Source organism: Pseudomonas sp. Bc-h, assembly GCF_002080045.1.
Lineage (GTDB): Bacteria > Pseudomonadota > Gammaproteobacteria > Pseudomonadales > Pseudomonadaceae > Aquipseudomonas.
The window spans coordinates 1-56,724 of record NZ_MUIN01000010.1 but is presented as its reverse complement, the minus strand read 5'-3'; the positions used below and the strand labels follow the sequence as shown (position 1 = coordinate 56,724).

Genomic DNA, 56,724 nt, shown 5'->3' with positions numbered 1-56,724 from the left:
GGGATGAGCCGGGGTTTCAAATTCCCGGTGGTACGCCTTCGCATCCGAAAGTCGCGCAAATGCTGGCGATCGCGCCCTCGATTCTGCGCAGCAAGACTCAAGGCTGTTACCCGGCACCGGAGAAAATCCTCGCTGCTGCGGTTGAAGGCGCGCAAGTCGATTTTCACACCGCCGAGAAAATCGAAGCGCGGTATTTCACCGAGCTGACCACCGGCCAGATCTCCAAGAATATGATCGGTACCTGGTTTCAGCTCAACGAACTCAATGCCGGCGAGTCGCGGCCCAAGGCGCCACCGGTCTATCACATGCGCAAGGTCGGGGTCCTGGGCGCCGGCATGATGGGGGGCGGCATTGCCTACGTCACGGCGTTGGCCGGAGTCGACGTGGTGCTCAAGGACGTCAATCTGGCCGCCGCGCAGAGGGGCAAGGACTACTCGGTGCGCCTGCTCGACAAACAGGTTGCCAATGGCCGGATGCGTTCCGAACAGCGGGATGTGGTATTGGGCCGCATCAAGACCACCGGCCGCGACAGCGATCTGGAAGGCTGCGATCTGATCATCGAAGCCGTGTTCGAGGATCGCGAACTCAAAGCGCAGGTCAGTGCCGCCGCCGAACAGGTGGTCGTGCCTTATGCGGTGATTGCTTCCAATACGTCGACTCTGCCGATTACCGGGCTGGCGCAAGCCGTCAGCCGCCAGGAGCGTTTTATCGGCATGCATTTCTTCAGCCCGGTGGACAAGATGCGTCTGGTGGAAATCATCAAGGGCGCGCGCACCAACGACATGACCCTGGCTCGCGCGTTCGACTTCGTGCAGCAGATCAACAAGACCCCGATCGTGGTCAACGACGCCCGCGGCTTCTTCACCTCACGGGTGTTCGCTACCTTCACCAACGAAGGCATCGCCATGCTCGGTGAGGGTGTTTCGGCGGTGATGATCGAAACCGAAGCGCGTAAGGCCGGAATGCCGGTCGGGCCTTTGGCGGTGTCGGATGAAGTGTCTTTGAGCCTGATGAGCCACATTCGTCAGCAGGCGCGCAAGGATCTGCAAGCGCAGGGCGAGACCGTTGTCGATCATCCGGCCACGGCGGTGATCGATCTGCTGCTCAACGAATACAAGCGCGCGGGCAAGGCCGCAGGTGGCGGCTTCTACGATTACCCAGAAGGTGCGCCTAAACGTTTGTGGCCTGAACTCAAAAGCCGGTTCGAGAAGCCCGGGGCGCAGATCGCCGGTCAGGAGATTCGGGACCGTTTGCTGTTCATTCAGGCAATCGAAACCGTGCGTTGCGTGGAGGAAGGGGTGTTGCGCTCGACCACCGACGCCAATATTGGCTCGATCTTCGGCATCGGCTTTCCGGCCTGGACCGGCGGCGCGCTGCAGTTCATCAACCAGTACGGGCTCAAGGATTTCATTGCCCGCGCGCAATACCTGGCCGAACACTACGGAGAGCGTTTCGAGCCGCCCGCATTGCTTTTGGAGAAGGCGCTCAACGACAGGCTTTTCTGAGCTCCTCAAGAGTAAATCCCGACCCTGTAGCAGTCCGGCTTGCCGGCGGTGGTGACCTCAATGACCTCCCGCCGGCAAGCCGTACTGCTACAGCGGTGGCGATCTTGTGACCTTACAGCGCCCGTTCAGTTACCCGCGGCATCATGGCTCAAACGGCCCTTGCCTTGCCTGAGGCTTCAAGGCAGGCTTGGGCATACGCATTTTCGCCTTGTCGCTTCAGGTATTTTTATGTCGTTACGCATCTGCATTCTGGAAACCGACGTTCTTCGCCCGGAACTGGTCGATCAATATCAGGGTTACGGGCGCATGTTCCAGAACCTGTTCTCCCGCCAGCCGATCCCTGCCGAATTCGTCGTCTACAACGTCATGCAGGGCGACTACCCACCGGATGACGAGCGCTTCGACGCCTATCTGGTCACCGGTTCCAAAGCTGACTCATTCGGCACCGACCCTTGGATTCAAACCCTCAAGACCTATCTGCTGGAGCGCTACACGCGTGGCGATAAGCTGTTGGGCGTGTGCTTTGGCCACCAACTGCTGGCGCTGTTGCTGGGCGGCAAGACCGAGCGCGCGACGCAAGGTTGGGGTGTCGGCATTCATCACTACACCTTGGCCCCGGCCCAGCCGTGGATGTCGCCTGCCATGGACAAACTGACCCTGCTGATCAGCCATCAGGATCAGGTCACCGCACTGCCGGAAGGCGCGACGGTGATTGCCTCGAGCGACTTCTGCCAGTTCGCCGCCTACCACATCAACGATCAGGTGCTGTGCTTCCAGGGTCATCCGGAATTCATCCACGATTACTCGCGCACCTTGCTGGATATTCGTCAGGAAGCGTTGGGTGAGCAGGTCTACAGCAAGGGCATCGCCAGCCTTGAGCACGATCATCACGGCGCCACGGTGGCGGAGTGGATGATGCGGTTTGTGGCGAACAAGCCTGAAGTGGCGTGAAAACCGAGCCGGGTGCTGCCCTGGTTCGAGAACTCCACGCAAACCCTGTAGCAGTCCGGCCGGACTGCTACAGGCGAGTGGGGTGCTTCACAACCAGCCCGAGCGCTTGAAGCTCGCAAACAGAATCCCGCATCCGCCAACAATCACGCCCAACACGGCAAAGTAGCCGTAATGCCAGCTCAGCTCCGGCATGTTCTGAAAGTTCATCCCGTAAATCCCGGCAATCGCCGTCGGAAACGCCAGAATCGCAGCCCACGCGGCGAATTTGCGTTGGGTCAGGCTTTGCCTCGATGACTCCAGTAGCAGCCCGATTTCAATCGTCTGGCTGGCGATGTCCCGCAGGTTCGCCAAATCTTCCATCTGCCGCTTCACATGGATTTCAACGTCGCGAAAGTAGGGGCGCATGTTCTTGTCGATGAAGGGGAAGCTGAGCTTCTGCAGTTCTTCGCCGATCTCCACCATGGGCGCCACGTAGCGACGCAGGCGCAGCAGGTCGCGGCGCAGGCTGTGAATGCGGTGGATGTCGGATTCGTTGAGTTCGGTGCTCAGTACGCTGTGTTCCAGCTCTTCAAGTTCGCAGTGGATCGCCTCGGTCACCGGCTGATAGTTCTCGGTGACGAAATCCAGCAACGCGTACAGCACGAAGTCTTCGCCGTGCTCCAGCAACAACGGCCGCGCCTCGCAACGTTGGCGCACCAGTCCATAGGACTTCGAGTCGCCATTGCGCGAGGTGATGATGTAACCCTTGCCGGCGAAAATGTGAGTCTCGATGAAGATCAACTTGCCGTTTTCGCGGATAGGCGCATAGGTGACGATGAACAACGCGTCGCCGAAGGTTTCGAGCTTCGGGCGGCTGTGCACTTCCAGGGCATCTTCGATGGCCAGTTCGTGGAGGCAAAACTGCTTTTGCAGTGTGGCCAGCTCCTGAGCGTTGGGCTGCTCAAGGCCGATCCAGACGAAATGCCCGGGCTTTGCGGCCCAGGCGGCCCCTTCGTCGAGGGTGATATCGGTGACTTTCTTCCCGGCGCTGTAAACCGCGGCAGCAACAACTCGGCCCATGTTGATTCGCTTCTTCTTTTAGGAGGGACTAATGCGCAGCTTAGCGCGCTGTCCCATTAAGAGTCGGCGAAATTCAACGAGTTCGAGGGTTTTGTGCAAGCTGTTCAGCGACGGTTTGGGCTGACGCCTTGGGGGCGCGCAACTGGGCGTCCATCTGCTCGATGCTGGCTTGCATCTGGCTGTGGCAGAGTTCGATCAACGTCGGGATGTCGTCGCTGGTCATGCCGGTGGTGGCGATTGCAGGCAGCGAGCGAATCATCACGCGGCCGCTGTTCCAGGCGTTCAGGCGCATGTCGCGCACATAGGTGCTGGCGCAGACCGGCACGATGGGCGCGCCTGCATCGATGGCCATCTGGAACGCGCCGCGCTTGAACGGCAGCAGGCCGTTGCCCAGGTTGCGCGTGCCTTCGGGGAAGACCCAGATCGAGGTGTCCTTGCGTTGCAGGGTTTCGGTGGTCTGTCGGATGGAAAGACGTGCGCGCAGCGGATTGCCGCGGTCGATCAACACATTGCCCGCGAGCCAGAACAACTGACCGAAGAACGGCACCCACTTCAGGCTCTTCTTGCCGATGCAGACGGTGCGCGGCGGCACAATGTTGCCGAGGATGAACAGGTCGTAGTTGGACTGATGGTTGCAGACGATGACGCAAGGGCGGGCTTTGTCGAACTGCACGCCCATCTCGGTCTTCAGGCGCAGACGCAGTATCCACATGGCTGGCAGGGCGTAGAGCCTGGCGCACAAGCGGCTGTTGTCGGGGTTGAACGGGCGGCAGAGACCGAGCAACAGACCCAGAACACCAGCGACGATGAAGTGCAGCCCCATCAGCAACATACGCAGGACAAACAGCATGCAGACCACTCAGTAGACAAAAGGTGGCGCAGTGTACGGATGTGCACTTAATTCGGCAAATACCGGACAGACCGGTGGTGTTGGGCGAAGATAACCGAATGTTTCAAGGAACAGCGATAGCGATGGGCGGGGGCGGGAGGTTTGAAGAGGCTGGTGGCATGAATGCTTGCTGTGGGAGCGAATTCATTCGCGAGAGGCCGCTACAGTCGATGGCAATTTATCGACCGTAAAACCCATCGCGAATGAATTCGCTCCCACGGGGTATTCATGGGCTGCCGGATTTCTGCTTGCCGAGAATGGACGGTGCCCCATCCAGCCGATCAGAACTGATGCTGACGATCCAGCTCGATGGCCTTGTCCAGTGTTTCCAGGAATGCCTTGCGAACTTTGAGCTTGGTCTGCTTGTGGGCCTTCATGTTGATTTTCTTCAGCTGCAGGGCCACGGTGCGGGCGGCGTCGGTCAGTTCTTCCGGTGCGACGACCTTGTCGAGGAAACCGGCTTGCAACGCGCCTTTTGGATCGAACATTTCGCCGTTGATCACCGAGCGTCCGAATGCACTTGTGTTCAGGCGATCACGCGCCAGTTCGATGCCTGCGTTGTGCATGGTCATGCCGATCTGCACTTCGTTCAGGCCGATGCTGAAAGGACCGTCGACGCCAATGCGGTAATCGGCCGACAGCAGCAGGAACGCGCCCTTGGCCACGGCATGGCCGGTGCAGGCAACGACGATAGGGAAGGGGTGCGACAGCATGCGGCGGGCCAGGGTCGAGCCGGCTGCCACCAGATCCATTGCCGCCTCTGGGCTCGACGTCATGATTTTCAGATCGTAACCACCGGAAAGGATCCCCGGCCCACTGGTGATGATCACCACGGCGCGGTCCTTTTCTGCCTGATCGAGCGCCGCGTTGAAGCCGGCGATCACCTCGTTGCTGATGGCGTTGACCTTGCCGTTGCTCAGGGTCAGCGTGGCGACGCCGTCGTCCAGCTGATACGCGACCAAATCACTCATGGGGACGAGTCCTTGTTGTTTTGAAGTGGCGCAGAAGTTACCCACACGAAGGGGCGAGGTAAAGCAGAAAGGGTGACCGACAAGTCAGGATTTCGGGCCGCGCGCAGGGCAGGAAAGGCAGCGGCCCGAAGGAGGGTGAACCGGGTGTTATACCGCGACAGCGTTCAGTGCGCAGTATTCATCCCAGTCCATATCCAGGGCCTCGGCGGCCTCCTTGTGAACAGCCAGCCGGAGCGCCTTCACTTCTTCCTCTGGCTTGTTGCTGAAGCTCAAGGCCAATTCCCAGGTTTCAATGCTCAAAGCCTCTGCTTCGTCCTCAAAAGCCCAGCGGATCTGGTCTTCCTGGTCTTTCTGGCTCAGGCCTGATATCTCTTCCTGCAAAGCCGGGTTGGTCAGGATGTAATTCGGCAGCGCAGCTTCGATCCATTCTTCTTTATTCATGTGAGGTAGATCTCCTGTGGTTCGAGCTGACATTTTCTATTGTAGGGATGCTGACGTGAGGGTCGATTGTGCGACATGTAACTGACTCATGCCAGCCGAGTGTAGTCCGTTGGTCGGTGCCGGAAATGTAAAGGGCCCACCTGCGGGTGAGCCCTTCGTTTTATCGCTGTCGGGAAATCAACCGATGGCCATCGGTTTCTTCACGTTGCGGTGAGCGTTGGCGCCAAGCAGCGGATGCGGGCCATGCTCGCCGTACACCCCGACCGGCTCCGGGAAGGTGCGCAGCAGAGTGATATACAGCAGCGCCGCAAGGCCCAGCGTTATCGGCAGGCTGATGTCGATGCCACCGGCCAGATTGCCCAGCGGGCCGACGAATTGCCCCGGCAGGTTGACGAAGCACAGCCCCACCGCAGCGCTCGGGATCCAGGCGCCCAGACCGCGCCAGTTCCAGCCGTGTTCGAACCAGTAATGACCGCCGCTCTGACCGCGGGTGAACACTTGCAGGTCGGCGGGGTGGTAGAAGCCGCGGCGGATGATCAGGCCCAGCACCATGATCACGATCCATGGCGAGGTGCAGGTGACGATCAGTACCGCGAAGGTCGACACGCTCTGCACCAGGTTGAAGGCGAAACGGCCAATGAAGATGAAGGCAATCGCTGCGATACCGATCAGAATTGTCGCCTGAGCGCGATTGAGCAGGCGCGGGAACATGCTCGACATGTCCAGACCCGTGCCATACAGCGAGGTGGTGCCGGTGGACATGCCACCGATGATCGCGATCAGGCACACCGGCAGGAAGAACCAGCTCGGCGAGACTGCCAGCAGACCGCCGACATAGTTGTTGTCGGTGATGTACTGCGGTGCCTGAGTGGCGACGATGGTCGCGGTGCACAGACCGAACAGGAACGGGATCAGCGTGCAGATCTGCGCCAGAAACACCGAAGCCATGATGCGTTTCTTCGACGTGTTGCGGGGTATGTAGCGAGACCAGTCGCCGAGGAACGCGCCGAACGAAACCGGGTTGCTCATCGCCAGCAGGGCCGCGCCGATGAAGGCCGCCCAGAAGCCTTCGCTGCCTTGATTCACGGTACCTGCGAAGCCTGCATCGAAGCTGCCGCTGAAGGCGAAGATGCCAAGCAAAAACAGCAGGCTGGACGCGAACACGGCGATCTTGTTGACCCACAGCATGAAGCGAAACCCGTAGATGCACACCACCAGCACCAGCACGGCGAACACACCGTAGGCGACGGCAAGGGTCAGGTCGTTTTCCGGCAGGCCAGCCATGCGCTTGGCGCCGCCGATCAACGCGTCACCCGAGCTCCACACCGACAGCGAGAAGAACGCCACTGCGGTCAGCAGCGACAGGAACGAGCCGACGATTCGGCCATGAACCCCGAAATGCGCCCCGGAGGACACCGCGTTGTTGGTGCCGTTGAGGGCGCCGAACAACCCCATCGGCGCCAGAATGATCGAGCCCAGCACAATGCCCAGGATGATCGACCAGACCCCGGCCTGGAACGACAGACCGAACAGCACCGGGAAGCTGCCGAGGACCGCCGTGGCGAAGGTGTTGGCACCGCCGAAGGTCAGACGGAACAGATCGATGGGCGACGCATCGCGTTGATCGTCCGGAATCTGTTCGACACCGAAGGTTTCGATACTGGTAGTGGGATGAGACATGACGTATTCCTGCGCGCTGTCGTGTTGTTATGAGGCCGGCATCGAGTGCTGGCCCGTATTGTCGACCGGAGCGAGTCCGGTCGTGGCATTGGCAGTGGTCACCAGAGCGACCTTAAGTACTGGCTAAAACTGTTGTTGTGTTTGAAACGCTGGGGCGGCGCACTCTAAAGATGCGCTCGCCCGTCGACCTATTCCGGCTGGGTCGACAGATGTTCGTGACAGGCGAGCCAACGGCCGCCGTCATGGCGGAAGACGATGGTTTCCCGCTCGTGGAACTGATTCTCCTCGCTACCGAAACGCACGCGCGTGGCAACGTCGTGCATGAAGATCGCCACATCACCCTGCAGGCTTATATGGGCGTTGCTCGACTGGCAATCGAGCACGGCAAAGCCATCCGCTTGCCAGCCTTTCCAGACTTCCTGGTAGGCGGCACGGGACAGGAGCGGAGCAGGGAGGGTGTAGAACAGGAAAGTGGCGTCCTCGCTGAAGGCCGCGAAGTAGGCTTCGGTGTCATTGCCGGCAAACGCGGCAATCAGTTCGTTGGCCGCTTGCTGTACATGTTCTTTGAGGTGAAGCGTGGAGGTCATGGCCGTCTCGTTGTTGTGATTCTGGCGATGGGGCATGACTGTATGCAGCTCTCGCATCTCGTAACATCGTTGCCGATAAAAACTTAGTTCAGATAATTCGGAAGTGAGCTGGATAGGTCGAGCGAAAGCCGCGATAGCGGTGGGTCAGATGGCTTATTTGCTAACTGATCTACCGCTATCGTCCGAATCGCGGCCCGTACCGTCGTGGCCTCCGGCGTCTCCCACAAGAATCGGGTTTAATTCGCGCCTGAACTGAAGAGCTTGCCTCTCACCGGCTGGCGAACTTTCCCTCCGGATGGATCGAAGCAGGCGCTGTTGTAAACCGGCGCTACGCACACTGAAGGCACGCCGGGGGGAGGCGGGCGGATGGCTTGCATGCGGTCGGAGATTTCTTTTTCGTTGGTGATGATGAGCCTGTTGCGTCGGCTGATCTGCAGGATTTCCACTGCGTTCTTGTTCACCCGATCGGGGTAGTCGGCTTCTTCCCAATCGCTGGAAAGCCGCTGGCCCGGCCGTTGCGGCATGGCCTCACCGACGTAGTCCGGGCACGGCGTTGCGGCAAAGCTGATCTTGCCTTCACGCGTGACGCACTTGAAAACTTCCCCATTGGCAACGCCGCTGCCAAGCAGCGTGATGGCTGCCAGCGCGATAAAACGACCTTTCATTGACGCCCTCCCTGTGTGGCGCAAGGCTACCACTGCAGGAGGGCGATGTCAGCGAAGCCTCAATGGGTTTCGTGATTGGCCTTTTGCACCTTGGCCAGCGCCAGTGCGACGAACATATCGGCGTCGCCCTGCAGCACACGAAGATGATCCTCGACGTGGTCGCCGCTCTGCTCCTGGGCCTTGGAATCGATCAGTCGCGTGACCTCGCACAGCGCGTTGGCCGTGACCCACAGGCTCTGGCGCAGCTGGCCGATGATCCTCACCACGCTCTCGGCGCTGTCGTGCTCATCGTCGTCATATCCGGCCTGCCCTTGGGGCAGCGTGGGCAGCATGGGCACTTCCAGCCTGTTTCTGGAGTCGATACCGGTGACCACACGACTGATGTCGACGCCAGCGGCTGCGATACGGAACAGATAGTCGGCTCGGGGCAGACGTTGTCCGCTTTCATAATGGCCTTGAGCATTCGCTTCCACGCCCCCGATGGCTCCGAGTGCGCTCTGCGTGAGCTTCAAGCGTTTCCTTTCTTGCCTCAAACGTTTGCCAATACCGTTCATCAACCTACTCCTGCGGAATCCGCGCCCCGTTTATCGTTTGAGTGGGACGCGCAATGGGGGCCGGAATACGGGCTGGGGGATCCAGGGTAGAACTAGCCTCGTACTAAGTTGTTACTCCCAAAGTTAGGGGGCGACGGATAGACAGTAGCTGGTCATTCGATTGGGTGAAGAGGTTTCCGATGTTCTGCGTTAAGTAAATGAACGGGAAGTGGAAACGCCGTAGGAAATCTGTCGCGTTGGATGGGTAAGTCATCCGAACGAATGGGATGGGGGGTCGATAGGCATAGATGGATATAAACGAAAAACCCCTGAGTTCTCGAGGAATCTCAGGGGTTTCGTTTACATCGAATTTGGCGGTGAAGGAGAGATTCGAACTCTCGATACAGTTTCCTGTATACACACTTTCCAGGCGTGCTCCTTAAGCCACTCGGACACTTCACCGTATCTCTTCAGACGTTCAGTCTGTCGAGGCGCGCTAATGTAGTCGAAAGTTCTTTCGAAGGCAAAACTTTTTTTCAGAATTTTCATGCGCTTAAGCAAAAAGCAGGAAGCCCCGGCTTCTGGTGGAAGTCCGGGGCCTGGTGTTGCGGGTGCCAGGCTCGGACTCAGGCGCCGAAGCCGCCGTCGATGGTCAGGCTGGCGCCGGTGACGTAACCCGCTTCAGGGCCTGCGAGGTAGGCCACCATGGCGGCGATTTCCTCGGCCTTGCCGTAGCGAGGGACTGCCATCAGACCCATCAGCGATTTGGCGAAGTCACTGTCCGCCGGGTTCATGTCGGTGTCGACCGGGCCGGGCTGCACGTTATTGACGGTGATGCCGCGAGGGCCCAGGTCACGCGCCAGACCTTTGGTCAGGCCTACCAGTGCCGATTTGCTCATGGCGTACACGCCGCCACCGCCGAAGGGCATGCGGTCAGCGTTGGTGCTGCCGATGTTGATGATGCGGCCGCCTTCCTTCATATGACGGGCTGCTTCCTGGCTGGCGATGAACACGCTGCGTACGTTGATGGCCAGGGTCCGGTCGAAATCTTCCAACTTGAACTCTTCCAGGGGCGCAATGGCCAGCACGCCAGCGTTGTTCACCAGGATGTCGACGCCACCGAAGGCTTCGACGGTCTTGGCGACTGCGTCGCGAATCGCTTGCTCACTCGCGCTATCGGCCTTGATGGCCAAGGCTTTGCCGCCAGATGCGGTGATTTCGTCCTGCAGGGCGCGGGCCTTGTCTTCGGAGCTGACGAAGGTGAAGGCAACCGCTGCGCCTTGCTCAGCCAGACGTTTGACGATGGCGGCGCCGATGCCGCGGGAGCCGCCTTGAACCAGTGCCGTTTTGCCGATCAGGTTGGTTGGGTGAGTCATGTCGATCTCCTGTAACCAGTGAGTAAAGAGTGGATGGGCGTCAGTATCTGTTGTGGATTAGGTTCGCGGTAGCCGGTAATCGCTATAGTCTGTGTAAACCAAAAGTTGTGAATGAGTGCATGGAAAACTTCAGCAGCATTGAGTGTTTCGTTCGCAGCGCCGAGGTCGGAAGCTTCGCCGAGGCGGCGCGGCGTCTGAGCCTGACCCCTGCGGCAGTCGGCAAAAGCGTGGCCAAGCTCGAGACGAGGTTGGGCGTGCGGCTGTTCCAGCGTAGTACGCGGCGGCTGACATTGACGGAAGCCGGGCAACGATTTCTCGATGAGGTCCGAGCCAGTTTCAATACCATCCAGAACGCGGTGGCCAACCTTGCCAGCGCCGAGGGCAGTCCCGCAGGCACGTTGAAAGTCAGCGTCGGCACGGTGTTCGGCTGTTTATACGTGGTGCCGCTGCTGGGCGAATTCTTGCGACGCTATCCGGCGATTACCCCGAACTGGCATTTCGATAACCGTCAGGTGGATCTGATCGGGCAGGGCTTCGATGCCGCCATTGGCGGCGGATTCGAGCTGCCCCAGGGTGTCGTTGCGCGCAAACTGGCGCCCGCGCACCGGGTTCTTGTGGCGTCCTGCGCATGGCTCAAGGCGCATCCAGCGGTTCAGCACCCCGATGACCTGAGCGAGTGCGACGGTATTCTGATCCGCTCACCGCAGACCGGGCGCATACGCTCCTGGCCGCTGACCCATCGCAGCCAGGAGCAAACCCCGCTGCGCCTGAACGTGCGCATGACCATGAGCGATTCGGAGGCGGCGTGTCGGGCGGCGGAGCAGGGGTTGGGCGTCGCGTTGGTGAGCATGCCGTTCGCGCTGCCTTATCTACGCAGTGGGGCGTTGCAGCGCGTGTTACCTGACTGGTACGTCGAGGATGGCAATATTTCCATCTATTACAGCGAGCACAAAATGCTGCCCGGGAAGACCCGGGCTTTCGTCGATTTCATCATCGAACAGTTCGCCGAACAGCAGTTGGCGCGGCATTTCAGCGCTATTTGATCAGAGAGAAACCATGGATATTTCCCGCAAAGCCGCGTTGGTCATCATCGACATGCAGCAAGGTATCAACCATCCGAAGCTTGGCCGGCGCAACAACCCGCAGGCAGAGCGGCAAATGCTCGCGCTGCTGGAAGCCTGGCGCCGCACCGAGCGCACGGTGATTCACGTTCGGCATTTTTCCCGAGAACCCGATTCGGTGTTCTGGCCCAAACAATCAGGTGTCGAATTTCAACCCGAGTTCCTGCCATGGGACGGCGAAGGCGAGTTGCACAAGCAGGTGCCGGACGCGTTCTGCCATTCGGCGCTGGAAGGCTGGTTGCGTGCGGACGGGATCAACCAGGTGGTGATTGTCGGTGTGGTGACCAACAATTCGGTGGAATCCACGGCGCGAACGGGCGGCAATCTGGGGTTTGAGGTGATCGTGCCTCATGACGCCTGTTACACCTTCGACGGTGCGGACTTTTTTGGGCACCCGCGCAGTGCCGAGGAGATACACGCAATGTCGCTGGCGAACCTGCACGAGGAGTATGCGCAGGTGGTGGGGACCGAGGAGATTTTGCGCGCTCTGAGGTAGTGAGCCGTTCATGTGGGAGGGAGCTTGCTCGCGAAGGCTTGGGCACATCCGCTGGAGATGCTGCGGATGCATGGCCTCTTCGCGAGCAAGCTCCCTCCCACGGTTGCGCGTTCTGGCAGAAATTGATGATCGTTCCCACGCTCCAGCGTGGGTACCCCTTGCTGGACGCTCTGCGTCCACCGCGACGCGGAGCGTCGAACACTGCGTTACCCCGCGGGGCGTGGGAACGATCATGGTCGGTTACAACCTGAACCGCGCCATTTGCGCCGCGAGGTGTTCGGCCTTTTGCGACAGCTTCTGGCAATCCTCGCGGCAGGCTTTCACATCGGTAGCCGTGGATTGCGCCAGATCGGCGATGCCCTGCACGTTACGGTTGATCTCTTCGGTGACGGTACTCTGTTCTTCGGTTGCCGCAGCCACTTGATGGTTGCGGTCGGTCAGTTCTTCAACGTGGCCGGCAATGGCGTCCAGCGAGTTCCCGGTTCTGCGACTGGCTTCCACGCCGGTTCCGGTCGCGGCCTGCCCGGCGCGCATGGAGGTCACGGCCTGATCGGCGCCGCTTTTCAGCTCACCCATCATCTGCTGGATTTCCGACGTGGCGCTTTGCGTGCGACCGGCGAGGGTGCGAACCTCATCGGCGACCACCGCGAAGCCTCGTCCCATCTCGCCCGCGCGCGCGGCTTCGATGGCGGCGTTCAGCGCCAGCAGGTTGGTTTGCTCGGAGATGCTGCGAATCACGCTGAGCACCTGGTCGATGGTGGAAATCTGCGTGGCGAGGTTTTCTACGGCGCCGGCCGCTGTGCCCACGCCGTCGGACATGCTCTGGATATGACCGATGGATTCGCCGACGACTCTTTTGGCGGACACCGCTTCCTGATGAGTATTACGCGACACATCGGCTGCGGCGCCAGCGTTGCGGGCGATTTCCTGCACGGTCAGGCCCATTTCATGAACGGCCGTGGCGACCATGTCAGTCATCTGCTGTTGCTTGAGCGCACGAGAAGAGGTGCTGTCGACTACACGCGCCACGTCCACCACGCTGTGACGCAGCTGTTCGCTGGTCTGCAAGACGTCGCCGATCAGCAGGCGCAGGCTTTCGATGAAACGGTTGAAACCTCTGGCCAGGTCGCCCAGCTCGTTGGCGCGGCTGTCGTCCAGGCGTCGAGTCAGATCACCCTGACCACCCCCGATGTCCACCAGCGCAGTGGTCACCTGTTGAATGGGTCGCACGATGCCACGGGCGATCCAGGCGACAAACCCCAGGAAGCACAACACCACCGCGAGGCTGATCGCCGAAATGGTGGTCAGCGCATCCTTGGCCGGGCCGTAGACCTCGGCCAGCGGGACTTCACTGACCAGCGTCCAGCCAAGAGAATCGACCGGTTTGGCGACCGCCACAAAAGCCAGACCATTGCGTTCGAACTCCAGTGCCTGACCGTCGCCCTTCTGGCTCAGCAAGCTGCGGGCCGCGCTGTCGCCGACCAGTTGAGTCAGGGATTCGTGATCATTGAAGTCAGCGTTCGGATGGACCTTGATCTTGCCGTCGGGGCTGACCAGATACACCTGGCCCTCCTTGCCGAAGTGGAAGTCGCGGACCATCTGCGACAGCGCACTCATGCTGAAACCCAGCCCGGCCACGCCGACCACGGCGCCGTTGTGTTCAATGCGCTGGTTAATGAACAGCGTCGGCACCTTGGTCGTGGCGTCGATATCGATGTCCAGTGAACGCTGCTTGTTGCTGTCGAGGAAACCGTAGAACCAGTTGTTTTCCGCCGGGCCTCGTTGCAGCGTGCGGTCCGCGCCCTTGCTGGTGATGTAGTGGCCGCTGTCCTTGGCGACGATGAAGGTCGTCAGCGCGTTGTGTTGCTCCTTGATTTTCGCCAGGTAGCGAATAAACGGCGGCTGCTGGGCTGGATCCTCGCCATTGCCCAGCCATTCGGCAACCAAGGTGTTGTCGGCAATGTCGCTGGCCGCTGTCAGAGGGGCGGCGAGCAGGCGTTCAAGGTCATTGCGGATCGCTTCGACGCTGGCGGGCATGGCTTGCTGCAACAGATAACGGTCGGTCAGTTTGTTCAGCGCGAAAGCGTAGATCGCGATCACGATCAGGCTGCTGATGACCAGCGCTGCACCCATGCTCAGGGTCAGTTGCCACTGAATACTTTTTCGCCAGACAGGCATAGAAAACTCCGCAGATACGAGCGCACGACCACGATGGAACAGTGCGGGTAACTCGCCCGGAGCAATAACCGGGCCACTGAGTTGACCAAGTGGTCAGCTAATTGCGCGGCATCCCGATGAAAAGCTCTGCAACAGAGGGCTCTAGACCTTCCGGCGGATTATTTCCAAGACGCTTCAAATTAAAGTTGTGTACAAAAAATGAGTATTTTTGTATCGATTTCAAGTGGCTTGCGCACAAATGTGGCAATCGGCGGGAAACAGCGCCCCGATTTTGTCATTCGGCTGACGCCTGACTCGAACGCGGGCCTGGTCTCACAACTGTCAACAGGCGCCCATAAAACCTTCACTTGCGGTTGATATAAGCCTCTGCAGCGGCCGAAAAGCGTTGGCCATCGAGCAGGCTATCCGGGCAGAGCTTATTTATGGAAGTGAACGTTCTGCCTCACCGCAGAAAGATACTGGTCACCGGTGTCGCGGGGTTCATCGGGTTTCACACGGCCAGGCGCTTGTGCAGAGACGGCCATCAGGTCATCGGCATCGACAACGTCAATGGCTATTACAGCGTCGAGTTGAAACAGGCCCGGCTGTCACAGCTGACGGGCATTCGCAATTTCCAGTTTCAGCGGATGGACCTGGCCGACAAGCCAGCGCTGCTGGAGCTGTTTGCCGAACATCGGTTCGATCAGGTCATCCACCTCGCGGCTCAGGCGGGCGTGCGTTACTCCATCGACAGCCCGGACACTTACGCGCAAAGCAATCTGGTGGGATTCCTCAATGTGCTGGAAGCTTGCCGGGCCCATGTCCCGGCGCATCTGATCTACGCCTCCAGCAGTTCGGTTTACGGGCTGAACGACCAATTGCCGTATGCGACCAGCGACTCGGTTGAGCGGCCCATGTCGTTCTACGCCGCCACCAAGCGCGCAAACGAGTTGATGGCCCACTCCTACTCGCATCTGTACGGCATCCCGACCACCGGCCTGCGCTTTTTCACGGTGTACGGCCCCTGGGGGCGGCCAGACATGGCGCTGTTCAAGTTTACCGAGGCCATTCTCAACCGGCGCAGTATCGACATTTACAACGATGGCGCGATGTCCCGGGATTTCACCTACATCGACGACATCGTCGAAAGCATCGCACGCCTGATTCCGTTACCCCCCGAAGCCCAAACCGGTGCGCGCAACAAGGTCTACAACATCGGTTTCGGTTCGCCCGTGAAGCTGCTGGATTTCGTCGAATGCATCGAGGACACCCTGAACATTCGCGCCATCAAAAACTTCATGCCCATGCAGCCAGGCGACGTCCTCAACACCTGGGCGGACACCCGCGAGCTGGAACAGCGCATCGGCTTTCGTCCGCAGATCACCCTGGCCACTGGCGTGCCGTCGTTCATCGACTGGTACTGCAGTTATTACCGCGTCTAACCCCCTCACTTTCCAGACTTGTGACAGGAACTTCATGTCCGAAAACCCTTATGTGTCGGTGCTCATTCCGGCGAAAAACGAAGCAGGCAACCTCATTCCTCTGTTGGAGGAGGTGCGCCTGGCGCTGGTCAATGAAAGCTTTGAAGTGATCGTTGTCGACGACGGCAGCACCGACGCCACTGCCGCTGAATTGCGTGCATTGAAGGCGAGTGGCTACCGCCAGTTGCGAGTGCTCAGCCATGCGCGTTGCCTGGGGCAGAGCACCTCGATTCACCATGCCGCCGAAGTGGCGCGCGGACATTGGCTGGCGACTCTGGATGGCGACGGTCAGAACGATCCGGCCGACCTGCCGAAAATGCTGGAACGGGTGCGCGGTTCGGAAGGCAAGCCCGAGGGCATCAAGCTGGTGGCCGGGCATCGGGTCAATCGTCAGGACACTGCGAGCAAGCGTTGGGCGTCTCGATTCGCCAACAAACTGCGCGGCAGTCTGCTGCAAGATCAGACCCCTGACACCGGTTGCGGCATCAAATTGATCGAGCGCGAGGCGTTCCTGCGTCTGCCGTATTTCGATCACATGCACCGCTTCATTCCTGCGCTGATCCGCCGTCATAACGGCCGAATGCTGGTTCAACCGGTGAACCATCGCGAGCGCGGGGCAGGGGTTTCCAACTACGGCAACCTGGACCGGGCACTGGTCGGCATCCTCGACCTGTTCGGTGTCTGGTGGTTGATCAGGCGCACTCGTCTGGACGTCAACGCACAAGAGACCGAGGTCTGACATGGGCAGAGAATCGATGTGGCTCGCGGTCGGTTTTATCGGACAGTTAGCATTCACCGGACGCTTCGTTCTGCAATGGCTGTACAGCGAATACAAGAAGCGCAGCGTCATCCCGGTCGGGTTCTGGTACCTGAGCATCATCGGCAGCGCGCTTTTGCTGGCGTACGCGATTTACCGACAAGATCCGGTATTCATCGTCGGCCAGTCGTTCGGTTTCATCGTCTACCTGCGCAACCTGCAACTGATCGCCAACTACCGCGAACAGCCGATTGCCGAAGCGGACAAGAAGGGCTGACCCGTGCGGATACGATTGTCCTCTGCGCGGCGGGAGCTGTGGGCGTGTGTGCTGCTGTCGGTGCTGCTGTTGGGAGCCGGTCTCGGTTGGCGGCAACCGCTGAATGTCGATGAAGAACGCTTTCTCGGCGTTGCTCTGGAAATGCTGCAGAACGGTTCCTGGTTCATCCCTCATCGAGCGGGCGAGATCTACGCCGACAAACCGCCGCTGTTCATGTGGACGGTGGCGCTGTTCGTGCAATTGACCCATCTGCCCAAGGTTGCCCTGTATTTGCCTGGGCTGTTGGCAGGAGCGGTGACCACCGCGTGCTTGTATGACCTGGGGCGACGCTTATGGGACCGGCGTATCGGGTTCATTGCGGTGCTGCTGTTTCTCGCGACCTATCAGACCTACAGCATTCTGCAAACGGGGCAGATCGATAGCTTTCTGGCGCTGTGGATGATGCTGGGCATCTACGGCCTGTGTCGGCATCTGTTGCTGGGCCCTGCGTGGGCCTGGTTTTATGTGGCCTGTGCGGCCATGGGGTTTGGGGTCATCAGCAAGGGCGTCGGCTTTCTGCCGATTCTGATGTTGATCCCTTACGCCTACGCAGTGCGTAAAGGCTGGCGTGGCGTGGTGCCGATGCCCGGCAAGGCAAAGGCGTGGTGGCTGGGGCTGCTGGTGGCGTTGGCGGCGATTGCTGTGTGGCTGGTCCCGCTTATCGTGATTGTGCTCCAGGGCAGTGCCGACAGCCTGGCGTACGCACAGGAAATCCTGCTCAAGCAAACGGCGGGGCGATACGCCAACGCCTGGGATCATCGCGAGCCGTTCTGGTATTTCTTCGTTCAGGTGATCCCCAAATACTGGATTCCCATCGTGTTCATGCTGCCGTGGCTGGTGCCCGCGTGGCGCAGGCAGTTGCTCAAGCACGACGGCCGAGTGCTGGTGCTGCTTGGCTGGGTGGTGTTGGTGCTGGTGTTTTTCAGCCTGAGTACCGGCAAGCGCAAGATCTATGTCTTTCCCGCCGTGCCCGCGCTGGTGCTGGTTGCCGCGCCGCTGATTCCCTGGCTGCTGCGCCGCTGGTTCAGCCAGAAGCAGTGGGGCAAAAAGATGTTCGTCGCGTTGACCGCTATCTGGATGTGCGCCTGGCTGGCACGGGGGTTCATCGAACCGGTCAAGGAGGGAATCAACCCTCACGAAACCATGATGCGCGATGTGGCGAAGCTGACGGGCAATGCCGAGCTGGTGCTGGTGGGATGGCGTGAAGGGCACTGGCTGTTCGCGCAGCAACCGGTGGTGCATTTCGGCTTCATGGACCAGAGCCCGCTGGAGCACTCGGTTGTCTGGCTGCGCAGTCATCCCCAAGGGTACGCGCTGGTGCCAGCAGCCGGTATGGAACGCTGTTACGACCCGGCAAAGGCCCGCAGTGTGGGCGATACGTCACGGGCCGAGTGGCTGCTGGTGAGGGCGGACGCGGACAATGGGCGTTGCCAGGCTCCTGAACCGCGGAAGGTCTATTCCTTTGCCTGGGAGAGCGGGGCGTGAACGAGTGACATCACGCAGACCCCACCGATGACGCAAACCCTTGTGTTTTGCATTGATCTCACAAGGGCGTTCGCGGCTCGATGATTCGGCACTGTCAGTGCTGCACACCCGCGCGCTTGAGCAGTTTCTTGCAGCGCTCGGACAGGTGCACCACGCGCAGATGCTTCCCGGCTTTCTGATAGCGCTCGCGCAAGGTCATCAGCGCGGCGATTGCCGAGTAGTCGACGAAGCTCAGATGGCGGCAGTCCAGGGTCACGTGTTCAGGGTCGTTCAGGTGATCGAACTGATCGAGAAACGGCGTGGTCGAGGCGAAGAACAGCGTGCCGTGCAGGTGATACATCTTGCTGCCATCGGCCTCGGTATGGCTGTCGGCATACAGCTCGCGGGCCTGTTGCCAGGCGAAGTTGAGCGCGGCGATGAGGATGCCGAACAGCACGGCGGTGGCCAGATCGGTGAGCACGGTGACGATGGTGACCGCGATGATCGCCAGCACATCGTTCAGCGGCACCTTGCGCAACACCCGCAGCGAAGCCCAGGCAAACGTCTGCTGAGCGACCACGAACATCACCCCGACCAGGGCTGCCAGCGGAATACGCTCGATCAGCGGAGACAGGAACAACACGAACATCAGGATCATCACCCCGGCGACGATCCCCGACAGACGCCCACGGCCTCCGGAACTGAGGTTGATCACGGTCTGGCCGATCATCGCGCAGCCACCCATGCCGCCGCAGAAGCCGGATGCCATGTTGGCCACGCCCAATGCCACGCATTCGCGATCCGGGTAGCCACGGCTTTCGGTGATTTCATCGGTGAGGTTGAGCGTCAGCAGGGTTTCCAGCAGCCCGACCAGCGCCATCAGAACGGCATAGGGCGCGATGATGTACAGAGTCTCCAGATTCCAGGGCACGTCAGGCATCGACAGACTCGGCAGGCCGCCAGCGATATGGGCCATGTCGCCCAGCGTGCGGGTGGGCAGGCCGAACAGGTAGACCAACAGACCCACGCCAAGAATGGCGACCAGTGCAGGCGGCACCGAACGGGTCAGACGCGGCAGCAGATAAACGACGGCCATGGTCAGGGCCACGAGCCCGATCATCAGGTACAACGGCGGCCCGCTGAGCCAGGTGTCGCCGCTTTTGAAGTGTTCGAGCTGCGCCATGGCAATGACGATGGCCAGGCCGTTGACGAAGCCGAGCATCACCGGATAGGGCACCATCCGCACCAGTTTACCCAGCCGCAGCAGGCCGAATGCGATCATCACCAGACCACCCAGCAGCACGGTTGCCAGCAGGTATTGCACGCCGTGCTGCACCACCAGCGCGACGATCACCACCGCCATCGAGCCCGCCGCACCGGAAACCATCCCCGGCCGGCCGCCGAACAGCGCGGTCAGGGTGCAGATGATGAACGCCCCGTACAGCCCCATCAGCGGGTTGAGATGAGCGACCAGGGCAAAGGCGATGCACTCGGGCACCAGAGCGAAAGAGGTGGTGAGTCCGGCAAGGACATCGGCGCGTAAGCGGGCGGGTTTCATGGGTTACCTGAAGGACAGAGCGGCTCTGGGACGGCCGCAGCGGGCGAAAAAGACCGAATGTTACGGAATGTGATCGCGTGCGGCCAGCCAAAAGCGGATCTGCGGGTCGGGATGTCCGACGCAAGGCCCAAATACACCGAGATCCACTGTGGGAGGGAGCTTGCTCGCGAAGACGGCGTTGTAGCCCGGCAAATGGGGCGGATGTACCGACTTTTTTTCGCGAGCACGCTCCCTCCCACAGGTTGTGCGGTGTTCACGAGAGCATATGACCCGCATGACGACCACAGCTGGTTGAAATGAATTCTTCTCAGTGTCCAGTCAACGGCGATTGTGTAACGATGTTTGCCTTGAATGACCCTGCCGATTCACTCCGCCATCCATGAAGGACAGAACACGGATGCTCGCCGCCCTCAGACATTACCCTGCCTCAGTCAACCTCCTGCTGTCGTCGTCGCTGTTTTTGACGCTGGGCAGGGCGATCACCTTGCCGTATCTGGTGATTTATCTGTCCTCGAACTTCACCTTGAGCATCAGCGACATCGGCATGATCGTCGGCAGCGCGTTGATCGTCGGCTCGCTGTTGAGCCTGTATGGCGGCTACCTCACCGACAAACTCTCCAGCTACAAGCTGATCCTGTGCTTCACCGGGTTCTTCGTCGCAGGCTTCGTCGGAATGTGCGTGACCGGCAAGCTGTGGCTGTTCTTCCTGTTTCTGGTCTCCTTCAACTTTGCCTATTCGGTGATCGATATCGTGGTCAAGGCCGCGTTCGGCAAACTGCTGCCGGTGGCCGAGCAGAGCAAGGTGTTTTCGGTGCGCTACACCCTGATCAACATCGGCTACGCGGTGGGGCCTTTCATTGGCGCCGGGCTGGCGCACTGGAACATGAAGCTGCCGTTCCTGATGTCGGCGGCGTTGGGCTTCGGGTTCTTCGTGGTCTATTCGCTGTATGGCGATCGCAAACTCAGCTCGGCGGACCCGGCCAATGCGCCGGTCTCGTTCCTTGCCGTGGGGCGGATTCTGCTCAAGGACTATCGGCTGGTCTGCTTCACCGTCGGCGGCGTACTCAGCGCTGTGGTGTTCGGCCAGTTCACGGCGTACATCTCGCAATACCTGGTGACCACCAGCACCCCGGAGTTCACTTATCAGGTCATCAGTTCGGTGGTCGCGGTCAACGCCACCGTGGTGATCTGCCTGCAGTACTTCGTCGGCAAACACATCAGCCATCAGTACCTGAACCAATGGCTGACCGCGGGTTTCAGTCTGTTTCTGATGGGGGTGGTCGGTTTTGCCCTGTCGACCACGGTGCTGCACTGGTCGTTGGCGGTGGCGATTTTCACCCTGGGCGAGATCATCGTGTTCCCGGCCGAATACATGTTCATCGACCGCATCGCGCCGACGCACCTGCGCGGCATGTATTACGGCGCGCAGAACCTGTCCAACCTCGGTGGCGCGCTGGGGCCGGTGCTGTGCGGTTTTGCCCTGGCGACGCAGTCAGCGCACTTCATGTTCTATATGCTGGCGGCCTTTATCGTGGCCGGCGGCTGTTTCTATCTGCTGGGCGCGTCGTACTCCAGACGCCACGACTCTACTTCCAGCACGCGGTGACCGTTTTAGATGAGCGCGCTTTCCCCACTAGACGCCTGGCAACAGGCGGTCGATAAGCAGGTTTTTCAGCCGGACGAGGCGCAGCATCAGGCCGCGCAGAAACTTCAGGAATGCTGGCAGGCCCTGCGCGACGGCAAGCGCCATGCCTCGCCCAAGGGCGTGTACCTGTGGGGGCCGGTCGGGCGCGGCAAGACCTGGCTCATGGACCGTTTCTACGAAGGTTTGCAGATCCCCGCGCGGCGTCAGCATTTTCATCACTTCATGCGCTGGGTGCATCAGCGCCTGTTTCAACTGACGGGCGTGGCCAAACCTCTCGAAGTCCTGGCCCGCGAGCTGGGACAGGAGGTGCGCGTGCTGTGTTTCGACGAGCTGTTCGTCAACGACATCGGCGACGCGGTGATCCTCGGGGGCCTGTTGCGGGCGATGTTCGAGGAAGGCGTGGTGCTGGTCTGCACCTCCAATCAATTGCCCGAGCAGCTGTATTCCACGGGGCATAACCGCGAGCGTTTCGTGCCGGCGATCACCGCGATCAACCACTACATGACGGTGGTCTCGGTGGACGGCGGCGAAGACCATCGTCTGCATCCGGGTCAGGCGCAGCAGCGCTACTGGGTGACCGGTGATAGCGGCCCGAGCCCGTTGCTCCAGGTGTTCGAGGACCTGAGCAGCGGCGAAACGGTGTCGATTCAGCCAGTGCCGGTGGGGCGTCGTCATGTGAAGGTGGTGCGTTGCAGCAAGACCGTGATCTGGTGCCGCTACGCCGAGTTGTGCGAGCAGCCGCTGGCGGCCATGGACTTCATTGAGTTGTGCGATCGCTACCGGGCGGTGTTGCTGAGCGAAGTGCCGGCGTTAAGCGCGCCGCAACGGGAAGGGCGCATTGCCCGCGGCACCGAAGACGGGGTCGAGCAGGTGGCGGCGGGCGATCGCGAATTGCCGCAGTTGTCGCCTTACGACGACGGCGTGCGACGCTTCATTGCGCTGGTGGACGAGTGCTACGACCGCAAAGTGCCGCTGTACGTCGAAGCGGCGCTGCCGATGCAGGAACTCTATACCGAGGGTTACCTGGCTTTCGCCTTTCGCCGAACCCTGAGCCGGTTGCAGGAAATGCAACTGGCGCGGTTCGGGCACTAGCCGTCAGCTTTGATTTCTGCGGCGCTGCGCCAGCACATGCTTGGCGCCTTCGCCGACCAGCACCATGACCGCCAGCCAGATCGGCAAGTAAGTCATCCATTCGTCACGGCCGATGGACTCGCCCAGCAACAGCGCCACGCCGACCAACAGCACCGGTTCGACGTAACTCAACAGGCCGAACACACTGAACGCCAGCAGGCGGCTGGCGAGAATGTAGCTGACCAATGCCAGCGCACTGATCGCACCCAGCACCGGAATCAGCAGATAGAAGCGCGGGAACTGTTCGACCACCGAAGGGTTGCCTTTGCAGATGAACAGCACCGCTACCGGCAGAATGAGCAGCATGTCCCACCACAGGCCGCCCAGGTTGTCGGTCTTGAACTTGCGTCGCAGGACGAAATACAGCGGGTAGCCCAGACATACCAGCAAGGTTTCCCAGGAGAAGCTGCCCAGGCGAAACAGCTCGTTGCCCACGCCCACCAGCGCGCAGCAGGCGGCGATCTTTTGCAGGTGAGACAGATGCTCGCCATAGACTACGCGTCCGGTGAGGATCATGGTCAGCGGCAACAAGAAGTAACCCAGCGACACTTCCAGACTGCGCCCGTGCAGCGGCGCCCACATGAACAGCCACAGTTGAAGGCCCAGCAGCACTGCCGATAACGCCATCACCGCCAGCAGGGACGGGGTCTGACGCAGGCGTGCGGTCAGCGCGCGCACCAATTTCCAGTCGCCGCTGGTGAGCATGAAGATCGTCACGCAGGGCAGGGTCAGCAGCATTCGCCAACCGAAGATTTCTTCACCGCTGAGGGGTTTCAGCAATGAGGTGTAGAAGTACATGACCGCGAAGAGGCAGGAGGCCATGACCGATAACGCAACACCCTTGTACACAGGGTCTCCTTGGTTTCGATGCTTGGGGGAGTGAGTACGTCCGGCTCTGATGGCCAGATCGTGTGTAGGAAAACGCCGCACAGTTTATCTGAAGGTTCCTCGAACATTCGCCCACAATCTGGTAAACGCCAGATGAGCTGGCAGTAAACGATGCACGTTTGGCAGAGAACGAGACCGCGTGCCGATTGAGCGCAGAACCGCTGTCCCTCAGACTTTTCCTCAACGCGCCAGACCGGCGCGATCAATCGAGGAAGACCTCCATGACTCAAGAAATCGCCGGTATCAAAATCCCTGACAGCGCTCTGGCCCGCGCCACCACCGACTACATTCGCGACGAAGAAGACGACCTGCTGTTCAACCACTCTCGTCGGGTGTTCCTCTGGGGCGCGCTGACCGGTGAGCGCAAAGGCCTGAAGTACGACGCCGAACAGCTTTACGTCGGCGCGATGTTTCACGACCTGGGCCTGGTGAAAAAACACAGCAGCGCCGACCTGCGTTTCGAAGTCGACAGCGCCAACGCGGCACGTGCCTTTGCCAAGCCGTTCGGGCTGTCCGAAGGCGATCTCGAGCAGGTCTGGTTATCCATTGCGCTGCACACTACACCGGGTGTTCCGGAGCATCTGCGTCCGAACGTGGCGCTGGTGACCGCAGGGGTCGAGATGGACGTGCTCGGCATCAACTACGACCAGTTCAGCGACCAGCAACGCGAAGTGGTGACCCACGCTCACCCTCGCGGCGAGGCGTTCAAGGAATGCATCCTGTGCGCCTTCGCCAATGGCTTCCGTCACAAGCCGGATACCACGTTCGGCACCGTGAACGCCGATGTGCTGGTGGATGAAGATGCGAAGTTCAAGCCGTTGAACTTCGTCGAGATCATCCGCACCTCGCCCTGGAAGGCGTAAGCGGTAGTTGACCTCGACCCTGTAGCCGACCGGCTTGCCGGCGGAGGCGATTTTCAGGGGGGGTACTTGAATTCGGGCCCAACGCAGCACCTGTGGGAGGGGAGCTTGCTCGCGAAAGCTGTGGCACAGCCGACATGATCGACGCTTTGCGTGGGAATGCCACCCTCGACGCTCCGCGCCCACTTACGGTGACGCTGAGCGTCACAGGATTCATTCCCACGCGGAGCGTGGGAACGATCAGCAGTCTTCGCGAGCAAGCTCCCTCCCAGCGTTGTGTAAGTCAGCCAGATGATCAGCGCAGCAGCGCTTCTGAGGCATTCCTGAGGCCATATCCCTCAACATCCCTTCTTCGGCATTGCGCCAACCTTTGTTAGGCTCTGTTTTTGTCGGCCCATGATGGGCGGGCTGGTTTTCAAGGGAGCGGCAATGACGTCCATCGGTACCGCAGCGCCCACCGTTCCGGGGCGATTGGAACACTTCTCCACGCGCGTCGCCTATTTCATCACCGGTTTCAGCATTTCCGCCTGGGCGCCGCTTGTGCCCTATGCCAAGAGCCGCATGGGGCTGGACGACGCCAACCTTGGCCTGTTGTTGCTGTGTCTGGGGATCGGCTCGATAATCGCCATGCCGATGGCGGGCGCGATGACCGTTCGCTACGGCTGTCGGCGGCTCATCATCCTGTGCGGCAGCATCGCCTGTCTGTGCCTTCCCTTGCTCGCCACACTCACCAACGTGCCGTTGATGGTTGCGACGCTGTTCGTCTACGGTGCGAGCATGGGCGCGCTGGGGTGTGTCACCAATATCCAGGCGATCATCGTCGAGCGCGCCAGCGGCAAGACCATGATGTCCGGCTTTCACGGCCTGTTCAGTTGCGGCGGGATTGTCGGTGCGGCAGGGGTTTCGGCGCTGCTGAGCGTCAGCGTGTGGCCGTGGCTGACGATGACGCTGGTCGCTGTATTCATCGCCATCGCCTTGTACAAGGCCGGCCCGAACATGCTCGGCTATGGCAGCCAGGCCGGAGGCCCCGCATTCGCGATCCCTCACGGCGTGGTGCTGTTCATCGGTCTGATGTGCTTCACCGTTTTCCTCACCGAGGGCGCCATGCTCGACTGGAGCGCGGTGTTCCTCAGTGCCCAGCGTGGCGTCGAACCGTCCTACGCCGGTTTCGGTTACGCCGTGTTCGCCCTGGCCATGGCCATCGGGCGTTTATGCGGCGACCCCATCGTGCGGCGCCTGGGTGTGCACCGGATCATCCTGTTCGGCGGATTGTGCGCCGCAGTCGGCATGGCCGTGGCGACGCTGATCCCGTACTGGCAGGCCGCGCTCTGTGGCTACGCGCTGGTGGGGATCGGTTGCTCCAACATCGTGCCGGTGTTCTACAGCGCGGTCGGGCGACAGAAGACCATGCCGGAAAACGTCGCAGTTCCGGCCATCACCACGTTGGGCTACATCGGCATCCTCATGGGCCCGGCCGGGATCGGTTTCGTCGCGCACCTCAGCAGCCTGGGCGTGGCGTTCCTGATCATCGCCGTGATGCTGCTGGGCGTGGCTATCAGCGGTCGTTATCTGAAGGTCTGAAACTCAGAGCGGTCGCGCAGTGCCCGACACGCGAATCGAGCTGCCGGGCGCGTCGCTGAACTCGGCGTGAATCCGCGAACGGCTGCCCATGTCTTCGCCCTGCACAATGTCGATGACGCCGCCGTGGTCCCAGCCGATGTCACGCAAGTAACCGGCAAAGGCGGCGCTGGCGGCACCGGTGGCCGGGTCTTCGTAGACGCCACCAAAGGCGAACGGGTTGCGCGTGTGAAACAGGCGCGACGTTTCGGCGAACACCAGAAGGATCGTCACCAGCCCTTCGCGGACCATCAGGCCGCGGCCGGTTTCGAAGTCATAGCGCATGCTTTTCAGCGTCTCGCGGCGGTTGACGGCCAGCACCAGATGTTGGGCCCCGCCATTGATTAATGCGGGAGGAATGCGCAGGTCGATGTCTTCGGCCTGCAAGTCGAACAAGCTCATGGCCTCGCTCAGCAATTGGCGGCTGACTGGCTGGCTGTGGGTCGGTGGGGATTGCAGCGCGGCAGCGGTCAATCGGCCCTGTTTTCGGCCCTCGACGCTGATCTGCGCTTCGTTCAGTTGCAGCTTGAAAACCCCATCGCCGAAATGCTCGGCCAGCGCCGCACCGAGGGCGATGGTGGCATGCCCGCAAAATGGCACTTCGGCTTCGGGGGAGAAATAACGCACACGAAAGCCATCGTCTTGCGGTACGGCAAAGGCAGTTTCCGAATACCCCACGTCAGCCGCAACCGACTGCATGGTAGCGTCGTCGGGGAAGATTTCGCCGATCCATACACCGGCCGGATTGCCGCCCTGGTCTGCGTCGGAAAAGGCTGAAAGCCTGCGGATGTCCATTGCCATGTTCGAGTGCTCTTGCGCCGTGGGGAAGTGGCGCAATTGTTGTCGAAGCGGGCAACGGACACCAACCAAAAGTGCTTATGCGTTGGATTCAGGCGATTGATGCACGGGCCATGATCACTCCGGAATCATCGCAAAACCGACACCGAAACGGTTCCAGGCGTTGATGGTGGCGATCGCCAGGGTGATGTTGGCGACGTCGGCCTCGCTGTAATGCTCAAGCAGGGCTTCGTATTGGTGCTGTGGCGCGTGGTGAATCGACAGCTGAGTCAGGCTTTCGACCCAGGCCAGCACGACCTTCTCTTTTTCGCTGAAGAAGTGGGTTTCTTCCCAGACGCTCAAGGTTTGCAGACGGGCTTCAGTTTCACCGGCCTTGCGCGCATCGTTGGCGTGCATGTTGACGCAGTAGGCGCAGCCGTTGATCTGCGAAGCGCGCAGACGGATCAGTTCCAGCAGGGAGCTGTCCAGGCCGGATTTACCCAGCGCCATTTCCAGGCCCACCATGGCTTTGTAGGCTTCCGGCGATTTTTGTGCCCAGGCGATTCTCTTGTTCATGACGTGTATTCCGAAGGAAGTTGAAGGAGAAGTTCGTTGCAGATGGCACTACATTACGCTTGAGGGTTGCAAGCTCGAATAGCCAATGAAACGGGATTGCGGGAGACCAATTGCGCCGCACAACTCTCCTGGAAACACACTTCATGAACGGGCCGGCCACGTTTGAGGCCTTGTCCCACACGCTCAGCGACTTAGCATGTGCGCCAGTTCTAACAACAACTCAAAAGGAGCCATCCATGTTTGCCGGATTTCAGAAAGATCAGCGCCAGGTCAACGGCGTACAGATCGCCTACCGGATCGGCGGGAGCGGTCCGGGCTTGTTGCTGCTGCACGGTCACCCGCAGACCCACGTCATCTGGCACAAGATCGCCGAACAGTTGAGTCAGCATTTCACGGTGGTCGCGGCGGATCTGCGCGGCTATGGCGACAGCAGCAAACCGCCCGCCACCGATGACCATTCCAGCTATTCCAAGCGGGAGATGGGCCGCGACATGGTCGAGCTGATGCGCGAACTGGGGTTGCCGACATTTTCGATATTGGCCCATGACCGTGGCGCTCGGGTGGCGCACCGACTGGCGCTGGATCATCCACAGGTGGTCACGCGCATGGCGTTGCTCGACATCGCCCCGACCCTGGCCATGTACAGCCAGACCAACGAAGCTTTCGCGCGGGCGTACTGGCACTGGTTTTTCCTGATCCGCCCGGCGCCGCTGCCGGAGACGTTGCTGGAGGCCGATCCCGAGCAGTATCTGCGCAGTGTCATGGGCAGCCGCAGTGCGGGGCTCGCGCCATTCACCGATGAAGCATTCGCCGAATACGTGCGCTGTGCCAGCCTGCCGGGTGCGGCCCGCGGCGTGTGTGAAGACTATCGCGCCAGCGCCAGCATCGATCTGCAGCACGACCGCGCCGACATTGAGGCGGGCAATCATCTGACTTTGCCGTTGATGGTGCTGTGGGGTGGCGAAGGGACGGTGGGCAAATGCTTCGAGCCGCTCAAGGAGTGGCAGAAAGTCGCGACCGACGTGCGCGGCGAAGCATTGCCCGGCGGGCATTACCTGGCGGAGGAAATTCCCGAGGCGTTATTAGCGGAGGTGCTGCCGTTTTTGCGGTGAGGTCGGCTGGATAACACAAATATTCCCGGCATGAACATCACCTGTGGGAGGGCGCTTGCTCGCGAAGACTGACTTTCAGACCCTGAGGATGTGCAAGCTGTCCTGACTTTTTCGCGAGCAAGCTCCCTCCTGCAATGGACGGCCTCAGGCTCGAGACCGAGTCGGCGGGTTCCTGTTGGAACGCGCCACCATCCGCTCCCGCAGCTTGTCATACGCCATGTTGAACAGCAGGGTATAGGGCAGAAACAGCAGCAGCAATCCGATATCCAGCAGGAACGCTTCCCACAGGCTGATCGACAGCCACCACGCCGCCAACGGCACAACCGCGACGATCAGGCCGGTCTCGAACGAGATCGCATGCAACGCTCGAACCTTCAGGCTCATGGCAAAGCCGATGCGCCGACGCAACCGGTCGAAGCCTGCGTTGAACACCATGTTCCAGAGCATCGCCACGGTGGAAATCATCACCGTCATCGCGCCCATCTTGCCCAGTGACTGACCGAGCAACCAGGCCAGCCCCGGTGCAAACAGCACCACGCCGATGAGTTCGAACAGCAGCGCATGAAACGCACGCTCCTTGATGGATTTGGTGGGGACACCCGACTTCGCGGCTTTCTTTTCGGACATGACGCTGGCAGACATGACAATTCACTTTGTTGCGGGGCAGGCGTGCATTGTCGTGGCGCGTTGGACTAAAGTGAAAATCGTTTCCATCGGAAAAACCGATGGACGAAAGAGCGAACTTGTCATGAGCTATTCCCCCGAAGCCCTGGAAGCCTTTGCCCAGACCATCGCCCTGGGTTCGTTCAGCGCGGCTGCACGGCGTCTGGGTAAAAGCCAGTCGACCATCAGTGAAGCGATTTCAAGGCTGGAAATCGATCTTGGCGTGGAATTGTTCGACCGTTCTTCAAGACATCCCGCGCTGACCGAGGCGGGCAGGGCGCTGCACGGGCGGATCGAGGAGGTATTGGCGGCGTCCGACAAGTTGCGACGCGCCGCTGGGCGCCTGGCCGAAGGCATGGAGCCGCGCCTGACGCTGGTGTTGTCGGACGCCAATCAGTTCGCCGAATTTGAGGCACGCATGGCCGAACTCGATCAGCGCTTTCCCGAGATCGAACTGGAATGCGTGTTTGCCGAACACGGTGACGCCATCAACCTGATCCAGACTGGCCGGGCGTCGCTGGGCTTGCTGTCGGCCCAGGCGAGTTATCCGCCTGAAGTGGGATACGCGACCATCGCCGAGCGCGCCGACTTTGGGCTGTTTGTCTCGCACCAGCATCCGCTCGCCGCCGAGGACGCTGTCGACTACCGCAAGCTGGCGCAGCACCGGGCGCTACGTCTGAACACTATTATCGATGAGAGCATCCCCACCGACGACCTGCCCAGTGGCGCGCGTCGCAGCTGGTCAGCGCCCAATTACCTGTTGTTGATGGACATGGCCATCTTCGGTTTCGGCTGGTCGGCCTTGCCACGCTGGCTGGTGCGCGGGTATGCCCAGGGGCGTCTGAAGGAATTGCAGGTCCCCGGCTGGCCGCGCAGCTCGGCAGTGGACGTGATCTGGTCGCGGCAAAAAAGCCTGGGGCCTGCGGGGGCGTGGTTGCTGGATACGTTGCTGGAGGGGCGCGGGGATTACTGAGGGTGGAGCGCAGAAAATCTGATGGGGCAAGGAGGTTTTTTCCCGCGGGACGCAGCGCCAGAAGTGACTGCAAGTCCGAACACCAGACCGATAATTCCGACGTCAGTTTCAGACACACTGGTATGGCAAGGGTCATAAACCGTTCATCTGGTTTACCGCGTCTCCTGTGTGTCCCTATCAACGGCTTGAGGTAGAAAAAAACCTTCGTCATTTATAACAGAATGCCCGACATCTTTTATGGCCTCATTGATAAAGCTCTTCTCTCCGAATGAGGGGGATGTACAGAAGGCAGGAGCATTGAAGTCGACTCGCGATCCTACCTTTTGAACAAAGGAGATACTTCTTGCCCCATAGACTTCCTGAGGGACACCTACGATACCCATGCCCTCAAGAAGCGTGCTAGTCCGGCGGAAAAATGAAACCGCTAATGCGGATCTTGGCGTCGTCTGCTTCGCGTATGGCCTCACTCTCCAGGTCGTCCTTTCCGAACGAGTTCTGGGTGCATCGACGACTCATCACGGTCTGATTTCCCAGAGTGACCTCAAGGAATGCTCTAGCTCCAAATGTTTGTTGGGGTACGCCAAATGAGTAACCGTATCTACCAGAGCGAAAGCCGAAATAAGTGGTGTATGTCGCTTTATCCACCCATCGGGTCAAAGGTTTTTCTTTTGAGAAAACATATTCCATCTCCAGCTTTTTCTCTGACCCAATCCGGTAGATGACATTCCGTCCCTGCGTGCAAAATGAAAGTAGGCGAGATTTTTTTTCAGCGAGGTGACAACCTCCAATATAGGTTTCCTCCCTGATACAGAGATTCGCCTCATCTGCTGTAGCCTGAGCAGCGACGCATAAAGAAATCAAAAGAGCAACGTAATTTAGAATAAACAGAAAATTGTCCTTTATTTTTTGGCAGAACACGCCGAGTTTCCAGTTAGCCCTTTAATTTCGACCGAACTCGCACGTGTGTGCAGCGTTATCTCTCAATTAGCGGCATCCAACCTAAGTCATATTGTGGATTCCTCAGACTTCGCGATGTCCAGATCCGCAGGTGAGTCACGGTCACCGGCAAATGGTAAAAATACCAAGGTTTCCTCAAGTTAAAAGCAACCGATCATCAACACCACATTGTGTGTGGTGCTTCAACCAATACGGCCAACATTTCAGGCGCCATCGATTCCACAAAAAGTGCTGTCAATTAAGTTTAAAAAACCATTGTGAAATTGTAAGGACTAGCTCTTGCTCTTGGGGCCCTACACCATCATCCACGAGAAGTGTTCCAAACCCATCCAAAGGATTGTCGGTCATCACTGCCATCTCGCCTTCGCTTTCAATGAAATAAATCGGATAAAAACAATAAGGGTGATTTTCATCGCCTGTAGGCTGTTTGGCTAGGCTCACAAACACACTGGCTTGCACTTTTTGCACCTCTATGTCTTCACACACTGGATGCGACGCCATGAAATCAGAAATATATTTTGGCTTTTTCAGGAGAGCGCTCACCGTACTGGTTTTGCCCAAAGTGTAACGTTGAATTTTTATTGGCGAATTATTTTTCCCTGCCAGTACCAACCACCCAACATTCTCGTGCGCGGTACATTCGCACTCACACGTAATCAGCAGAGCTCCCTTTCGATGTTCATTCCAGTTTAAAGCTGCGCGGGGCGCATCGCACACTTCGACCAATGCCGACAAATCATTACTCACATCAAGCGTGCACTCACCTGAAGAGTTGCAGACTGCCTCCCTCATTGGTGTGAATAAAACATTTGCAACGGTACTCCGTGCTGTAGCATCAGTCACGAACGTTGCTGCCAGGAACAGTATTGGCACTAATCTACAGATCACAAACGTGCACTCCTACAAGTTCTGAAAGCAGCTTGAAGTTTGCGTTACTCCTCACTGAGGTAAAGCCTGCAAAGTCGGCCTGATAAGGAGCTCGGTTAATAATGCCCATTCTTCGACTCATGCAGTCGGCGACCCAACGGCTTGAGGCAGTCTTGGCACGTTCCTGGACGCATATCTTTAGTAGATCTTCTTGAGAGGCAGGGGGGGTAGACCTTATTCTCTCCTCGATATGCTGGAGCGTAAGCCTCTTGTCTAGGCCTCCTTGCTGAACACATAAATCGTACAGCGCAACGTAAGACTGAATACTCACCCTCTCCATGAGAGAAAATGAAAAATTTCGCATCGCTTCAATACAGGTCTTTACATTGGCGTGAAAACCTGCGGCCTCATGAAGTTGTATTTCCTGAAATTCAGCAACGTCTCCCAAGGCTCTGAATAGCTTTGCCCATGCGCTTCTATTTTTTGCGAGAAGTTCTCTGGCCCACTCCATCTGCGCTGTTCTGTCAGAGTGTATCAATGCGTTTGTTATAACTTCATATTTCGTGCCTTCTGGAAAGCAACGGGCAAACGCAAAACTATCCTTGGTATACATTTTCAGGAGGAGTGGACCTAATGTTCCTTGCCCGAAATTCCACTGGATCAAACCAAAGAAGTACCTTGCCCATCAAAATCATCTGCCAGCGCATGGTAATCCAGTCTTGATCGACCCTCGTACCCACCGCTAACTCTTAGTGCCAGAGAGATGCTGTCTGTAAGCGTCAGGCATCCTGATCGTTTTTTAAATTGGGTTACTAGACCCAACGGATGCATGTGATAAACCTTCCCATGCGCCGGCAATCCCACCTGACTCGCCACCTCCCCCCACCAGCTCATCTGTTTGATGCGTTCTTTCTCGGCCAGCCAGTTCTGGTTAGGGGTCGAGTCGCTGTGGCCCAGCAGGTCGTCCAGGTCATCCCATTTATGCTGAGTGTGGTGCCATTCGCTTTCGTAATGGACGATCAGTTGCGAGAGGGATTGGGCGTGGGCTGGCAATCGCAGGGCAGCTTGCAGTTCGCTGGCGGTGATCTGTCCATCGCGGTTGCGGTCGATGATGTCGTAGAGCCGGGTTTTGATCGGGCCTTGGTCCACGCTGTCGGCGATGCCGCTGTAACGCGGGAGTTGTTGATCGTTGATGCGTCGGGCCGCGCGGCTGAAGGAGGCCATCATTCGGCGCGGCGAGTCGAAGTTGAACAAGGCCTCGTAACCTTCCCACGACCAGGGGCTGACCCAAGGGGTGACGCCCACTTCTTCGCACACCCAGCCGTCCAGCAATGCGTTCGTATCGTCGTGCAGCAATCCTTCAAGGCGGTACCAGTTGCAGGCGTTGTTTTCGCCGGATGCGGCGATGGTGATTTTCCGGTCGATGGGTAGTTGATCGAGCAGGTTTCTGGACACAAGCAACTGAGCATCACTTGGGATGCTGGGGGCGTTCAAAGTGGGCGGTTGTTTGCTGTTGAAGCCTGCCTGATGCGTGACCACGGCCGTGCCTTTGGCCAGCTTCAGCAGGCTCTTGTCACTCGCGGGCAGTTTGTTGGCCCAGAGTTGGCTGAGCTTGATGAACATCTCCACGTCATCGCCACTGAACACTTCCAGATGAAGCTGGTTTTCTGGTCGCTGCGCGTTGCTGTCGTGATACTCGCCCACGTGGCCGATCAGGTCCCCGGCCTTGATGGCGACAGGCTTGTCGAGCACGACGACGCTGCCACACGTCCCGGGTTCAGCTGCGCCGCTGCGCAGTGACGGGTAATGGATGTATTGGTTGACTCGCTCCAGTTTGCGAAATGCTCCCTGGCCGCTGACGGTCACTTCGGTGCCCGCTGCCAGTTCGAAGAGCTTGTGGCCCAGCAGGTGCCCTTGCGCTCGCACATTCAGCGTATTGACGCACTCGATTCGGTGCTGCCCATCGGCGATGGGGCGCAGGTAATCGGCGCTGACATGGCCCATCAGCGAGCCATCGGCGGCAATCAGCCTGGAAGGCCCGAGGCTGTTTTCCAGCTTGCGAAAATCTCCCTCACCCGTGACGGTCACTTCTGCGCCGCGGGGCAACCAGCCAATCACTTTGCCCTTGCTGGCCTGGTTGCGCACGTTCAGGCCTTTCTGGCCGGGGTGGTCGACGTGCAGGTCGTTGACGTCGTCTTTGACCTGAAGGCTTGGTCCTACGGCCCAAAAGCCAGGCCGGGCGAACTTCGCACCGGCTTGATACATCGCCCAGTCCTGCAGATGCATGTACAGGCTGTAAAAAACCAGGCTGGGCGGCGCGTCCGGGCTGTCGTCTACTTTGGGTGGCTGAAGACGATGACGCACCAGCACGAAGTTGCGCGAGAAGGACTTGTTAACCGCCAGTTTGTGCATGAGGTAGGCCGTGGTCGGTGACTGCTCATCGATGCGATACGCCACGACCTCGCCATCGGCGATGCAATGCACGCTGGACTGGTCGAGTGCCCCCGTCGTGCCGCTATCGAAATGCACCCCGCCGTGCCACAGGCCATTGCCACCCAAGGGGTAGCCGCCACCGGCCGCGTTCGCCAGGTGAGTCAGTTGCGCAAATGGGTCGCGCTGGTCTTTGAAAGGATGGCTCCAGTTTTTGATCGGCGGCAGCGCGTCTGCGTTTGATTCGCCAGATGGCGGCGCCTGGGTGTCAGGCGTCGGCAGGATCTGGGCATGCGGGTTCATGAAGTTGTAGAACTGGGTGGCCAGATTGGGCATGTGTCATTCGCTCCTGCGGTGACTGAGGGTTAGCCCGAATACGCGGATAATCGGGCGCCATGAGGCCAACCTCCCTGTTGGGCCTGAGCCTTGAACGGCTTGGGTTTTCAGAGCTTCTGAAGCAACGACGAGTCGCCTCTGCAGAGCCTCTCTGGAGGCTGAAGATGGTTGATTTCGCGGCAATGCACCAGCGGCGAACTGGTAAAAGGACCATTCCTACATCAGCTAGAGAGGGGACCTACCTCGGCGGTTTTCATGGTGGCTATGCGCAACATCTTGAGCGTTAAATGGGTTGTTGCCTCCCAGCGATTAGGGGCAGACAGCGAGTGCGCATTTCTTCGCTCGATTACTCATCGCAAACGATTGCGACCGTCGGCGTCTTTATTGACCAGCGGTCCCAACCCTCTAGATCCGGGGTTTGCACAGGTCAGGCAGCGATGTTCGGCTCGTTTTTGTTCACCCTGCGCAACCGCCCTACAAAATAGAGGTTGAATAGTCACATAAAATGTTATTTAAATAACAAAAATAATAACGCTTCGGTGCCTGCCCGAGCGTGAACAAGGTAATGACACACATGAACAAGATCGCGGTCATCGGCAGCAACATGGTGGATTTGATCACCTATATCGACCGGATGCCGGCGCAGGGTGAAACCCTCGAGGCGCCGAATTTCGCCATGGGCTGCGGCGGCAAGGGGGCCAATCAGGCCGTGGCGGCCGCCAAGCTTGGCGCCGACGTGCTGATGCTGAGCAAGGTCGGCGACGACATGTTCGCCGACAATACCCTGGCCAACTTCAAGCGTTTCGGCATTGATACCCAATTCGTGCAACGGGTGCCTGGCGTCTCCAGCGGCGTGGCGCCGATTTTCGTGCAGAGCGATTCGCACAACAGCATCCTCATCGTCAAAGGCGCCAACGCGCACCTCAAACCCGCCGATATCGACGCCGCGCAAGCCGCGTTGCGCGACTGCAAGCTGATGGTGCTGCAGCTGGAAATCGAACTTGAAACCGTCTACCACGCCATCGACTTCGCCAAGGCCAACGGCATCCCGGTGCTGCTCAACCCTGCGCCTGCGGTAAAGGGCCTGAGCCGCGAGCACCTGTTGCAGCTGGACTTCTTCATTCCCAATGAAACCGAGCTGGCGCTGATCACAGGTCAAGTCGTCGACTCCCTCGAATCCGCCCGTTCCGCCGCGCTGCAACTGGTGCAGGACGGCATCCGTCACGTCATCGTCACCCTCGGTGAAAAGGGCGCGCTGTACGTGGGCGAGGAGGGCGAATTCCGCGTCGAGGGGATCAAGGTCAACGCCCGCGACACCACAGGCGCAGGCGATGCCTTCATCGGTTGCTTCGCCCGTCACTGGAGCGAAGACGGCGACATGCGCAAGGCCATGACCCAGGCGGTGGCCTATTCGGCCTGCTCGGTCACAGGCCTCGGTACCCAGAGTTCCTACCCGGACGCTGCCACGTTCGGACAATTCCTCGAAACGCTGTAAGTCACTCATGAGCCGCCGCGCCTTTATCGGTCAATTCGACCGGCAGGGCGGGGTATTCCCTGCACTTCACGGAGAACAACAATGACAAAGCCCGCGCTCCAACAATCCTCGGACGGGTTCTACCTGAACCGCACGCCCTGGTTCGCCTTTCTGCTGCTGTGCTGCTGTTTCGCGTTGTGGGCGGCGGCCGCGAGCATGAACGATGTGCTCATCGCGCACTTCAAGAAGGCTTTCCTGCTCAGCGATTTCCAGACCGCGTTCGTGCAGTCGGCGTTTTATCTGGGCTACTTCTTCGTGGCGATTCCGGCAGCCATGGTCGTCAGACGCTTCAGCTACAAGACCACCATCCTCATCGGCCTGTTGCTGTACATGGTGGGTTGCTCGCTGTTCTTCCCGGCCGCCTCGATGGCCAAATACGGGATGTTCCTGATGGCGCTGTTCGTCATTGCGGCGGGTCTGTCGTTTCTGGAAACCGCCTGCAACACCTATTCGACGCTGATGGGTCCGCGTGAAACCGGCACCCGTCGCCTGAACATCTCGCAGACTTTCCACCCGTTCGGCGCCATGGCCGGCGTCTACGTCGGCAGCTTCGTGATGTTCAAGGACACCGATGCCACCCGCGAACAACTGACCCAGATGAGCGCCTCCGACGCGGCGATCCAGCAGCTGGAAATGATCCAGTCGACCCTGCTGCCGTACAAATGGATGATCGCGGTGCTGATCCTGATGTTCGTGCTGATCGCCTTCACCAAATTCCCGGCGTGCAAGGGCAACATCAAAGACATCGCGAAAAAGAGCAGCATCGGTCAGAGCCTGTCCCGCCTGTGGCGCAACCCGCGTTTCACCTTCGGCGTGCTGGCGCAGTTCCTGTATGTCGGCGCGCAAGTCGGCGTGTGGAGTTTCACCATTCGCTTGGCGATGCAGATGGGTGGCATGAACGAGCGCAGTGCGTCGTGGTTCCTGCTGACCACCTTCGCCGCGTACTTCGTCGGAAAAATGATCGCCAACCTGCTGATGCGCAAGATGCACCCGGCCAAGGTCCTGGCGATCTACGGCGTGCTGACCATCGTGCTGCTGGCCTACACCATCCTGGTGCCGAACATCAGCGCGGTTTATGCGGCGGTGGGTGTGAGCATCTTCCTCGGCCCGTGCTGGCCGACCATTTACGGCCTGACCATCGACGGTCTGGGCGAAGACACCGGTGTCGGCGGTTCGCTGCTGGTGATGAGCATTGTCGGCGGCGGTGTGATGCCGATCTTCCAGGGTCTGCTGTCCGACGCCACCCACGGCAATATGCAAATCGCCTACAGCGTGCCGCTGCTGTGCTTTGTGGTGATCGTCGCCTACGCCATCAAATGCCTGCGTGATCCGCGCAGCGAAACGGCGCCGGTCGTTGCGGTGGCTGCATCATGACCTCCCTCGACAAACGCACGACGATCCCGCTGTATCCCGAGTTGTTTGGTGGCGAGGAGAAAACCCTGCTGGAGTCGGCCGACTTTCGCGTGCTGGCCTGGACCTACCCCAGCGGCGTGAAAGCACTGGCGCTGGAGAACAACCGGGGGCGTGTCGTGGTGCTGCCGTATCAGGGGCAAATGGTCTGGTCGGCGGTGTTCGATGGTTGTGATCTGACCATGCGCAACATGTTCGAGCAGCCGCGCCCGACCCCGACGGTGATCGGCACCTACGGCTGCTTCATGTTCCACAGCGGCATTCTGCGCAATGGCTGCCCGACACCGCAGGACGACCATCCATTGCACGGCGAGATGCCGTGCGCGCCCATGGACAGCGCCTGGCTGGAAGTGGGCGAGGATGCGTCGGGTGCGTTTTTGCGCCTTGGCGGCGAATACGAATACGTGATGGGCTTCGGCGATCACTATCGCGCCCGGCCCAGCGTGACATTGCGTGCGGGTTCGGCACTGTTCGACATCGGCATGGACGTGCGCAACCTGGCGGGCAAGCCGATGGAGCTGATGTACATGGCGCACATGAACTATGCCTACGTCGCCGATGGCCAGTTCGTCGAGCCACTGGGCGTCGAACGCGTACGGGTTCGCAGCAGCGTTCCGGCCCATGTGAAGCCGACCCCGGCGTGGTCGGCATACATGGCCGAGTTGACTGAAGATCCTTCACGCTTGCAGACCTTGAACACGCCCGAGCTATACGACCCGGAGATCGTCTGCTTTTTCGACGGCGTTCGGGCCGATGCGAAGGGCGATGCGCACTTTCTGCTCAAACATGCGCAGGGGCAGGCGTTCTACACGCGTTACAAGCCAGCGCAGTTCGAGCACGCCGCGCGCTGGATTCTGCACAACGCCGATCAGCAGGTCGCAGCCTTCGTGCTCCCCGCGACCTGCGAGCCGGAGGGTTATCTGGCCGAGAAGGCCAAGGGCAATGTGCGGATGCTCGGGACGGGGGAGAGCGCTTCGTTCAGTGTGACGACGGGGTATCTGGCGGCTGGAGAAGTGCAGCAGCTTGAAGGTGCTTTGGAGCGCTGATGGCCCTTTCGCGAGCACGCTTCCTCCCACAGGGATCGCATTTCAACTGACCAAATTCGATCCCTGTGGGCGTTCGCAAAGACGGTTTTCGGGCGCTGCAAATATTGAGGCCGATGATATATCCCGGTGGGAGGGAGCCTGCTCGCGAAGACGGACTGTCAGGCACTGCGAGTCTGGATGTCAGTCACACCACCCACTGCGCCCCATAACCCTGAATCAGATCGCGATACGCCTTGGGCAGCTTCTTGTCGCTGACCACCACATGGAAGTTCTCCAGCGCCGCGAAATGTGCGGTGCGCACGGAGTCGAACTTGGAGTGATCGGCCAGCAGCATGCAGTGACGGGCCTGGCGCAAGACCTTCTGCTTGACCTCCACTTCATTGAAGTTGAAGCAGGTCACGCCGAATTCGTCGCTGACGCCCGCCGCCGAGACGAACGCCCAGGTCAGACGGATGCCATCGAGAATGCTGGCCTCGCTGTGATGCTCGAAGACCTGATTCTTGCGATGAAAGGTCCCGCCGCACAGCACGATCATGCAGTTGGGTTTCTGCTGCAGTTTGAGCAGCACGTTAAGGGAGTTGCACACCGCGGTGAACTCCAGTTCGTCCGGTATGAAATCGATCACGAAGGGAATCGTCGTGCCGCAATCGAAAAACACCGTGTCGCCGGGTTTGATGAACGCTGCCGCGAGCTTGCCGATACGCCGCTTCTCCTCGACGTGGCGAGTGCCTTGCTCGCTGACCTTGTAATCGCTGGCTTCGGAGGGATCGAAGGCGAGGGTGATATGGCCGCCCAACAGATGAAATTTGTCCGGATGACGGCCCAGATCGCGACGCAGAGTCATCTCCGAGACATCCAGCAACGCGGCCATTTCCCGCAGGTGAATGGCTTTCTGGTCTTGCAGGGCTTGCTGAATCAGTTTGACGCGGTCGGATTTTTTACTGTCCACAGGCATCCCGGCTGTCGATTGAATATGGTAGAAAAATAACACTTACTGTTATAGTTGCAACATAAATGATGAGCGCTGGGCTTAAGCTTAAGGCTTGTCGCGTTTCAGCGCTTCTTTACCCGTTTGTATTGCCCGTTCCGTATCAGGAAAAAGAACCATGATGAAGATCGAACCCGCAGCACTCGCGCAGTATATCGACCACACCTTGCTGGCCGCCGATGCGACTCGCGATCAGATCGCCACATTGTGCCGCGAAGCGCAAGAACACGGCTTCTATTCGGTGTGTGTGAATTCAGGTCAGGTACCGTACGCCGCTTCGCTGCTCAAGGGCCAACAGGTCAAGGTCTGCGCGGTTGTCGGCTTCCCGCTGGGCGCGGGCCTGAGCAACACCAAGGCGTTCGAAGCGCAGCAGGCGATTGCCGCAGGTGCGGGTGAAATCGACATGGTGCTGAATGTCGGCGCGCTGAAAGACGGGCTGCTGGATCTAGTGCGTGACGATATCGCAGCCGTCAAACAGGCCTGTGGCGCGGTGCCGCTGAAAGTGATTCTGGAAACCTGCCTGCTGGAAGACGCACAGAAAACCAGCGCCTGCGAGATCTGCCGCGAGCTGAACGTGGCGTTCGTCAAAACCTCCACCGGCTTTAGCCGCAGCGGCGCCAGCGTTGAAGATGTCGCGCTGATGCGCAAGGTGGTTGGCGCAGGCGTGGATGTCAAAGCTTCTGGCGGCGTGCGCGATTACGCCACGGCGGTGGCAATGATAGAGGCTGGCGCCACGCGGCTGGGCACCAGCTCCGGCATCGCTATCGTCAGCGGCGCGGCGGCATCGGGCTCGGGTTATTGAGCCCTAAGCGCAGTCGCTAAGCCTTCTCGGCGCAGCAATGGGATGAGCCTGCCGCACCCTCGTACTGGTCGTGCAGGCGCACCCACTCCATGATTTCCTCCTCGTTGCGGCCCTTGGGCGTCAGGTCCAGGTAGTTGTAAGTCCCCACCAGAATGTCCAGGCCTCGGGCGTACGCCGAATAGGTGTGGAAAATCTCTCCCGCGCCGTTCTTGTAGAATACGCTCACGCCTGGCATCTCCTCTTCGGCAATGTCCATAGCTTCGTAGTTGTATTCCATCTTGCCCGCGGCTTTTTCTGCGTCGGTGGCCGAGACATGGAAATCTTCGTTGAAGTCGGAGCCCGCGGATGACACCCATCTGAAGTGCCAGCCCATGCGTTTCTTGAAATCCTTGAATGCCTCCCACGGCGCGTGAGACACGGCGACCAGCGAGATGTCGTGGTGAGCCAGATGCAGATTGGCGCCGTCCAGATGATCGGACAGGAACGAGCAGCCTTTGCAGCCTTCTTTCCAGTCCTTGGCGAACATGAAGTGATAGACGATCAACTGGCTGTTTTCAGCGAACAGCTCGGCCAGCGTCTGCTGCCCGTCGGGGCCGTTGAACGTGTAGGGTTTGTCGATTTTCACCCAGGGCAGGGCACGGCGCTGCGCACTGAGTTGATCACGCTGACGGGTGAGGGCCTTTTCATCGGCCAGATGCTTGTTGCGCGCGGCCAGCCATTCGGCGCGGGATACCACAGGATGCGAGTCGATATTGCTCATGATGTTCTCCTTGGCAGAGGTCTTCATCGGGCTTTGACACTGGGTAGTCGAATGGCAGGCACGGGAATCGACAAAGGACCGACAAAGATTTCTTGCCGTGTGCGGGGCGAGCAGCCTGCAACGAAGACTTTGCCTGCGTGACGCTCAATCTGTGGGAGGTCAGTCACCATTGCAGCGTCAGGACGAACGCTTCGCGAGCAAGCTACGTCCCACAAAAGCGGTCTGCGTGCAGCAGGCCTTTCGGCAGACAGACATGACCTGCCGCGCCAATGAATGGCACACTGCCCGGGTACATCCTCCAACACCGGAAACCGCTCTATGCCGCAACTCTCCCTGGCGCACTTCAAGGCCCGCTGGTTCTTCTGGCTGTGCATGCTGCTGATCGTGGTTGGCCTGCCGGTCGGCTGCGCGGCGTTGCAGCACAAGGAGCGTGAGTTGGTGTTCATGATCGAACCGGGCACCGCCAGTTGGTATCACGGCATTCCTGCGGATGTGCAGGACCTGGAGCTCAAGGCGCCGTCGTTCGGCGTTTCGCAGAACATCCATGCCTGGTGGTGGCTGGCCGAAAAGAAGGACGCGCCTGCGGTGCTATACCTGCATGGTTCGCGCTGGAACCTCACCGGCCAGTTCTTCCGTATCGAGCAACTGCATGCATTGGGGTTTTCGGTGCTGGCCATCGACTACCGTGGATTTGGTGAGAGCAAAGGGCAATTGCCTTCCGAAGCGTCGGTTTACGAAGACGCGCGGATCGCCTGGGAGCGCTTGAAACAACTGCAACCCGACCCGCAAAAGCGGTTGATCTACGGGCATTCCCTTGGCGGCGCGGTGGCGGTGGATCTGGCCGCAGAGCTGGGCCACGACGCGCAGAAAGGCGACGAACCGATTCAGGCGCGCGGGCTGATCATCGAATCGACGTTCACCAACCTTGCCGACGTCGCCTCGTCGGTGGCCAGCACCCGGACATCGTTGCCAGTGCGCTGGCTGGTGTCGCAGAAATTCGATTCAATCGACAAGATCGCCGACATTCACATGCCGTTGCTGATCGTTCACGGCACGGCAGACCAATTCGTCTCGCCGCGTTTCAGTGAAGAGCTGTTTCAGGCCGCCCAGGAGCCGAAGAACCTGCTGATGGTGCCCGGCGGCAATCACAACAACAGCATGAACCTGGGACGTCAGGCCTATAGCCAGGCGATTCAGGCCTTGCTCAAGGCCAAGGCGCCTGCGGTGCATGCGGGCAACGAACCCGCTGCAGTCGCGAAACAGGCCGGGTAGTTCACATCGTCGAATTGTTCGAATCGCCTGTAGCAGTCCGGCGTTACCCGTGAGCGCTGGAATCACAGGGGGGGCTGATGCTCCACCGAAAACGGCTTGTTGCGCACCGTCACTTTGCCCGGATGACTTTCCGGGACGACGAAGCCTTTTAGCTCCTCCAGCAGTTTTGCCGGGTCTTCAATGGGCAGTTCGGCCAGTTGCTGCGGAGTCAGGTTCCACCACTGGCTGGCCAGCAGGCCTTCGATGATGTGCGGCTCGAAACGGTAGCGCTGCACCTTGGCGGGGGAGCCGACCACGATGGCGTAAGGTGGCACGTCGCGGGTGATCAACGACTGTGCGCCAATCACGGCGCCAGTGCCGATGGTGACGCCTTCCAGAATCAACACATCCATGCCGATCCATACGTCGTGGCCGATCACGGTCTGTTTGACCTCTTCATGAGCGTGCGCCATACCGCTGGCAGTGTGTCTCAGTCCCGCCAGTGCGCTGTGGGTGCTGAGCCAGTCCAGCGGGTGGGATTTGCGGTTCTGGCCAATGGTCACGTCGCGTGCGATGGAGCAATAGCGGCCGATGCTGGCGACGTTCTGCAGTTCGCTGCCGCTGACGATATCGGTGTAGGCGCCGATGCTCAGTTTGCTGGAATTGATCTTGATCTGGTGCAGTTTGACGCCCTGTTCGAGGGTCAGCTCCATGTCCCGGCGCAGGCCGCGGATGCCGCTGTCCAGCCGGCATTTGTTCTGGGCCAGCGAGCGTTTGAGCTGATGATCGAGCAGGATACGGCGCAGGAAATTCATGGTGGCAGTCCGCAGATACGACGAGTTGATTCAGAAGTCGCGCGCCCACCGACCGAACGAGCGGTGACACGCGAGTTTTCTTGTTGATAAATGTTCTCGATGATTGCACGAGTGACGGGGTCGGGGGAAATCCACAACCGGCCAGTCACGGGCGGATTGCCTGACAACGCAGGGGGCCGTCTGCCCGTCAGCGCACAGGGACATTCACAATTGCGCCCGCAAATGGTATCTGTGTTGCCTTGTTGTGTTGCGATCATGAGCCGTCACGATGGACAAATATTCAAACGGGGAAGCCCATCTCGCCCATTCCGAACGGGACTGGGTAGTGCGCGCCAAACCCCAGCCGCAGATGGAGCGGATCGAGGCGTACTTTCATGGTCATGGCTTCGAAATGCATCGGCACGACACCTACGCCATCGGCCATACCCTCTCTGGCGTGCAGAGCTTTCGGTACGGCAAGGAAATGGTCAACAACCTGCCGGGCCAGACCATGGTCCTGCACCCCGACGAGCCCCACGACGGTCACGCTGGCACCGAAGACGGTTTTCGCTACCGCATGTTTTACCTGGAACCGGCCATGATCCAGCAGGTGCTGGGCGGCAAGCCGCTGCCGTTCATCAAGGGCGGCGTGTCCAACGATCCGCGTTTATTCAAGGCCACCCAGGCCTTGCTGCAGGATTTGCAAACCCCGCTCGATCCCCTGGAACTGGACGACGCCGTGTTCGACATCGCCGTTGCGCTGCAGGATGCCGCTGGCGCACGAAAGGGCCGGCAAAGCGTCGACTACGCCTCGGCCGAGCGGGCCAGAGAGTTACTGATGGCGAGTCTGGAGCAGGGCGTCAGCCTCGATGAACTCGAACAGGCCAGCGACACCGACCGTTGGCGCCTGTCGCGGGATTTTCGCGTGCTGTTCGGCACCAGCCCTCACCGTTACCTCACCTTGCGACGGCTGGATCTGGTGCGTCATTCGATTTCTCTCGGCGTGTCCCTCAGCGATGCGTCGGTGATGGCCGGGTTCTCCGATCAGAGCCACATGACGCGGCATTTCGTGAAGACCTTCGGGTATCCGCCAGGGCGGTGGTTGAAGATGCTCGGTGCGCGTGGGGTAGATGGATCGGGTCGATCGATCTAGCGCTCTAGCGCTGTCGCTGCCGTCGTCACCTCCGGCGTCTCCCACAGGAACAGTGATCATCCCGGCGGTTTTTGGCTGACCTCAAACCCTGTCACAATCACCGCGGATTGCCGGCGAGCTCAAATCTGTGGGAGACGCCGGAGGTGACGACGGCAGCGAAGGGATCGACGCTGAACTATCAGATTACTTGCAATAACGTACAAGACCCGCTCGCGTGTAATGCCCTAACTTGCTGGCTCCCCGAACCCTTGCGGAGCCACTTCGATGTCCACGTCCCAGACCACCCACACCCCCATCAACTTCGCCCAAAAATACAGCCTCTTCAGCGAGCAATGGCAACCCAAGGTCGTCGCGCAGATGAACGACTACCAGTTCAAACTGGCCCGTCTTGAAGGGGATTTTCTCTGGCACACCCACGCCGACACCGACGAAACCTTCATCGTGATCGAAGGCTGCCTGCGCATCGATTTTCGCGACGGTTTCGTCGAGTTGAATGCGGGTGAACTGTACGTCGTCCCCAAAGGTGTGGAGCACAAGCCTTATGCGGAGAAGGAAGTGAAGCTGATGCTGGTCGAGCCGACCGGGGTGATCAATACCGGGGACGATACCAACGAGCGCACTGCGCAGAATGATGTGTGGATTTGAATTAAGCATTAGACCTTTTCGAAATAGAGGTCCTTCACTCATCAACTAACCAAGTATTCATTTCTAAAGAAATCACTGGGTTATTGTCCATGTGGGTGTTTTTGATTTGAACAGGACGATTTGAGTTGTTTGCAAGAGGCGATTACGCTTGGTTGCAGGGACGGTTGCAGCGTCCTGGATCGATGGTCTCCAACTTGCTATGTTCGAGAATTCAGGGAGTTAATGATGATGGGTCAAGACGAAACAAACTTGGCGGGTGAGGAAGTCAGTATTTATGACGGTGACACACTTGTGGGTAATGCACCGGTCGTTGATGGTCGATGGCAGTATACAGTGCCGAGTCTTGCCCTAGGGGGGCATGATTTTAATGCTCGCGTAGGACCATTGACGTCGGACCGCTGGTCTCTAGCCAGAGTTCCGCCGTTCGAGGACTTCACCGATTTTGAAGGCGGTAATCTCAATGGCTGGTGGTCGTACCTAGACAATCGTTGGGCATGGGAGGGGCATGCAGACACGCAACAAGGCAGTGTTGGGAAGCTCACACGGATAGCGGATGGTGAATGGATAACTTTGCTTAAGTCCTTCGCGGCGCCCGCAGTGGGGCGTTATAGGTTTCAGGCCTCACTCAAGGGCTCCCATGCAGGAATGACAGTGAACGTCGGCTGGTCGAGTTCCGAACTTGTCGGGAATTTTCAGATCGTCGCTGGCCAGTGGCGTATGTTCTCTGTGGAAGTTCCAGTAGAGCGGGAAGAGGAAAACCCTCTTTTTCGCTGGAAGGTTAAGGGGGTGGTGGGGAACTCACTTCTTATCGACAATATATCTATTACGCGAATAGGTTAACGCCTAACGGCCACAGTGTTATAGACCGGATCGCAGTTGTCTCTGGTTATTCATCCCTGAGCCGGTATTGAAGCTGATGCTGATCCAGCTAACTGCGGTGGTTAATATTATTGACGATACCACGGTCTTACCACGCAGAATGATGTGTGGATTTGAGTTTCTGAGGGTGCCAAACCACTATTGCGCGACGCGACACCTGTAGCAGCACGGCTTGCCGGCGGTAGCGATTTCAAGGACGCCTGCGCCGGTAAACGGAACGCCGCCCGGCCGTCCTGCTACAGGGGCGGGGTCGCGGAAGCGCTCGCTGCGGCTGACTTCGCGGCATCCGGCATCAACACCGCAATCAACGCCCTGACCACTCCCGGCAGGGCGTCGAGTTCTCTCACCAGAATACTGCGCTCGCGCACGGCCCATGGCTCGTCGATTTCGATGGTCACCAGTTTCATCGTCCGGCTGTGCCGCACCGCCGCAGACTCGGGAATGATGCCGATCCCCACGCCCGCTTCGACCATCCGGCAGATCGCCTCGAAGCTCGACACCTGAATCCGCAGCGACAGGTTCTGCCCCAAGCGTTCAACGTGATCGCGCAGAAAACTCAGCAACGTGCTGCCTTCGTGCAGGCCGATGTGTTGAAACGCCAGGGTCTGTTTCAGGGTGACTTTCTTTTGTTTCGCCAACTCATGCCCTTGAGGCACGGTCAGCACCAGACGGTCGGTGCTGAAGTGGATGACCTGCAATCCGGCTGCTTCGACCGGGCCTGCGATGATGCCCATGTCGGTGCTGCCATCGAGCACGCCGCGCACGATGTCCCGCGACAAGCGCTCCTGCAAATCCACCGTCACCCCTGGCCGTTGGGCGAGGAATCCGGCCAGCACTTCGGGCAAGAATTCGGTCACCGCTGTGGTGTTGGCGAAGATGCGGATGTGCCCGGCCGAGTCAGTGCCATAGCTGGTGAACTCGCTCTTCAGATAATCCACCTGGCTCATGATCAGTCGCGCGTGCTTGAGCAAGCGTTGCCCGGCCGGGGTCAGTTCGACGCCACGGCTGTCGCGATACAACAGGCGCGTATCGAGCTGGCCTTCGAGGGCCTTGATGCGAGCGCTGGCGGCGGCAGGGGAAAGAAAAGCCCGGCGGGCGCCTTGGGTCAGGCTCGGGGATTCGCCGATATGAATGAAGAGGCGCAAGTCAGCCAGGTCGAAGTGCATGGTTGTATCCGAACGTTGCAGGTGCGTTCAGCATACATGAACGCGGTCTTATGCAAATGCTGATTCACAGAATGCCAGGCCAATCTCATGATCCGTTCATAACAACAAATGCAGAGGGTTCTCTCCCATGAGTGCTTCAGATTCGCCAGTGGATTTCAGTGCCTGGATCGGACGGACCGAGGAAGCTCAGGATCACCTGAGCCACAACCTGATCAAGCGCATTGCCGCCACCTTCGGCGAGCCTACGCCAGCCGACGGCGACCCGTTGCCTGCGCTGTGGCAGTGGTGTTTTTTCCAGGAACCGGTTTTCGAGGCGCAACTGGGCGGCGATGGCCACCCGGCCCGCGGCGGCTTTCTGCCTCCGGCCGACAACCGTAACCGCATGTGGGCCGGTGGTCGTGTGGAGTTCATCCAGCCGTTGAAAGTCGGTGCCGACGCCCATCGCCTGTCGACCATCCTGCACATCGAAGAAAAGCACGGCCGCACCGGCTCGCTGTTGTTCGTTACGGTGCGTCACGACTACTCGCAAAACGGCCAATTGTGCGTGCGTGAGGAGCAAGACATCGTCTATCGCGAGCCCAATCCGCCGAAGCTCAACAGCGGTGAGGCGCCTGAGCAAGGTGACTGGAGCGAGACCATCGAGCCGACCCCCACCTTGTTGTTCCGCTATTCGGCAGTGACCTTCAACGGCCACCGCATTCATTACGACTACCCCTACGTGACCGAAACCGAAGGCTATCCAGGTCTGGTGGTTCACGGCCCGATGATCGCCACCTTCAACCTTCGCGCGTTCATCCGCGGCAACCCTGGCAAGCGCGTGCGTCACTTCGCCTATCGCGGCGTACGGCCGTTGAACGTGCCCGCGGCGTTTCGGGTCGGCGGTCGTATCACCGAACCGGGCAAGGCTCAGCTGTGGGCGGGTAATGAAGCTGGGGTCGCGCAGAGCGCCGAAGTCAGCTTCGACTGAATCCTTCTTCCTTTATATAGCCAGGCCCGCCCATCGCGACGGGCCGCTGGTAGACGCGAGCAGACACGATGAACCCATACGAAAACGAAGACCTGAATGCCATCCGCGAAGGCGTGCGCGCGCTGTGCGCCGAATTTCCGGCTGAATACTGGCGCAAGATCGACGAAGAGAAGGGCTTCCCGGAAGCCTTCGTCAAGGCGCTGACCGACGCCGGCTGGCTGTCGGCGATGATCCCCGAAGAATACGGCGGCTCGGGTCTTGGTCTGGCCGAGGCCTCGGTGATTCTCGAAGAAGTGAACGCTTGCGGCGGCAACTCCGGCACCGTGCACGGCCAGATGTACAACATGTTCACCTTGCTGCGTCACGGTAGCGAAGAGCAGAAGCGCTACTACCTGCCCAAGCTCGCCAGCGGCGAACTGCGCCTGCAATCGATGGGCGTGACCGAGCCGACCACCGGCACGGACACTACCAAGATCAAGACCACTGCCGTCAAACAGGGCGATAAGTACGTGATCAACGGGCAGAAGGTCTGGATCTCGCGGATTCAGCATTCGGACCTGATGATCCTGCTGGCGCGCACCACGCCGCTGGCCGAGGTCAAAAAGAAATCCGAAGGCATGTCGATTTTCCTGGTCGACCTGCGCGATGCCATTGGCAATGGCCTGACCGTTCAGCCCATCGCCAACATGGTCAACCACGAAACCAACGAGCTGTTTTTCGACAACCTGGAATTGCCTGCCAACAGCCTGATCGGCGAAGAGGGCAAGGGTTTCAGGTACATCCTCGACGGCCTCAACGCCGAACGCACGCTGATCGCCGCCGAGTGCATCGGCGATGGTCGCTGGTTCATCGAGAAGTCCGCCGCTTATGCCCGCGATCGCGTGGTATTCGGCCGCCCGATTGGCCAGAACCAGGGCGTGCAATTCCCGATTGCCGAGGCGCACATCGAGATCGAAGCCGCCGACCTGATGCGCTGGCGTGCCTGCGAAGAATACGACAGCGGCAAGAACGCCGGGGCCAGCGCCAACATGGCCAAGTACCTGGCCGCCAAGGCTTCGTGGGAAGCGGCCAACGCCTGTTTGCAGACCCACGGCGGTTTCGGTTTCGCCTGCGAATACGACGTCGAGCGCAAATTCCGCGAGACCCGTCTGTATCAGGTCGCACCGATCTCCACCAACCTGATTCTTTCCTACGTCGCCGAGCACCTGCTCGAACTGCCACGCAGCTTCTGAGGACATCGAGATGAGTCATACCCAGGCATTGGCGGGCTTTCTTGCCGAGCTGAAATACGAGCAGATTCCAGGCCACGTGCTGGACCGTACCGAAGACCTGTTTCTGGACTGGATAGGCTCTGGGCTGGCCAGTCAGGGCGCGCGGCCGATCCCGATTTTCGAGCGTTATGCCGAACGGATGGGCCCGAGCGATGGCAAGGCGAAGATTCTGGTCAGCGGTCGCAACACCTCGGCGTACTTCGCGGCACTGGTCAACGGCGCATCTTCGCACCTGGTCGAGCAGGACGACCTGCACAACAGCTCCGTGCTGCATCCGGCCACCGTGGTGTTTTCCGCTGTGCTGGCCGCTGCGCAGGATCTGGGCAAGTCCGGTCAGGACCTGTTGCTAGCCTCCGTCGCAGGATACGAAGCCGGGATCCGCATCGGCGAATTCATGGGCCGCTCGCACTACCGCATCTTTCACACCACGGCCACGGTCGGCACCCTCGCCGCAGCTGTTGCAGTGGGCAAGCTGCTGAATTTCGACAAAGAGCAATTCATCAATCTGTTGGGCACGGCCGGTACTCAGGCAGCGGGCTTGTGGGAGTTCCTGCGTGACGCTGCCGACTCGAAGCAATTGCACACCGCCAAGGCCGCGGCCGATGGTCTGCTCGCCGCGTACATGACCGAAGACGGCCTGACCGGGGCGCGCAACATTCTCGAAGGCGATCAGGGCATGGCGGCGGGGATGTCGACCGACAGCGACCCGAGCAAGTTGTCCGATCGTCTGGGCTCGCGCTGGGCGCTGGCGGAAACCTCGTTCAAGTTCCACGCCTCCTGCCGTCACACCCATCCGGCCGCCGACGCGCTGTTGCACCTGATGCAACGCGAAGGCTTGCGCCACGACCAGATCGCCAAGGTCGTGACCCGCGTTCACCAGGGTGCGATCGATGTGCTCGGTCGCGTCGACGTACCGCAGACCGTGCATCAGGCGAAGTTCTCGATGGGTGCGGTGTTGGGCCTGATCGCCGTGCACGGCAGCGCGCAGTTGATCGAATTCCGCGACTTGGCGCTGACCGATGCCGACGTCGCTGGGTTCCGCGAGAAGGTAACGATGGAGCTCGACCCTGAGGTCGATGGCGCCTATCCGGCGCGCTGGCTGGGTCGGGTGATCGTCACCACCACCGATGGCCGCACGTTGACCGCTGCCATCGACGATCCGAAGGGCGATCCGGGCAACACCCTGTCGCGGCCCGAGTTGGAGGACAAGGTCCAGCGTCTGCTGGCGTTCTCCGGCGCTCGCACGGTGGAGCAGGGCAAGGCCCTGATCGAACGCGTCTGGCACCTGCGCGATGCGCGGGATCTGGCGGATCTCATTTAACGAACGCAAGACCTCTCTGATCGTTCCCACGCTCCGCGTGGTAACGCCTCCCTAGGACGCTCCGCGCCCCAGGCCGTGACGCAGAGCATCACGGGATGCATGCCCACGCAGAGCGTGGAAACGATCAGACAGTGGAATGTGGAGGTGCAAGAACATGACTCAACAAAACCCTCGTCCTCTGGACGGCATCACCGTGGTCAGTCTGGAGCACGCCATTGCGGCGCCGTTCTGCACGCGGCAACTGGCGGACCTGGGCGCTCGCGTGATCAAGGTCGAGCGCCCTGGCGTCGGTGACTTTGCCCGTGGCTACGATCAGCGTGTCGACGGCCTGGCGTCGCACTTCGTCTGGACCAATCGCTCCAAGGAAAGCCTGACCCTGGACCTGAAACAGGACGAGGCGGGTGACATTCTCGAATCGCTGCTGGCCACCGCCGATGTACTCGTACAGAACCTCGCACCGGGCGCCGCTGCGCGCATGGGCTTGTCGTTCGAAGCGCTGCATGAGCGGTTTCCGCGCCTGATCGTCTGCGACATTTCCGGCTATGGCGAAGGCGGCCCCTATGAAAAGAAGAAGGCCTATGACCTGCTGATTCAGAGCGAAGGCGGCTTTCTGTCGGTGACCGGCGGCCCGGGCGAAAACGAAATGGCCAAGGCCGGTTGTTCCATCGCCGACATCGCTGCGGGCATGTACGCCTACACCGGCATCCTCTCGGCGCTGTTGCTGCGCGACAAGACCGGTGAAGGCAGCCGCATTGACGTCAGCATGCTGGAAAGCCTGGTGGAGTGGATGGGCTACCCGATGTACTACGCCTACAACGGCGCGCCGCAGCCACCGCGCGCTGGCGCCTCGCACTCGACGATTTACCCGTATGGCCCGTTCCCGACCGGCGGTGGCGGCACCATCATGCTCGGGTTGCAGAACGAGCGTGAATGGGCGTTGTTCTGCGAGAAGGTCCTGCTGGACAAGGCGCTGGCCACCGACGAGCGTTTTTCGGCCAACTTCAAGCGCTCGGAAAACCGTGAAGTGCTGCGGCAGATCATCGTCGATGGCTTCGCGGCGTTGAGCGTCGATGAAGTGGTGGCACGGCTTGAGGATGCGCAGATCGCCAACGCGCGGGTCAACGACATGCAGGGCGTCTGGGATCACCCGCAACTCAAGGCCCGCGACAGCTGGCGCGAAGTGGACAGCCCGTCCGGACCACTGCCGTCGCTGCTGCCTCCGGGACGCAACGCCGCGTTCACCCCGCGCATGGATGGCGTCCCCGGGTTGGGGCAGCACACAGGCAGCATTCTTGGCGAGCTGGGATTTTCCGCTGAGGATCAGGCGCGGATGGCGGCGGCCGGGGTGGTTTGAGCGTCCGAAGCGTACATCGATCTTGCGCATTCGGCAGGCCTTGTGGGAGGGAGCTCGCTGGCGAATGAAGGGTGTCAGGCGGCACAGATGCCGGGTCTGAGATCCCTTCGCGAGCAAGCTCGCTCCCACGGGTTGTATGTCCGCCGACCCACCGCGAACGATCCGTCACATCGCAGGATATTTTCATAAGGAAGCACACCATGCCCCAATCCATCGTCCGCTCCGCATTGTTCGTGCCCGGCAGCCGGCCCGAGCGTTTCGCCAAGGCCCTGGCCGCGGGCGCGGATGCGGTGATCGTCGATTTCGAAGACGCCGTCGAAGAGCCGCTCAAGCGTCAGGCCCGCGACCATCTGGCGGCGTTTCTGCAAGGTTATCCTCAGGCTGCGGTCTGGGTGCGAGTCAATGCGCCGGAGCATGCCGAGCACGTTGCGGATCTGGCGTTCTGCAAACAACAGACCGGCGTCGCCGGGGTGCTGCTGCCTAAAGTCGAAAGCGCGGCCCAGGTGGCGGCGGTCTGGCAAACCGGGAAACCGGTGTGGCCGATCATCGAGAGCGCCAAGGGTTTGCTGGCGCTGGAGCAGATCGCGCATGCGCCGGGCGTCGAGCGCCTGTCGTTCGGTGGGCTGGATCTGGGCCTGGACTTGAACTTGAACACCGGCACACCTGCGGCGCAGATGTTTCTCGATCAGGCGCGCATTTCTGTACAACTGCACTCGCGAGGCGCCAACCTGCTGCCGCCGCTGGACGGCGTGCACCCGGCGATCGGTGATCCTGAGGGGCTGCACCGCGCGATCCGTCACGCCTATGACATGGGTTACGGCGGCGCGCTGTGCATTCACCCCAAGCAGGTGCCGGTCATCCATGCAGCACTTGCCCCAAGCGCGGACGATCTGAGCTGGGCAAAGCGGGTGGTCGATGCCAGCGCAGCCGCTAACGGCGCAGGTGCATTTCAGCTCGACGGACAAATGGTAGATGCGCCAGTGTTGTTGCGGGCCCAACGATTACTGGCATTGGCCGCGGGTTGAGCGTCAGCAATAGTGGCACTTTTCACCCAGCGTGCTAGTTTCCGTAAGGCACGCTGTCTAGAACGCGGGTGATGGGGAAGGGGCACACGAGCACCGGCGTTCAGCTATACCGAATGCTGGCTTACATAAAAGCTGATTCTCTAAACACCTTGTCTTGGGCATCGTTAGATGGCACAACGCTCAAGCGTCATCAATTGCTCCTACAAAAATAAGCTCCTACAACAATAAAAAGGTGATATCGATGTTGAAGCTGACCAAGGCGCTTTTCTGCGCCGCTGCAGTGACCATGGCCGGCATGGCACACGCTGATCCAATCGTCATCAAGTTTGCCCACGTGGTGGCGGAAAACACGCCAAAAGGCCAGGGCGCCTTGATGTTCCAGAAAATGGTTGCCGCCGATCCGGCCTTGAAAGACAAGGTCAAGGTCGAGGTCTACCCGAACTCCTCGCTGTTCGGCGATGGCAAGGAAATGGAAGCCCTGTTGCTGGGCGACGTTCAGATGCTTGCGCCGTCTCTGGCCAAGTTCGAGCAGTACACCAAGAAAGTGCAGATCTTTGACCTGCCATTCCTGTTTAACGACCTGGCCGCCGTCGACCGCTTCCAGCAGGGTCCTCAGGGCAAGGCGCTGCTGACCTCCATGGACGACAAGGGCATTCACGGCCTGGCTTACTGGCACAACGGTCTGAAGCAGCTGTCCGCGAACAAGAAGCTGATCGAGCCTAAAGACGCTCGCGGCCTGAAATTCCGCGTACAGGCGTCCAGCGTGCTCGAAGCGCAGTTTGTCGCGCTGCATGCCAACCCGCGCAAAATGAGCTTCGCCGAGGTCTATCAGGGCCTGCAGACCGGTACCGTCAACGGCACCGAGAACACCTGGTCGAACTACGAAAGCCAGAAGGTCAACGAGGTACAGCAGTTCTTCACCGAAACCAACCACGGTCTGATCGACTACATGGTGATCACCAACTCCAAGTTCTGGAACGGTCTGCCGGAAGACGTGCGTACCGAGCTGCAGAAGATCATGGATCAGGTGACGGTCGAAGTGAACAAACAGGCTGAAGCCCTGAACCAGACCGCCAAGCAGAAAATCGCTGACTCCAAGACCAGCGAGATCGACACCCTCACGCCTGAGCAGCGTGCCAAGTGGCGCGAAGTCATGAAGCCGGTCTGGGACAAGTTCTCCGAAGAAATCGGTGCAGACCTGATCAAGGCAGCAGACGATTCGAACAAGGCGCCTTGATCCTCAAGCGGGCTTGATCGACACAGGCAGAGATGTCTGAGTGACCACCCGGACGTGGGTGGTCACCCTCTGGTTCGAATACGTTCGGAGAATTCTTATGCAATCGCTGACGCGACTCTGGGAGCATCTGGAGGAGGGCATCATCGCCTTCCTGCTGGCTGCCATGACGCTGGTGACATTCGTCTACGTGGCGCTGAACAACATCTACACGCTGTTTTATTCGCTCAGCGATCAGTGGGCGGTCAGCAGCGACTTTTTCGCAGGGATTGGCGATCACTTGATGGGCTACGCACAGGGCATGACCTGGAGCGTGGCGTTGACCAAGGCCATCTTCGGCTGGCTGATCTTTTTCGGTATTTCCTACGGCGTGCGTACTGCCGGGCACCTGGGCGTCGACGCGCTGGTGAAGAAAACCAGCAAACCGGTGCAGCGCATTCTGGCGATGCTGGCCTGCGCCTGTTGCCTGGCCTACGCCGGGCTGTTTCTGGTGGCGAGTTACAAATGGGTGTCGGCGCTGTTCGTTGCTGGCATCGGCGCTGAGGACCTGGATCGTTTTGGCATCAAGATCGCCTATATCACGGTCATCGTGCCTATCGGCTTCGCTCTGGTGATCGCGCGTTATCTGGAAATCCTCTACCGCATCTGGACCCACCGGCAGACCGGTCTGGGTCTGGCTGACGAAGCAGCGGAAGCGAGCAAACTGGCCAACCCTGGTGAGGAGCAACACTGATGACGGTTATCTGTTTGTTCCTGCTGCTGTTCGTGTTCATGTTCCTGGGCGTGCCCATCGCGATTTCCCTGGGCTTGGCCGGTGCGACCTCGATTCTGCTGTTCAGCCCGGACTCGTTGAGTTCGCTGGCAATCAAGCTGTTCGAGACGTCCGACAGCTATACCTTTCTGGCGATTCCGTTCTTCCTGTTGTCCGGTGCGTTCATGACCACCGGCGGTGTGGCGCAACGCTTGATCGATTTCGCCAACGCCTGTGTCGGCCACATTCGCGGCGGTCTGGCGATTGCGGCAGTGCTGGCGTGCATGCTGTTCGCGGCGCTGTCCGGGTCTTCCCCGGCGACCGTTGCGGCGGTGGGTTCGATTGCTGTGGCAGGGATGGTGCGTTCCGGTTATCCGAAGGAGTTCGGCGCCGGGATCATCTGTAACGCCGGTACGCTGGGCATCCTGATTCCGCCGTCGATCGTGATGGTGGTTTACGCCGCAGCGACTGAAACTTCTGTGGGCAAACTGTTCATCGCAGGCGTCATTCCGGGGATTCTGCTTGGCGTTGCGCTGATGGTGGTGATCTACATCGTGGCCCGGGTCAAGAAACTGCCCGCTCAGCCTCGCGTGTCATTCCGTGTATGGCTGCACACCGCGCAACGTGCCTTTTGGGGCTTGTTGTTGCTGGTGATCATCCTTGGCGGGATTTACAGCGGCATGTTCACCCCGACCGAAGCGGCGGCAGTGGCGGCGGTCTATTCGGCGTTCATCGCGTTGTTTGTCTACAAGGACATGACGTTCAGGGACTGCCCCAAGGTGCTGCTTGAGTCTGGTCGCCTGTCGATCATGCTGATGTTCATCATTGCCAACGCCATGTTGTTCGCTCATGTACTGACCACCGAACAGATTCCGCAGCAGATCACGGCCTGGGTCATTTCCGAGGGGCTGACGCCGATCGGTTTCCTGATCATGGTCAATATCGTGTTGCTGGTGGCGGGCAGTTTCATGGAGCCTTCGGCGATCATTCTGATTCTGGCGCCGATCTTCTTCCCGATTGCCATGAAGCTGGGTATCGATCCGATTCACCTGGGTATCGTGATGGTGGTGAACATGGAGATCGGACTGGTGCATCCGCCGGTGGGTTTGAATCTGTTCGTGACCTCGGCGGTGACGGGGCTGACGTTGGGGCAGACGATTCGTGCGGCGCTGCCGTGGTTGTCGATTCTGCTGGTGTTCCTGCTTCTGGTGACGTACGTGCCGTTCATTTCGCTGGCCCTGCCGAATTGGCTGGGGATGCCATAAGGGCCGTTTGAGCCTTTGACCGAACTGTGAGCGCAGTGCCTTGGCCCTCGTTGACCTTGAGTCTTCGGGGGCTTTTTTATGGGTTTCTTGGGACGGCACCGGGCTGGGCGTATCCGTTATCTGTGTTGGAGCTTGCATTGGCTCTGGCTAACGCCAGACCTGTTTCGCCTCCGGCGAGTTACTTGAAAAGACACCAAGTAACCAAGTGTCCTTGCTCCTGGTTGGGTTCCTCCTTCGTCGGAATACCCTCACTTCGGCGACGCTCCGTG

General features: G+C 59.7%; 52 protein-coding genes and 1 tRNA gene (1 of these 53 only partly in view). 30 read left to right on the top strand and 23 right to left on the bottom strand.

From position 1 onward, the window contains the following. Window positions 1–1,505, top strand: partial view of a 3-hydroxyacyl-CoA dehydrogenase NAD-binding domain-containing protein gene (locus BWR59_RS19235; RefSeq protein ID WP_081567237.1) — the 3' portion only. It extends 637 nt beyond the left edge of the window; only the last 1,505 of its 2,142 coding nucleotides appear in the window; its start codon lies beyond the left edge, outside the window; it ends in the stop codon at window positions 1,503–1,505. A 228-nt stretch (window positions 1,506–1,733) separates the two neighbouring features. After that, the gene (locus BWR59_RS19230) at window positions 1,734–2,456 is read left to right on the top strand and encodes an amidotransferase (RefSeq protein WP_081567236.1); all 723 of its coding nucleotides are present in this window, start codon (window positions 1,734–1,736) and stop codon (window positions 2,454–2,456) included. Between the two features lie 87 nt (window positions 2,457–2,543). Here BWR59_RS19230 and BWR59_RS19225 read toward each other — a convergent pair whose 3' ends face one another. The 10 genes from BWR59_RS19225 to BWR59_RS19180 all read right to left on the bottom strand — a co-directional run bounded on the left by BWR59_RS19225 (window position 2,544) and on the right by BWR59_RS19180 (window position 10,657). Then, entirely contained in the window at window positions 2,544–3,515 is a 972-nt protein-coding gene (locus BWR59_RS19225; RefSeq protein ID WP_081567235.1) for a magnesium and cobalt transport protein CorA, read from the bottom strand. Between the two features lie 73 nt (window positions 3,516–3,588). Next, on the bottom strand, window positions 3,589–4,365 hold the full coding sequence (locus tag BWR59_RS19220; RefSeq protein WP_081567234.1) for a 1-acylglycerol-3-phosphate O-acyltransferase: 777 nt from the start codon (window positions 4,363–4,365) through the stop codon (window positions 3,589–3,591). Window positions 4,366–4,685: 320 nt separating this feature from the next. Continuing rightward, a complete protein-coding gene (locus tag BWR59_RS19215) occupies window positions 4,686–5,375 on the bottom strand; it encodes a crotonase/enoyl-CoA hydratase family protein (protein WP_081567233.1) in 690 nt (229 codons plus the stop codon). Between the two features lie 147 nt (window positions 5,376–5,522). Then, the gene (locus BWR59_RS19210; RefSeq protein ID WP_081567232.1) at window positions 5,523–5,816 is read right to left on the bottom strand and encodes a DUF6388 family protein; all 294 of its coding nucleotides are present in this window, start codon (window positions 5,814–5,816) and stop codon (window positions 5,523–5,525) included. Between the two features lie 177 nt (window positions 5,817–5,993). Continuing rightward, on the bottom strand, window positions 5,994–7,496 hold the full coding sequence (locus tag BWR59_RS19205; RefSeq protein ID WP_081567231.1) for a cytosine permease: 1,503 nt from the start codon (window positions 7,494–7,496) through the stop codon (window positions 5,994–5,996). Between the two features lie 188 nt (window positions 7,497–7,684). Beyond that, window positions 7,685–8,083 (bottom strand): nuclear transport factor 2 family protein, encoded by a 399-nt coding sequence (locus BWR59_RS19200; protein WP_081567424.1) that lies wholly within the window; start codon window positions 8,081–8,083, stop codon window positions 7,685–7,687. Between the two features lie 236 nt (window positions 8,084–8,319). Further along, window positions 8,320–8,748, bottom strand: a complete 429-nt coding sequence (locus tag BWR59_RS19195) for a hypothetical protein (protein ID WP_081567230.1) — start codon at window positions 8,746–8,748, stop codon at window positions 8,320–8,322. Between the two features lie 59 nt (window positions 8,749–8,807). Next, window positions 8,808–9,302: a helix-turn-helix transcriptional regulator gene (locus BWR59_RS19190; RefSeq protein WP_081567229.1), complete on the bottom strand. Its 495-nt coding sequence runs from the start codon at window positions 9,300–9,302 to the stop codon at window positions 8,808–8,810. A gap of 351 nt (window positions 9,303–9,653) precedes the next feature. Continuing rightward, window positions 9,654–9,743: transfer RNA gene (locus BWR59_RS19185), tRNA-Ser, on the bottom strand. Window positions 9,744–9,907: 164 nt separating this feature from the next. After that, window positions 9,908–10,657 carry a 3-oxoacyl-ACP reductase family protein gene (locus tag BWR59_RS19180; RefSeq protein WP_081567228.1) on the bottom strand — a complete coding sequence of 250 codons (750 nt, stop codon included), beginning with the start codon at window positions 10,655–10,657 and terminating at the stop codon, window positions 9,908–9,910. A gap of 119 nt (window positions 10,658–10,776) precedes the next feature. On the opposite strand from BWR59_RS19180, the gene BWR59_RS19175 reads away from it, so the two are divergent. Both BWR59_RS19175 and BWR59_RS19170 read left to right on the top strand, forming a co-directional pair. Continuing rightward, window positions 10,777–11,700 (top strand): LysR family transcriptional regulator, encoded by a 924-nt coding sequence (locus BWR59_RS19175; protein WP_081567227.1) that lies wholly within the window; start codon window positions 10,777–10,779, stop codon window positions 11,698–11,700. Between the two features lie 13 nt (window positions 11,701–11,713). Continuing rightward, on the top strand, window positions 11,714–12,274 hold the full coding sequence (locus tag BWR59_RS19170; protein WP_081567226.1) for a cysteine hydrolase family protein: 561 nt from the start codon (window positions 11,714–11,716) through the stop codon (window positions 12,272–12,274). Window positions 12,275–12,514: 240 nt separating this feature from the next. On the opposite strand, the gene BWR59_RS19165 is transcribed toward BWR59_RS19170, so the two are convergent. Beyond that, window positions 12,515–14,452: a methyl-accepting chemotaxis protein gene (locus tag BWR59_RS19165; RefSeq protein ID WP_081567225.1), complete on the bottom strand. Its 1,938-nt coding sequence runs from the start codon at window positions 14,450–14,452 to the stop codon at window positions 12,515–12,517. Between the two features lie 422 nt (window positions 14,453–14,874). On the opposite strand from BWR59_RS19165, the gene BWR59_RS19160 reads away from it, so the two are divergent. From BWR59_RS19160 to BWR59_RS19145, 4 genes are read left to right on the top strand one after another with little or no spacing between them, the layout of a single operon-like run. Then, window positions 14,875–15,873 (top strand): NAD-dependent epimerase/dehydratase family protein, encoded by a 999-nt coding sequence (locus BWR59_RS19160; RefSeq protein WP_081567224.1) that lies wholly within the window; start codon window positions 14,875–14,877, stop codon window positions 15,871–15,873. 34 nt (window positions 15,874–15,907) lie between these two features. Continuing rightward, on the top strand, window positions 15,908–16,651 hold the full coding sequence (locus BWR59_RS19155; protein ID WP_081567223.1) for a glycosyltransferase: 744 nt from the start codon (window positions 15,908–15,910) through the stop codon (window positions 16,649–16,651). A gap of 1 nt (window position 16,652) precedes the next feature. Continuing rightward, window positions 16,653–16,946: a lipid-A-disaccharide synthase N-terminal domain-containing protein gene (locus BWR59_RS19150; RefSeq protein ID WP_081567222.1), complete on the top strand. Its 294-nt coding sequence runs from the start codon at window positions 16,653–16,655 to the stop codon at window positions 16,944–16,946. 3 nt (window positions 16,947–16,949) lie between these two features. Further along, the gene (locus tag BWR59_RS19145) at window positions 16,950–18,470 is read left to right on the top strand and encodes a glycosyltransferase family 39 protein (RefSeq protein ID WP_081567221.1); all 1,521 of its coding nucleotides are present in this window, start codon (window positions 16,950–16,952) and stop codon (window positions 18,468–18,470) included. A gap of 94 nt (window positions 18,471–18,564) precedes the next feature. Here the strand turns inward: BWR59_RS19145 and BWR59_RS19140 are convergent, their stop codons facing one another. After that, complete coding sequence (locus BWR59_RS19140) at window positions 18,565–20,007, bottom strand: SulP family inorganic anion transporter (protein ID WP_081567220.1); 1,443 nt, start codon at window positions 20,005–20,007, stop codon at window positions 18,565–18,567. Window positions 20,008–20,404: 397 nt separating this feature from the next. Between BWR59_RS19140 and BWR59_RS19135 the strand changes: the two genes are divergently transcribed. Together BWR59_RS19135 and zapE are read left to right on the top strand one after the other, a co-directional pair. Further along, window positions 20,405–21,613, top strand: coding sequence for an MFS transporter (locus BWR59_RS19135; protein ID WP_081567219.1), 1,209 nt, complete (start codon window positions 20,405–20,407; stop codon window positions 21,611–21,613). Window positions 21,614–21,622: 9 nt separating this feature from the next. Beyond that, window positions 21,623–22,744 carry a cell division protein ZapE gene (zapE, locus tag BWR59_RS19130; protein WP_081567218.1) on the top strand — a complete coding sequence of 374 codons (1,122 nt, stop codon included), beginning with the start codon at window positions 21,623–21,625 and terminating at the stop codon, window positions 22,742–22,744. A 3-nt stretch (window positions 22,745–22,747) separates the two neighbouring features. On the opposite strand, the gene rarD is transcribed toward zapE, so the two are convergent. Beyond that, window positions 22,748–23,632 (bottom strand): EamA family transporter RarD, encoded by an 885-nt coding sequence (rarD, locus tag BWR59_RS19125; RefSeq protein ID WP_081567217.1) that lies wholly within the window; start codon window positions 23,630–23,632, stop codon window positions 22,748–22,750. Window positions 23,633–23,892: 260 nt separating this feature from the next. Here rarD and BWR59_RS19120 point away from each other — a divergent pair, with 260 nt between their 5' ends. Both BWR59_RS19120 and BWR59_RS19115 read left to right on the top strand, forming a co-directional pair. After that, window positions 23,893–24,534, top strand: a complete 642-nt coding sequence (locus BWR59_RS19120) for an HD domain-containing protein (RefSeq protein ID WP_081567216.1) — start codon at window positions 23,893–23,895, stop codon at window positions 24,532–24,534. A 426-nt stretch (window positions 24,535–24,960) separates the two neighbouring features. Further along, window positions 24,961–26,112, top strand: coding sequence for an MFS transporter (locus tag BWR59_RS19115; RefSeq protein ID WP_081567215.1), 1,152 nt, complete (start codon window positions 24,961–24,963; stop codon window positions 26,110–26,112). A 3-nt stretch (window positions 26,113–26,115) separates the two neighbouring features. Here the strand turns inward: BWR59_RS19115 and BWR59_RS19110 are convergent, their stop codons facing one another. Further along, window positions 26,116–26,949 carry a PhzF family phenazine biosynthesis protein gene (locus BWR59_RS19110; protein ID WP_143490879.1) on the bottom strand — a complete coding sequence of 278 codons (834 nt, stop codon included), beginning with the start codon at window positions 26,947–26,949 and terminating at the stop codon, window positions 26,116–26,118. A 114-nt stretch (window positions 26,950–27,063) separates the two neighbouring features. After that, window positions 27,064–27,501, bottom strand: coding sequence for a carboxymuconolactone decarboxylase family protein (locus BWR59_RS19105; RefSeq protein ID WP_081567214.1), 438 nt, complete (start codon window positions 27,499–27,501; stop codon window positions 27,064–27,066). 236 nt (window positions 27,502–27,737) lie between these two features. Between BWR59_RS19105 and BWR59_RS19100 the strand changes: the two genes are divergently transcribed. Beyond that, window positions 27,738–28,613, top strand: coding sequence for an alpha/beta hydrolase (locus BWR59_RS19100; RefSeq protein ID WP_081567213.1), 876 nt, complete (start codon window positions 27,738–27,740; stop codon window positions 28,611–28,613). A gap of 144 nt (window positions 28,614–28,757) precedes the next feature. Here the strand turns inward: BWR59_RS19100 and BWR59_RS19095 are convergent, their stop codons facing one another. Beyond that, window positions 28,758–29,255, bottom strand: coding sequence for a multidrug/biocide efflux PACE transporter (locus BWR59_RS19095; protein WP_143490878.1), 498 nt, complete (start codon window positions 29,253–29,255; stop codon window positions 28,758–28,760). 106 nt (window positions 29,256–29,361) lie between these two features. Between BWR59_RS19095 and BWR59_RS19090 the strand changes: the two genes are divergently transcribed. Further along, window positions 29,362–30,249, top strand: a complete 888-nt coding sequence (locus BWR59_RS19090) for a LysR family transcriptional regulator (protein WP_081567212.1) — start codon at window positions 29,362–29,364, stop codon at window positions 30,247–30,249. A 399-nt stretch (window positions 30,250–30,648) separates the two neighbouring features. On the opposite strand, the gene BWR59_RS19085 is transcribed toward BWR59_RS19090, so the two are convergent. The 3 genes from BWR59_RS19085 to BWR59_RS19070 form a co-directional block, all read right to left on the bottom strand. Further along, window positions 30,649–31,167, bottom strand: a complete 519-nt coding sequence (locus BWR59_RS19085; RefSeq protein ID WP_081567211.1) for a hypothetical protein — start codon at window positions 31,165–31,167, stop codon at window positions 30,649–30,651. Between the two features lie 273 nt (window positions 31,168–31,440). Then, window positions 31,441–32,049: a hypothetical protein gene (locus BWR59_RS19080; protein ID WP_143490877.1), complete on the bottom strand. Its 609-nt coding sequence runs from the start codon at window positions 32,047–32,049 to the stop codon at window positions 31,441–31,443. A 684-nt stretch (window positions 32,050–32,733) separates the two neighbouring features. Beyond that, on the bottom strand, window positions 32,734–34,839 hold the full coding sequence (locus BWR59_RS19070) for an SH3 domain-containing protein (protein ID WP_081567208.1): 2,106 nt from the start codon (window positions 34,837–34,839) through the stop codon (window positions 32,734–32,736). Window positions 34,840–35,413: 574 nt separating this feature from the next. Between BWR59_RS19070 and rbsK the strand changes: the two genes are divergently transcribed. From rbsK to BWR59_RS19055, 3 genes are all read left to right on the top strand, one after another. After that, window positions 35,414–36,334, top strand: coding sequence for a ribokinase (gene rbsK / locus BWR59_RS19065; RefSeq protein ID WP_081567207.1), 921 nt, complete (start codon window positions 35,414–35,416; stop codon window positions 36,332–36,334). 81 nt (window positions 36,335–36,415) lie between these two features. Then, window positions 36,416–37,747: an L-fucose:H+ symporter permease gene (gene fucP / locus BWR59_RS19060; RefSeq protein ID WP_081567206.1), complete on the top strand. Its 1,332-nt coding sequence runs from the start codon at window positions 36,416–36,418 to the stop codon at window positions 37,745–37,747. Continuing rightward, window positions 37,744–38,829, top strand: a complete 1,086-nt coding sequence (locus BWR59_RS19055) for an aldose 1-epimerase family protein (protein ID WP_081567205.1) — start codon at window positions 37,744–37,746, stop codon at window positions 38,827–38,829. Before fucP ends, BWR59_RS19055 begins: the two co-directional genes overlap by 4 nt. A gap of 184 nt (window positions 38,830–39,013) precedes the next feature. Here the strand turns inward: BWR59_RS19055 and deoR are convergent, their stop codons facing one another. Next, entirely contained in the window at window positions 39,014–39,784 is a 771-nt protein-coding gene (deoR, locus tag BWR59_RS19050) for a DNA-binding transcriptional repressor DeoR (protein WP_081567204.1), read from the bottom strand. Between the two features lie 151 nt (window positions 39,785–39,935). Here deoR and deoC point away from each other — a divergent pair, with 151 nt between their 5' ends. Continuing rightward, on the top strand, window positions 39,936–40,619 hold the full coding sequence (gene deoC, locus BWR59_RS19045) for a deoxyribose-phosphate aldolase (RefSeq protein WP_081567203.1): 684 nt from the start codon (window positions 39,936–39,938) through the stop codon (window positions 40,617–40,619). A gap of 16 nt (window positions 40,620–40,635) precedes the next feature. Here deoC and BWR59_RS19040 read toward each other — a convergent pair whose 3' ends face one another. Further along, the gene (locus BWR59_RS19040) at window positions 40,636–41,379 is read right to left on the bottom strand and encodes a thioredoxin family protein (protein WP_081567202.1); all 744 of its coding nucleotides are present in this window, start codon (window positions 41,377–41,379) and stop codon (window positions 40,636–40,638) included. 318 nt (window positions 41,380–41,697) lie between these two features. Between BWR59_RS19040 and BWR59_RS19035 the strand changes: the two genes are divergently transcribed. Beyond that, window positions 41,698–42,651: an alpha/beta hydrolase gene (locus BWR59_RS19035; protein ID WP_081567201.1), complete on the top strand. Its 954-nt coding sequence runs from the start codon at window positions 41,698–41,700 to the stop codon at window positions 42,649–42,651. Window positions 42,652–42,713: 62 nt separating this feature from the next. Here the strand turns inward: BWR59_RS19035 and BWR59_RS33100 are convergent, their stop codons facing one another. Continuing rightward, entirely contained in the window at window positions 42,714–43,445 is a 732-nt protein-coding gene (locus tag BWR59_RS33100) for a CatB-related O-acetyltransferase (protein ID WP_081567200.1), read from the bottom strand. Window positions 43,446–43,794: 349 nt separating this feature from the next. On the opposite strand from BWR59_RS33100, the gene BWR59_RS19025 reads away from it, so the two are divergent. The 3 genes from BWR59_RS19025 to BWR59_RS19015 all read left to right on the top strand — a co-directional run bounded on the left by BWR59_RS19025 (window position 43,795) and on the right by BWR59_RS19015 (window position 46,062). Continuing rightward, window positions 43,795–44,577 carry an AraC family transcriptional regulator gene (locus BWR59_RS19025; protein WP_230982059.1) on the top strand — a complete coding sequence of 261 codons (783 nt, stop codon included), beginning with the start codon at window positions 43,795–43,797 and terminating at the stop codon, window positions 44,575–44,577. Between the two features lie 264 nt (window positions 44,578–44,841). Continuing rightward, complete coding sequence (locus BWR59_RS19020) at window positions 44,842–45,222, top strand: cupin domain-containing protein (RefSeq protein ID WP_081567198.1); 381 nt, start codon at window positions 44,842–44,844, stop codon at window positions 45,220–45,222. Between the two features lie 222 nt (window positions 45,223–45,444). Further along, window positions 45,445–46,062, top strand: a complete 618-nt coding sequence (locus tag BWR59_RS19015; protein ID WP_143490875.1) for an Ig-like domain repeat protein — start codon at window positions 45,445–45,447, stop codon at window positions 46,060–46,062. A 275-nt stretch (window positions 46,063–46,337) separates the two neighbouring features. Here BWR59_RS19015 and BWR59_RS19010 read toward each other — a convergent pair whose 3' ends face one another. Beyond that, the gene (locus BWR59_RS19010; RefSeq protein WP_081567196.1) at window positions 46,338–47,267 is read right to left on the bottom strand and encodes a LysR family transcriptional regulator; all 930 of its coding nucleotides are present in this window, start codon (window positions 47,265–47,267) and stop codon (window positions 46,338–46,340) included. Between the two features lie 127 nt (window positions 47,268–47,394). On the opposite strand from BWR59_RS19010, the gene BWR59_RS19005 reads away from it, so the two are divergent. From BWR59_RS19005 to dctM, 8 genes are all read left to right on the top strand, one after another. Next, window positions 47,395–48,234, top strand: coding sequence for a MaoC family dehydratase N-terminal domain-containing protein (locus BWR59_RS19005; protein WP_081567195.1), 840 nt, complete (start codon window positions 47,395–47,397; stop codon window positions 48,232–48,234). A gap of 68 nt (window positions 48,235–48,302) precedes the next feature. Continuing rightward, a complete protein-coding gene (locus BWR59_RS19000; protein ID WP_081567194.1) occupies window positions 48,303–49,466 on the top strand; it encodes an acyl-CoA dehydrogenase family protein in 1,164 nt (387 codons plus the stop codon). Between the two features lie 10 nt (window positions 49,467–49,476). Further along, window positions 49,477–50,826, top strand: a complete 1,350-nt coding sequence (locus BWR59_RS18995; protein ID WP_081567193.1) for an MmgE/PrpD family protein — start codon at window positions 49,477–49,479, stop codon at window positions 50,824–50,826. A gap of 154 nt (window positions 50,827–50,980) precedes the next feature. Further along, complete coding sequence (locus BWR59_RS18990) at window positions 50,981–52,180, top strand: CaiB/BaiF CoA-transferase family protein (protein ID WP_081567192.1); 1,200 nt, start codon at window positions 50,981–50,983, stop codon at window positions 52,178–52,180. Window positions 52,181–52,380: 200 nt separating this feature from the next. After that, window positions 52,381–53,205: a CoA ester lyase gene (locus BWR59_RS18985; RefSeq protein WP_081567191.1), complete on the top strand. Its 825-nt coding sequence runs from the start codon at window positions 52,381–52,383 to the stop codon at window positions 53,203–53,205. Between the two features lie 241 nt (window positions 53,206–53,446). Beyond that, window positions 53,447–54,442, top strand: a complete 996-nt coding sequence (locus BWR59_RS18980; RefSeq protein ID WP_081567190.1) for a TRAP transporter substrate-binding protein — start codon at window positions 53,447–53,449, stop codon at window positions 54,440–54,442. Between the two features lie 97 nt (window positions 54,443–54,539). Next, the gene (locus BWR59_RS18975) at window positions 54,540–55,172 is read left to right on the top strand and encodes a TRAP transporter small permease (protein WP_081567189.1); all 633 of its coding nucleotides are present in this window, start codon (window positions 54,540–54,542) and stop codon (window positions 55,170–55,172) included. Beyond that, on the top strand, window positions 55,172–56,455 hold the full coding sequence (gene dctM / locus BWR59_RS18970) for a C4-dicarboxylate TRAP transporter large permease protein DctM (protein ID WP_081567188.1): 1,284 nt from the start codon (window positions 55,172–55,174) through the stop codon (window positions 56,453–56,455). Before BWR59_RS18975 ends, dctM begins: the two co-directional genes overlap by 1 nt. Window positions 56,456–56,724 lie beyond the last annotated feature (269 nt).

Coding starts and splice junctions, on each gene's coding strand:
- BWR59_RS19230 (WP_081567236.1), top strand. CDS start 1,734: ATGTCGTTACGCATCTGCATTCTGGAAACCGACGTTCTTCGCCCGGAA.
- BWR59_RS19225 (WP_081567235.1), bottom strand. CDS start 3,515: ATGGGCCGAGTTGTTGCTGCCGCGGTTTACAGCGCCGGGAAGAAAGTC.
- BWR59_RS19220 (WP_081567234.1), bottom strand. CDS start 4,365: ATGCTGTTTGTCCTGCGTATGTTGCTGATGGGGCTGCACTTCATCGTC.
- BWR59_RS19215 (WP_081567233.1), bottom strand. CDS start 5,375: ATGAGTGATTTGGTCGCGTATCAGCTGGACGACGGCGTCGCCACGCTG.
- BWR59_RS19210 (WP_081567232.1), bottom strand. CDS start 5,816: ATGAATAAAGAAGAATGGATCGAAGCTGCGCTGCCGAATTACATCCTG.
- BWR59_RS19205 (WP_081567231.1), bottom strand. CDS start 7,496: ATGTCTCATCCCACTACCAGTATCGAAACCTTCGGTGTCGAACAGATT.
- BWR59_RS19200 (WP_081567424.1), bottom strand. CDS start 8,083: ATGACCTCCACGCTTCACCTCAAAGAACATGTACAGCAAGCGGCCAAC.
- BWR59_RS19195 (WP_081567230.1), bottom strand. CDS start 8,748: ATGAAAGGTCGTTTTATCGCGCTGGCAGCCATCACGCTGCTTGGCAGC.
- BWR59_RS19190 (WP_081567229.1), bottom strand. CDS start 9,302: ATGAACGGTATTGGCAAACGTTTGAGGCAAGAAAGGAAACGCTTGAAG.
- BWR59_RS19180 (WP_081567228.1), bottom strand. CDS start 10,657: ATGACTCACCCAACCAACCTGATCGGCAAAACGGCACTGGTTCAAGGC.
- BWR59_RS19175 (WP_081567227.1), top strand. CDS start 10,777: ATGGAAAACTTCAGCAGCATTGAGTGTTTCGTTCGCAGCGCCGAGGTC.
- BWR59_RS19170 (WP_081567226.1), top strand. CDS start 11,714: ATGGATATTTCCCGCAAAGCCGCGTTGGTCATCATCGACATGCAGCAA.
- BWR59_RS19165 (WP_081567225.1), bottom strand. CDS start 14,452: ATGCCTGTCTGGCGAAAAAGTATTCAGTGGCAACTGACCCTGAGCATG.
- BWR59_RS19160 (WP_081567224.1), top strand. CDS start 14,875: ATGGAAGTGAACGTTCTGCCTCACCGCAGAAAGATACTGGTCACCGGT.
- BWR59_RS19155 (WP_081567223.1), top strand. CDS start 15,908: ATGTCCGAAAACCCTTATGTGTCGGTGCTCATTCCGGCGAAAAACGAA.
- BWR59_RS19150 (WP_081567222.1), top strand. CDS start 16,653: ATGGGCAGAGAATCGATGTGGCTCGCGGTCGGTTTTATCGGACAGTTA.
- BWR59_RS19140 (WP_081567220.1), bottom strand. CDS start 20,007: ATGAAACCCGCCCGCTTACGCGCCGATGTCCTTGCCGGACTCACCACC.
- BWR59_RS19135 (WP_081567219.1), top strand. CDS start 20,405: ATGCTCGCCGCCCTCAGACATTACCCTGCCTCAGTCAACCTCCTGCTG.
- zapE (WP_081567218.1), top strand. CDS start 21,623: ATGAGCGCGCTTTCCCCACTAGACGCCTGGCAACAGGCGGTCGATAAG.
- BWR59_RS19120 (WP_081567216.1), top strand. CDS start 23,893: ATGACTCAAGAAATCGCCGGTATCAAAATCCCTGACAGCGCTCTGGCC.
- BWR59_RS19115 (WP_081567215.1), top strand. CDS start 24,961: ATGACGTCCATCGGTACCGCAGCGCCCACCGTTCCGGGGCGATTGGAA.
- BWR59_RS19110 (WP_143490879.1), bottom strand. CDS start 26,949: ATGGCAATGGACATCCGCAGGCTTTCAGCCTTTTCCGACGCAGACCAG.
- BWR59_RS19105 (WP_081567214.1), bottom strand. CDS start 27,501: ATGAACAAGAGAATCGCCTGGGCACAAAAATCGCCGGAAGCCTACAAA.
- BWR59_RS19100 (WP_081567213.1), top strand. CDS start 27,738: ATGTTTGCCGGATTTCAGAAAGATCAGCGCCAGGTCAACGGCGTACAG.
- BWR59_RS19095 (WP_143490878.1), bottom strand. CDS start 29,255: ATGTCTGCCAGCGTCATGTCCGAAAAGAAAGCCGCGAAGTCGGGTGTC.
- BWR59_RS19090 (WP_081567212.1), top strand. CDS start 29,362: ATGAGCTATTCCCCCGAAGCCCTGGAAGCCTTTGCCCAGACCATCGCC.
- BWR59_RS19070 (WP_081567208.1), bottom strand. CDS start 34,839: ATGCCCAATCTGGCCACCCAGTTCTACAACTTCATGAACCCGCATGCC.
- rbsK (WP_081567207.1), top strand. CDS start 35,414: ATGAACAAGATCGCGGTCATCGGCAGCAACATGGTGGATTTGATCACC.
- fucP (WP_081567206.1), top strand. CDS start 36,416: ATGACAAAGCCCGCGCTCCAACAATCCTCGGACGGGTTCTACCTGAAC.
- BWR59_RS19055 (WP_081567205.1), top strand. CDS start 37,744: ATGACCTCCCTCGACAAACGCACGACGATCCCGCTGTATCCCGAGTTG.
- deoR (WP_081567204.1), bottom strand. CDS start 39,784: ATGCCTGTGGACAGTAAAAAATCCGACCGCGTCAAACTGATTCAGCAA.
- deoC (WP_081567203.1), top strand. CDS start 39,936: ATGATGAAGATCGAACCCGCAGCACTCGCGCAGTATATCGACCACACC.
- BWR59_RS19040 (WP_081567202.1), bottom strand. CDS start 41,379: ATGAGCAATATCGACTCGCATCCTGTGGTATCCCGCGCCGAATGGCTG.
- BWR59_RS19035 (WP_081567201.1), top strand. CDS start 41,698: ATGCCGCAACTCTCCCTGGCGCACTTCAAGGCCCGCTGGTTCTTCTGG.
- BWR59_RS33100 (WP_081567200.1), bottom strand. CDS start 43,445: ATGAATTTCCTGCGCCGTATCCTGCTCGATCATCAGCTCAAACGCTCG.
- BWR59_RS19025 (WP_230982059.1), top strand. CDS start 43,795: ATGGAGCGGATCGAGGCGTACTTTCATGGTCATGGCTTCGAAATGCAT.
- BWR59_RS19020 (WP_081567198.1), top strand. CDS start 44,842: ATGTCCACGTCCCAGACCACCCACACCCCCATCAACTTCGCCCAAAAA.
- BWR59_RS19015 (WP_143490875.1), top strand. CDS start 45,445: ATGATGATGGGTCAAGACGAAACAAACTTGGCGGGTGAGGAAGTCAGT.
- BWR59_RS19010 (WP_081567196.1), bottom strand. CDS start 47,267: ATGCACTTCGACCTGGCTGACTTGCGCCTCTTCATTCATATCGGCGAA.
- BWR59_RS19005 (WP_081567195.1), top strand. CDS start 47,395: ATGAGTGCTTCAGATTCGCCAGTGGATTTCAGTGCCTGGATCGGACGG.
- BWR59_RS19000 (WP_081567194.1), top strand. CDS start 48,303: ATGAACCCATACGAAAACGAAGACCTGAATGCCATCCGCGAAGGCGTG.
- BWR59_RS18995 (WP_081567193.1), top strand. CDS start 49,477: ATGAGTCATACCCAGGCATTGGCGGGCTTTCTTGCCGAGCTGAAATAC.
- BWR59_RS18990 (WP_081567192.1), top strand. CDS start 50,981: ATGACTCAACAAAACCCTCGTCCTCTGGACGGCATCACCGTGGTCAGT.
- BWR59_RS18985 (WP_081567191.1), top strand. CDS start 52,381: ATGCCCCAATCCATCGTCCGCTCCGCATTGTTCGTGCCCGGCAGCCGG.
- BWR59_RS18980 (WP_081567190.1), top strand. CDS start 53,447: ATGTTGAAGCTGACCAAGGCGCTTTTCTGCGCCGCTGCAGTGACCATG.
- BWR59_RS18975 (WP_081567189.1), top strand. CDS start 54,540: ATGCAATCGCTGACGCGACTCTGGGAGCATCTGGAGGAGGGCATCATC.
- dctM (WP_081567188.1), top strand. CDS start 55,172: ATGACGGTTATCTGTTTGTTCCTGCTGCTGTTCGTGTTCATGTTCCTG.